This window comes from Tissierella praeacuta DSM 18095 (assembly GCF_900128955.1).
GTDB lineage: Bacteria > Bacillota > Clostridia > Tissierellales > Tissierellaceae > Tissierella > Tissierella praeacuta.
In genome coordinates this window covers 1-57671 of sequence record NZ_FQTY01000014.1, presented here as the reverse complement: position 1 = coordinate 57671, position 57671 = coordinate 1, and the positions used below count along the sequence as shown (strand labels likewise).

At 29.9% G+C, this 57671-nt stretch carries 50 protein-coding genes, 2 rRNA genes, 1 pseudogene, 1 riboswitch and 2 other annotated features (1 of these 56 running past the window's edge); of the genes and pseudogenes, 4 read left to right on the top strand and 49 right to left on the bottom strand.

Annotated features, from left to right (window positions below):
- The 5 genes from BUB33_RS12035 to BUB33_RS12015 form a co-directional block, all read right to left on the bottom strand.
- Positions 1 to 756, bottom strand: partial view of a proline--tRNA ligase gene (locus BUB33_RS12035; protein WP_072976699.1) — the 5' portion only. The gene continues 969 nt to the left of window position 1, outside the view; 756 of the gene's 1725 nt are visible here — the first part of the coding sequence; it begins with the start codon at positions 754 to 756; its stop codon lies beyond the left edge, outside the window.
- Between the two features lie 87 nt (positions 757 to 843).
- Positions 844 to 1047: a binding site (T-box leader), on the bottom strand.
- 45 nt (positions 1048 to 1092) lie between these two features.
- On the bottom strand, positions 1093 to 1563 hold the full coding sequence (gene ispF / locus BUB33_RS12030; protein WP_072976696.1) for a 2-C-methyl-D-erythritol 2,4-cyclodiphosphate synthase: 471 nt from the start codon (positions 1561 to 1563) through the stop codon (positions 1093 to 1095).
- A gap of 17 nt (positions 1564 to 1580) precedes the next feature.
- Entirely contained in the window at positions 1581 to 2321 is a 741-nt protein-coding gene (ispD, locus tag BUB33_RS12025) for a 2-C-methyl-D-erythritol 4-phosphate cytidylyltransferase (RefSeq protein ID WP_072976694.1), read from the bottom strand.
- 91 nt (positions 2322 to 2412) lie between these two features.
- Complete coding sequence (locus BUB33_RS12020; RefSeq protein ID WP_072976692.1) at positions 2413 to 3507, bottom strand: PIN/TRAM domain-containing protein; 1095 nt, start codon at positions 3505 to 3507, stop codon at positions 2413 to 2415.
- A gap of 74 nt (positions 3508 to 3581) precedes the next feature.
- Positions 3582 to 4088, bottom strand: coding sequence for a CarD family transcriptional regulator (locus BUB33_RS12015; RefSeq protein ID WP_072976690.1), 507 nt, complete (start codon positions 4086 to 4088; stop codon positions 3582 to 3584).
- 243 nt (positions 4089 to 4331) lie between these two features.
- Here BUB33_RS12015 and BUB33_RS12010 point away from each other — a divergent pair, with 243 nt between their 5' ends.
- Positions 4332 to 4748, top strand: coding sequence for a nucleoside triphosphate pyrophosphohydrolase family protein (locus BUB33_RS12010; RefSeq protein WP_115322195.1), 417 nt, complete (start codon positions 4332 to 4334; stop codon positions 4746 to 4748).
- 75 nt (positions 4749 to 4823) lie between these two features.
- On the opposite strand, the gene radA is transcribed toward BUB33_RS12010, so the two are convergent.
- The 6 genes from radA to fusA form a co-directional block, all read right to left on the bottom strand.
- The gene (gene radA / locus BUB33_RS12005; RefSeq protein ID WP_072976688.1) at positions 4824 to 6200 is read right to left on the bottom strand and encodes a DNA repair protein RadA; all 1377 of its coding nucleotides are present in this window, start codon (positions 6198 to 6200) and stop codon (positions 4824 to 4826) included.
- Between the two features lie 42 nt (positions 6201 to 6242).
- A complete protein-coding gene (locus BUB33_RS12000) occupies positions 6243 to 8669 on the bottom strand; it encodes an ATP-dependent Clp protease ATP-binding subunit (protein WP_072976686.1) in 2427 nt (808 codons plus the stop codon).
- Between the two features lie 5 nt (positions 8670 to 8674).
- The gene (locus BUB33_RS11995; protein ID WP_072976684.1) at positions 8675 to 9700 is read right to left on the bottom strand and encodes a protein arginine kinase; all 1026 of its coding nucleotides are present in this window, start codon (positions 9698 to 9700) and stop codon (positions 8675 to 8677) included.
- A 5-nt stretch (positions 9701 to 9705) separates the two neighbouring features.
- Positions 9706 to 10218 (bottom strand): UvrB/UvrC motif-containing protein, encoded by a 513-nt coding sequence (locus tag BUB33_RS11990; protein ID WP_072976682.1) that lies wholly within the window; start codon positions 10216 to 10218, stop codon positions 9706 to 9708.
- A gap of 11 nt (positions 10219 to 10229) precedes the next feature.
- Positions 10230 to 10691 carry a CtsR family transcriptional regulator gene (locus tag BUB33_RS11985; protein WP_072976680.1) on the bottom strand — a complete coding sequence of 154 codons (462 nt, stop codon included), beginning with the start codon at positions 10689 to 10691 and terminating at the stop codon, positions 10230 to 10232.
- 134 nt (positions 10692 to 10825) lie between these two features.
- The gene (gene fusA / locus BUB33_RS11980; RefSeq protein ID WP_072976678.1) at positions 10826 to 12889 is read right to left on the bottom strand and encodes an elongation factor G; all 2064 of its coding nucleotides are present in this window, start codon (positions 12887 to 12889) and stop codon (positions 10826 to 10828) included.
- Between the two features lie 236 nt (positions 12890 to 13125).
- Here fusA and hisC point away from each other — a divergent pair, with 236 nt between their 5' ends.
- Entirely contained in the window at positions 13126 to 14205 is a 1080-nt protein-coding gene (gene hisC, locus BUB33_RS11975) for a histidinol-phosphate transaminase (RefSeq protein WP_072976676.1), read from the top strand.
- Positions 14206 to 14268: 63 nt separating this feature from the next.
- On the opposite strand, the gene BUB33_RS11970 is transcribed toward hisC, so the two are convergent.
- From BUB33_RS11970 to BUB33_RS11915, 12 genes are all read right to left on the bottom strand, one after another.
- A complete protein-coding gene (locus tag BUB33_RS11970) occupies positions 14269 to 15432 on the bottom strand; it encodes an AI-2E family transporter (RefSeq protein WP_072976674.1) in 1164 nt (387 codons plus the stop codon).
- A 103-nt stretch (positions 15433 to 15535) separates the two neighbouring features.
- Complete coding sequence (dapG, locus tag BUB33_RS11965) at positions 15536 to 16750, bottom strand: aspartate kinase (protein ID WP_072976672.1); 1215 nt, start codon at positions 16748 to 16750, stop codon at positions 15536 to 15538.
- Between the two features lie 161 nt (positions 16751 to 16911).
- Positions 16912 to 17310, bottom strand: a complete 399-nt coding sequence (ndk, locus tag BUB33_RS11960) for a nucleoside-diphosphate kinase (RefSeq protein ID WP_200778213.1) — start codon at positions 17308 to 17310, stop codon at positions 16912 to 16914.
- Positions 17311 to 17443: 133 nt separating this feature from the next.
- Positions 17444 to 18055, bottom strand: coding sequence for a DNA-3-methyladenine glycosylase (locus tag BUB33_RS11955; RefSeq protein ID WP_072976670.1), 612 nt, complete (start codon positions 18053 to 18055; stop codon positions 17444 to 17446).
- A gap of 60 nt (positions 18056 to 18115) precedes the next feature.
- On the bottom strand, positions 18116 to 18484 hold the full coding sequence (locus BUB33_RS11950) for a DUF2500 domain-containing protein (RefSeq protein WP_072976667.1): 369 nt from the start codon (positions 18482 to 18484) through the stop codon (positions 18116 to 18118).
- Between the two features lie 102 nt (positions 18485 to 18586).
- Positions 18587 to 20665, bottom strand: coding sequence for a methyl-accepting chemotaxis protein (locus tag BUB33_RS11945; RefSeq protein ID WP_072976665.1), 2079 nt, complete (start codon positions 20663 to 20665; stop codon positions 18587 to 18589).
- A gap of 70 nt (positions 20666 to 20735) precedes the next feature.
- The gene (locus BUB33_RS11940; protein ID WP_072976663.1) at positions 20736 to 21911 is read right to left on the bottom strand and encodes a class I SAM-dependent methyltransferase; all 1176 of its coding nucleotides are present in this window, start codon (positions 21909 to 21911) and stop codon (positions 20736 to 20738) included.
- 203 nt (positions 21912 to 22114) lie between these two features.
- The gene (locus tag BUB33_RS11935) at positions 22115 to 24193 is read right to left on the bottom strand and encodes a methyl-accepting chemotaxis protein (protein ID WP_072976660.1); all 2079 of its coding nucleotides are present in this window, start codon (positions 24191 to 24193) and stop codon (positions 22115 to 22117) included.
- A 148-nt stretch (positions 24194 to 24341) separates the two neighbouring features.
- Positions 24342 to 25064, bottom strand: a complete 723-nt coding sequence (locus BUB33_RS11930) for an NAD-dependent protein deacylase (protein ID WP_072976658.1) — start codon at positions 25062 to 25064, stop codon at positions 24342 to 24344.
- Between the two features lie 27 nt (positions 25065 to 25091).
- Positions 25092 to 25697, bottom strand: a complete 606-nt coding sequence (locus BUB33_RS11925; protein WP_072976655.1) for a histidine phosphatase family protein — start codon at positions 25695 to 25697, stop codon at positions 25092 to 25094.
- A gap of 36 nt (positions 25698 to 25733) precedes the next feature.
- A complete protein-coding gene (locus BUB33_RS11920) occupies positions 25734 to 26102 on the bottom strand; it encodes a zinc ribbon domain-containing protein (RefSeq protein WP_072976653.1) in 369 nt (122 codons plus the stop codon).
- A gap of 40 nt (positions 26103 to 26142) precedes the next feature.
- Positions 26143 to 26688: a GNAT family N-acetyltransferase gene (locus BUB33_RS11915; protein ID WP_072976651.1), complete on the bottom strand. Its 546-nt coding sequence runs from the start codon at positions 26686 to 26688 to the stop codon at positions 26143 to 26145.
- Positions 26689 to 26811: 123 nt separating this feature from the next.
- On the opposite strand from BUB33_RS11915, the gene BUB33_RS16780 reads away from it, so the two are divergent.
- Positions 26812 to 26937, top strand: a complete 126-nt coding sequence (locus tag BUB33_RS16780; RefSeq protein ID WP_268807682.1) for a hypothetical protein — start codon at positions 26812 to 26814, stop codon at positions 26935 to 26937.
- 58 nt (positions 26938 to 26995) lie between these two features.
- Here the strand turns inward: BUB33_RS16780 and BUB33_RS11905 are convergent, their stop codons facing one another.
- From BUB33_RS11905 to BUB33_RS11870, 8 genes are all read right to left on the bottom strand, one after another.
- The gene (locus BUB33_RS11905) at positions 26996 to 27556 is read right to left on the bottom strand and encodes a DEAD/DEAH box helicase family protein (protein WP_072976650.1); all 561 of its coding nucleotides are present in this window, start codon (positions 27554 to 27556) and stop codon (positions 26996 to 26998) included.
- Positions 27557 to 27655: 99 nt separating this feature from the next.
- Positions 27656 to 28414 carry a class I SAM-dependent methyltransferase gene (locus BUB33_RS11900; RefSeq protein ID WP_072976649.1) on the bottom strand — a complete coding sequence of 253 codons (759 nt, stop codon included), beginning with the start codon at positions 28412 to 28414 and terminating at the stop codon, positions 27656 to 27658.
- 198 nt (positions 28415 to 28612) lie between these two features.
- The gene (locus tag BUB33_RS11895) at positions 28613 to 29299 is read right to left on the bottom strand and encodes a 5'-methylthioadenosine/adenosylhomocysteine nucleosidase (protein WP_072976648.1); all 687 of its coding nucleotides are present in this window, start codon (positions 29297 to 29299) and stop codon (positions 28613 to 28615) included.
- Between the two features lie 81 nt (positions 29300 to 29380).
- Positions 29381 to 32299: an insulinase family protein gene (locus BUB33_RS11890; RefSeq protein ID WP_072976647.1), complete on the bottom strand. Its 2919-nt coding sequence runs from the start codon at positions 32297 to 32299 to the stop codon at positions 29381 to 29383.
- 22 nt (positions 32300 to 32321) lie between these two features.
- Entirely contained in the window at positions 32322 to 33359 is a 1038-nt protein-coding gene (locus BUB33_RS11885; RefSeq protein WP_072976646.1) for a DmpA family aminopeptidase, read from the bottom strand.
- 221 nt (positions 33360 to 33580) lie between these two features.
- The gene (locus BUB33_RS11880; protein WP_072976721.1) at positions 33581 to 33772 is read right to left on the bottom strand and encodes a cysteine-rich CWC family protein; all 192 of its coding nucleotides are present in this window, start codon (positions 33770 to 33772) and stop codon (positions 33581 to 33583) included.
- Positions 33773 to 33882: 110 nt separating this feature from the next.
- Positions 33883 to 34620 carry a SagB/ThcOx family dehydrogenase gene (locus tag BUB33_RS11875; RefSeq protein WP_072976645.1) on the bottom strand — a complete coding sequence of 246 codons (738 nt, stop codon included), beginning with the start codon at positions 34618 to 34620 and terminating at the stop codon, positions 33883 to 33885.
- 91 nt (positions 34621 to 34711) lie between these two features.
- Positions 34712 to 34927: a hypothetical protein gene (locus BUB33_RS11870; protein WP_072976644.1), complete on the bottom strand. Its 216-nt coding sequence runs from the start codon at positions 34925 to 34927 to the stop codon at positions 34712 to 34714.
- Positions 34928 to 35044: 117 nt separating this feature from the next.
- Between BUB33_RS11870 and sfsA the strand changes: the two genes are divergently transcribed.
- The gene (gene sfsA, locus BUB33_RS11865; protein ID WP_072976643.1) at positions 35045 to 35746 is read left to right on the top strand and encodes a DNA/RNA nuclease SfsA; all 702 of its coding nucleotides are present in this window, start codon (positions 35045 to 35047) and stop codon (positions 35744 to 35746) included.
- Positions 35747 to 35844: 98 nt separating this feature from the next.
- On the opposite strand, the pseudogene BUB33_RS11860 reads toward sfsA, so the two are convergent.
- The 18 genes and pseudogenes from BUB33_RS11860 to BUB33_RS11780 all read right to left on the bottom strand — a co-directional run.
- Positions 35845 to 36549, bottom strand: a pseudogene (locus BUB33_RS11860) (Nif3-like dinuclear metal center hexameric protein); the annotation flags it as partial.
- A 190-nt stretch (positions 36550 to 36739) separates the two neighbouring features.
- On the bottom strand, positions 36740 to 36904 hold the full coding sequence (locus tag BUB33_RS16100; protein ID WP_159429194.1) for a hypothetical protein: 165 nt from the start codon (positions 36902 to 36904) through the stop codon (positions 36740 to 36742).
- A 162-nt stretch (positions 36905 to 37066) separates the two neighbouring features.
- Positions 37067 to 38536: an alanine/glycine:cation symporter family protein gene (locus BUB33_RS11855; protein WP_072976641.1), complete on the bottom strand. Its 1470-nt coding sequence runs from the start codon at positions 38534 to 38536 to the stop codon at positions 37067 to 37069.
- Positions 38537 to 38751: 215 nt separating this feature from the next.
- The gene (locus BUB33_RS11850) at positions 38752 to 39591 is read right to left on the bottom strand and encodes a DNA-binding domain-containing protein (RefSeq protein WP_072976639.1); all 840 of its coding nucleotides are present in this window, start codon (positions 39589 to 39591) and stop codon (positions 38752 to 38754) included.
- 2 nt (positions 39592 to 39593) lie between these two features.
- Positions 39594 to 40865: an ATP-binding protein gene (locus BUB33_RS11845; protein ID WP_234950044.1), complete on the bottom strand. Its 1272-nt coding sequence runs from the start codon at positions 40863 to 40865 to the stop codon at positions 39594 to 39596.
- Between the two features lie 295 nt (positions 40866 to 41160).
- A complete protein-coding gene (locus BUB33_RS11840; RefSeq protein ID WP_072976637.1) occupies positions 41161 to 42099 on the bottom strand; it encodes a dipeptidase in 939 nt (312 codons plus the stop codon).
- A 110-nt stretch (positions 42100 to 42209) separates the two neighbouring features.
- A complete protein-coding gene (locus tag BUB33_RS11835; protein WP_072976635.1) occupies positions 42210 to 43022 on the bottom strand; it encodes an N-formylglutamate amidohydrolase in 813 nt (270 codons plus the stop codon).
- Between the two features lie 1181 nt (positions 43023 to 44203).
- Positions 44204 to 44959: an alpha/beta hydrolase gene (locus BUB33_RS11830; protein WP_072976633.1), complete on the bottom strand. Its 756-nt coding sequence runs from the start codon at positions 44957 to 44959 to the stop codon at positions 44204 to 44206.
- 330 nt (positions 44960 to 45289) lie between these two features.
- The gene (locus BUB33_RS11825; RefSeq protein WP_072976631.1) at positions 45290 to 46105 is read right to left on the bottom strand and encodes a GNAT family N-acetyltransferase; all 816 of its coding nucleotides are present in this window, start codon (positions 46103 to 46105) and stop codon (positions 45290 to 45292) included.
- Positions 46106 to 46250: 145 nt separating this feature from the next.
- The gene (gene ileS / locus BUB33_RS11820; protein WP_200778212.1) at positions 46251 to 49358 is read right to left on the bottom strand and encodes an isoleucine--tRNA ligase; all 3108 of its coding nucleotides are present in this window, start codon (positions 49356 to 49358) and stop codon (positions 46251 to 46253) included.
- Positions 49359 to 49589: 231 nt separating this feature from the next.
- Positions 49590 to 49804, bottom strand: a binding site (T-box leader).
- A gap of 50 nt (positions 49805 to 49854) precedes the next feature.
- Positions 49855 to 50631, bottom strand: a complete 777-nt coding sequence (locus BUB33_RS11815) for an ABC transporter ATP-binding protein (protein WP_072976626.1) — start codon at positions 50629 to 50631, stop codon at positions 49855 to 49857.
- Positions 50631 to 51719 carry a FecCD family ABC transporter permease gene (locus BUB33_RS11810; protein ID WP_072976623.1) on the bottom strand — a complete coding sequence of 363 codons (1089 nt, stop codon included), beginning with the start codon at positions 51717 to 51719 and terminating at the stop codon, positions 50631 to 50633. Before BUB33_RS11810 ends, BUB33_RS11815 begins: the two co-directional genes overlap by 1 nt.
- A 122-nt stretch (positions 51720 to 51841) precedes the next feature.
- Positions 51842 to 52027, bottom strand: a riboswitch (cobalamin riboswitch).
- A gap of 47 nt (positions 52028 to 52074) precedes the next feature.
- Positions 52075 to 53364: an NAD(P)H-dependent oxidoreductase gene (locus BUB33_RS11805; protein WP_072976621.1), complete on the bottom strand. Its 1290-nt coding sequence runs from the start codon at positions 53362 to 53364 to the stop codon at positions 52075 to 52077.
- A gap of 17 nt (positions 53365 to 53381) precedes the next feature.
- Positions 53382 to 54608, bottom strand: coding sequence for a BaiN/RdsA family NAD(P)/FAD-dependent oxidoreductase (locus BUB33_RS11800; protein WP_072976619.1), 1227 nt, complete (start codon positions 54606 to 54608; stop codon positions 53382 to 53384).
- A gap of 258 nt (positions 54609 to 54866) precedes the next feature.
- Positions 54867 to 56126, bottom strand: a complete 1260-nt coding sequence (locus tag BUB33_RS11795; protein WP_072976617.1) for a uracil-xanthine permease family protein — start codon at positions 56124 to 56126, stop codon at positions 54867 to 54869.
- Positions 56127 to 56369: 243 nt separating this feature from the next.
- Complete coding sequence (locus tag BUB33_RS11790; RefSeq protein ID WP_072976615.1) at positions 56370 to 57239, bottom strand: radical SAM protein; 870 nt, start codon at positions 57237 to 57239, stop codon at positions 56370 to 56372.
- Positions 57240 to 57386: 147 nt separating this feature from the next.
- Positions 57387 to 57503: ribosomal RNA gene (gene rrf, locus BUB33_RS11785) — 5S ribosomal RNA — on the bottom strand.
- 31 nt (positions 57504 to 57534) lie between these two features.
- Positions 57535 to 57671: ribosomal RNA gene (locus BUB33_RS11780) — 23S ribosomal RNA — on the bottom strand; the annotation flags it as partial.

Sequence of the window (57671 nt, the reverse complement as noted above, 5' to 3'; positions counted from 1 at the left end):
TAGCTCTAATTCTTCAGACAAGTTTTCCCTAACTTTATATATTACCTCTGCCTTTTCATCAGTAGCAGCATAATCACAGTGGTCGCAATACGCTACAAGGCTTTCACCTACCTCGGACATTGCCATAAATTCATGGGATATCTTACCTCCCATAGCTCCAGTATCACCTTGAACTACTTTATATTTTAATTTTAACCTGGTAAATACCTTATCATATGCTTCCCACATTATTTCATAAGCTTTTTTCATACTCTCTTCATCTGCATCAAAACTATATGCATCCTTCATTATAAACTCTCTACATCTCATTAATCCAAATCTTGGTCTTTTCTCATCTCTATATTTAGTTTGAATTTGATAAAGATTTAGCGGAAGTTGTTTATAAGATTTTACCTCGTCCTTTATTAAATTGGTGAAATACTCTTCATGTGTAGGTCCAAGACAGAATTCTCTATCATTTCTGTCCTTTAATCTAAACATTTCTGGTCCAAAGTTTTCCCATCTTCCTGTTGCTTCCCATATTTCTTTTGGTTGAATGGCAGACATCAATAACTCCTGTGAACCTGCCCTATCCATTTCTTCTCTAACTATTTGCTCAACCTTCCTTATTACCCTATATCCCATTGGAAGGTAAGAATATACTCCACTAACTAATTTTCTCATCATACCTGATCTTAAAAGTAATTTATGACTTGCTATCTCCGCTTCTGCTGGCATCTCTCTTAAAGTAGGTATATAAAGTTTTGACATCCTCATAAAAATCACTCTCCTTATTTTAAAATTATAATTTATCTTACCTCAACTATTTAAGATTACAAAAATAATAAACCTTTCATCTCTTGCTCTAGAGACGAAAGGTTGAATTCCGCGGTACCACTCTAATAAACCTAATAAAGGTTCTCTCAATAGTTATAACGCACCACCGTTTAAGCTTTATGGCTTAAAAACTCCAGGACAGGTTCAATATTAGGGAGGACAGAAGTCTTTCACCATATGACTTCCTCTCTAAGACCTATAATATTTACTATTTCCTATCTTAGTCTATATAATATATCCACATTATACTAATAGTATTATATTATGTCAATTATTTTATTTTTGAAGTAAACATACACTATATGCTGAAATTCCCTCTTCTCTCCCTTCAAAACCTAACCACTCTGTTGTTGTAGCTTTTATATTTATATTATCTATAGATGTATGTAAGGTTTCTCCAAGTTTAATCTTCATGCACTCTATATAAGGAGCTAATTTAGGTTTTTGAGCAACAATTGTAGCATCAATATTGCCTATATTATAACCTTTATCGTTCATTAATTTAAATACTTGAGATAAAAGATAAACACTAGAAATATCCTTATACTTATTGTCTGTATCTGGAAAATGTTTTCCAATGTCACCTAAAGCCAATGCCCCTAATATACTATCCATTATTGCATGAATAAGAACATCTGCATCTGAATGACCTAACAATCCTTTTTCAAAAGGGATTTCTACTCCGCCTATAATCAATTTTCTTTCCTCTACAAGTTGATGAACATCATAACCAAATCCTATTCTCATATTATCACCTATCTATATTATCTACTTTGAAAAACAAACTCTCTCCTCCTAAAAATCATTCCCTTATCTTTAAACAAAGATTCAGCAAGGATTATATCCTCAGGAGTAGTAATTTTAATATTTTCGTAAGAACCCATAATCATCTTAACATCATAACCTATTCTCTCAACTATAGAACTATCATCTGTTCCAACAAATCCATTATCTATTGCCTTTTCATATCCTTTAATAAGTATATGTTTAAAGAAACATTGTGGTGTCTGAGCAGCCCAAAGCAAAGCCCTCTGTGGTGTATTATCTATAGTTTTATTTTCCCCTACTACTTTAATTGTATCTGTTACAGGAACTCCTATTACACAAGCTCCGTGAGCAATTGTTCCTTTTATTCCATCTTCAATATTTTCTATTTTTACAAAAGGTCTAGCCCCATCATGGGTTAAAACTATATCAGTTTTTTCACTCAATGCCAGTATTCCATTATATATAGAATCCTGTCGTTCCTTTCCACCTCTAATTATATTAGCTACTTTATTAAATTTATATTTTTTAACGATCTCTTTTCTACAATACTCAATTTCTTCCTCTTTAGCTACTAAGATTATCTCATCAATGTATCTGCATCTCTCAAATTTCTCTATTGTATGAGCAAGTATAGGCTTTCCACCTACAGCTATAAATTGTTTATTAATTTTGCTTCCCATTCTATTGCTCATTCCTGCTGCAGCAATAATAACAGATACATAGTAGTTCTCATACATCCTATTCACCTCTTAAAATATTATAGCACAGTATATTAAAACAATAAACTATATTTATTATATCCAAAAAGAAAAAAGACCCATCTGGGTCTTAAACTGCTTTATCCACCATTGATTTTGGTTTAGCAAATATCATCCTTCCAGCAGATGTTTGAAGAACTGACGTTACTACTACATCTATAGTCTCCCCAATAAACTTTCTTCCACTTTCTACAACAATCATGGTACCATCATCTAAATATGCAAGACCTTGATTTAACTCTTTTCCGTCTCTTACTACCTGTACCAACATTTCTTCACCTGGAAGCACTACTGGTTTTACTGCATTAGCAAGTTCATTTATGTTTAGTACATATATACCTTGAACTTCTGCAACTTTATTTAAATTATAATCATTAGTTATTATTTTCCCTTTAAGTAACTGAGTTAATTTTAGTAGCTTTGAATCAACTTCTTGAACATCATCAAATTTTTTATCATTTATAATTACTTCAATATCTAATTCTTTCTGTATTTTATTCAATATGTCCAGTCCTCTTCTTCCTCTATTTCTTTTTAAAGAATCTGAGGAATCTGCTATATGTTGTAACTCTTCCAATACAAACTCTGGAATAATAAGAGGTCCTTCAATAAATCCAGTCTTACAAATATCAGCTATTCTACCATCAATTATAACAGATGTATCTAATATTTTTGGACATGAGCGATTTTGTGATTTCATTCTATCTTTGGGACTTTTCCTTATATTACCTAAAGTCGAAGATATATCGTCCCTTTTTCTATGGGGAATAGTCAATCCTAAATATCCAAATATGCTATAAAGCATAATTGATGCTATAACTCCAACATAGGGTATACCAGAGCTGTTAAGTGGCTGGGATAATAAAAATGCTATTAGTAATCCTACAATAAGTCCAACAGAAGATATAGCAATATCATATACGGAGAATTTTTCCAATTCATTCTCAATTAACTTTACTAATCTTCTACCTCTCTCAATTATTCTTGATGATAAAGTAAAAAATATAATTCCAAATAAAATTGAAGTACCTAAATGCAATATTAAATTAAGCCATCCTCCTCTAGACATTTGAATAATCTCTAGATTGATAAATAGAGTTAAAATACTATATCCCATCAATGCCCCTATTAATCCAATGACTCCTTTTAAAATTTTATCAATCATCAATTCACCTCCTAGTTTAATATAATTATTACCACTTTTTTATAAAAATAAACCCTATATCCAGATTTAACATATTAAATTTCTTCAGTATCTATTTCTTCTTCACATTTTATTGCTTCTAATACTAATTCCTCAACTTTATCAATATCTGAATCAGCAACTAAAACCATTTCAGATAATAACATCTGCTTTGCTGAACCTAACATTTTCCTTTCTCCTGTAGATAATCCCTTTTCCATATCCATCATTAAAAGATTTCGAACAACAGCTGCAATTTCAAATATATCTCCAGACTTTATCTTATCCATATTTATTCTATATCTTCTATTCCAATTTTGTGGCATGGCAGTTTTATTACCCTTTAATATTGAGATCACTTTATCTAAATCAGATGTATTTATTATTTCTCTCACACCTACTTCCTCAATATTATCTACAGGAACCATCACCTTCATATCTCCAATAGGCATTCTCATAATAAAATATTTTCTTTTTTCTCCTAAAATTTCTTTTTCTTCTATGCCTTCAATAACTCCAGCACCATGCATAGGATATACTACCTTATCTCCAATATTGAACATCTGAATACCTCCTATCTACCTTTCTATTTTATTATACATTAAAATGCTGGAATTGTAAAGTTTATATTTTATCATAGACACATTTCAATTGTCAATCCCCTTTTAATTGTATTTCAAAAAATCTCTATACAAATATTAGTCAAATAAATCTTTATGAATAATTAATAGAAATATTTGACAACTGCTTGTCTTCATAAGTATAATTGAACTATAGCAAATAATCTTTTGACGGGAGTGGAGAATATGAATGACAATATTATAAATTCAGATATGAATTCAACATGTGAAAATTTTCAAGAACAAGTTTCTAAGGTTCTTATTAGGCATAAAAGTATATTAGATATGATGACAAAATTAGATGAGTATAACGCTCGAATTAATAGAGCTGTTGCAAAATCTGTAACTTCTTGTGGATGTATTTCTATTAACGCCACTAAACAAGACTACAGCAAAGAAACTTTTGAAGAAATGCTAGATTCTACTAAGACTCATGTTGAAGGTAATATTTGTGATGGCTGTAAAGAAGTTCTTAATGAGGAAATAGGCTCCTATCTCTTTTATCTAGCTGCTCTATGTAATTCTCTAGACTTGAATATGGATGAAATATTAAAAAAGGAATATAATACTATTAAAACTCTTGGTGTATTTAGCTTAAAATAAAATATTTTTTGCTAATTTTGAGTTTTAAATATATGAAAAATAGGCTAGAATTAATTCTAGCCTACTTTTCATATATTAATCAAAAGCATCTTTAATTACATCTCTTAAAGTCTCTAATTCTATAATCTTAAGATTTAACGTCTTTATTCCTTTTCCACTATTAGGAGCTACATATACTCTTTTAAATCCCATTCTATCTAATTCTCTGAGTCTTGATTCTAAAGATGGAACTCTTTTTAATTCTCCTGTTAATCCAACATCTGATATAAATACAGTATCATTTGGTATCCCCTTATGTTTTACTGAGGATATAATGCTCATAAGCACAGCTAAATTTGATGCTTGTTCCTTTAGTTTTATTCCTCCAGTAGTCTTTATAACTACGTTTTTATCATAAAACCTAATTCCACCTCTTTGTTCTATTATTGATACTAAAGTATTTAATTGTTCTCTTTTTAAACATTCTCCTATCCTTGAAGGATATGGAGTAAAGGATTCCGAAACTAAAGATTCTATTTCCAAGATAATTGGTCTTGTTCCTTCTCTAACTACAGTTATTGCTGACCCTGGCATTATACTATTTCCTTCCCTTGATGTCATAAAATATTCAGAGGGATTATCTATGGAAATCATTCCCTTATCAGTTATATAAAAAAATCCCATTTCTCCTGTAGAGCCATATCTATTTTTTGTGGTCAGCAATGTTCTTAATTCTTCACCACTCTCACCTTCTATAATAAGTACAGCATCCACTAAGTGCTCTAGTGCTCGTACTCCTGCAATTTCATCTTCTTTCGTCATCTGCCCTATTAAAATAACAGCTCTAGGTCTGTCTTGATTTTTCGCTATCTTGACTAAAGCATTTGCACATTCCATAGTTTGAGTTGGTGAACCTGCCCTAGAGCTGGAAAATTCTTCAAGAATAAAAGTTTGAATACTATCTATAATAATTAAATCTGGATCAATCTCCTCTATATTATCCAAAACATTATCCATACTATTATCAGACATTACCCATACATTAGAATCAACCTTATTTATAATCCTATCTGCTCTATTCTTTATCTGGGATTCACTTTCCTCTCCTGATGCATATAAAACCTTATAATCCATTTCAGCCAAATCATTTGCTACCTGTAAAAGCAAAGTGGACTTTCCAGCACCTGGTTTTGCAGAAAGTATTGTTATAGAATCTTTAACTATTCCACCTCCCATTACCCTATTAAATTCATTTATATTGGTTATTATTCTATCACTATTAGTAGCAACTATATCTTGTAATCTTCTAATAGGCTTTTTTTCTAAACCTCTGCTAGAATTAAAATTTCCTTTTTTATCATCAATTATAGTTTCTTTTAAACTCCCCCAAGAATTACATTCTGGACATCTTCCTAAATGCCCAATACTTCTATATCCACAAATTTCACATATATACATAGTTTTTTTCTTCATTTTTTCCCCCAGAATATTAGGGAATGATATATTAATCATCCCCTATCTTTTAAATGCTAATTTGTCATTTTCATAATCTATGATTATGTCATCATCCTTAGACACATTGCCTCTTAATATTTCTTCTGCAAGCTGGTCTTCTATCATTCTTCTTATAGTTCTTTCAAGAGGTCTTGCTCCATATACTGGATCAAATCCTTTGCTAGCTATATATGATTTTGTATTTTCTGACACTTGTATCTTAACCCCAATTTTCAAAAGACGTTTCTCTAAATCTTTTATCATAATTTCTACAATTTCCCTTACATGTTCTTCCTCTAAGCTGTGGAAGACTATAATTTCATCTAGCCTATTTAAAAATTCAGGTCTAAAAGTTCTCTTCAGATCTTCAGTTATGGTTTCTTTCATTCTTTCATATTCTTCTTTATTTTCTTCTTTACCTATAGAGAACCCTAATACATTCTGCTTTCTAATAGATGTAGCACCAACATTTGAAGTCATTATAATAACTGTGTTTTTAAAATCAACAGTTTTTCCTTTTGAATCTGTAAGTCTACCATCATCTAATATTTGTAAAAGCATATTAAATACATCTGGGTGTGCCTTCTCAATTTCATCAAATAAAACCACTGCATAGGGTTTTCTTCTTACAGCTTCTGTCAGCTGTCCACCTTCATCATATCCAACATATCCTGGAGGAGAGCCTACTAATCTAGAAACTGAATGTTTCTCCATATACTCTGACATATCTATCCTTATCATAGCATCTTCATCACCAAATAAAGCTTCTGCTAAGGATTTTGCCAAATAAGTTTTTCCTACACCTGTAGGTCCTACAAATATAAAACTTCCAACTGGTTTTTTAGGATCTTTAAGTCCAACTCTAGATCTTCTTACTGCACTAGATATTGCCTTTACTGCTTGCTCTTGTCCAATGACTTTTTCATGTAATATCTGCTCCAGATTTAATAATCTTTCAGATTCTTCTGTGGTCATTTTTGTAACTGGTATACCTGTCCAATTAGATACAACTTTAGCTATTTCCTCATAATTAACTACCATGTTGGAAGTTTGTTTTTCCTGTTCCCATCTTGCTTTGTTATTTTCCAGCTCCTCTTTTACTTGTCTTTCTACATCTCTTATCTTTGCTGCCTTTTCATAATTTTGAGTATTTATTGCTTCTTCCTTTTCCTGAGATAGTTCCTCAAGTCTTTCTTCTAATTTCTTTAAATCATCTGGTGCAACATAAGAGTTTATTCTAATCATTGAAGCAGCCTCATCTATTAAGTCAATAGCCTTATCAGGTAAAAATCTATCAGTTATATATCTACTTGATAATTCTGCGGCAGCTTTTATAGCTTCATCTGTTATTTTTACTCTATGATGAGCTTCATATCTATCTCTTAAACCTTCTAATATCTTTATAGTATCTTCCACATTAGGTTCTTCTACCATAATAGTTTGTAATCTTCTCTCTAAGGCAGAATCTTTTTCAATATATTTTCTATATTCATCTATGGTTGTTGCTCCAACTATTTGCAATTCACCACGAGCTAATACTGGCTTCAATATGTTTGAAGCATCTATTGCACCTTCAGCAGCCCCAGCACCTACTATTGTATGCAATTCATCTATGAAGAGTATCACATCTCCTGCTTCTTTTAATTCCTGCATCACAGATTTTAATCTATCTTCAAATTCACCTCTATATTTTGCTCCTGCTATCATTCCTGGTAAATCTAATGTAAGAACTCTTTTATTCTTTATAATCTCTGGCACTTGACCTTCTATTATCTTTTGAGCAAGACCTTCTGCAATAGCTGTCTTTCCCACACCCGGTTCGCCAATTAACACTGGATTGTTTTTAGTCCTTCTACTTAAGACCTGAATCACTCTCTCTATTTCCTTCATTCTGCCTATTACTGGGTCAATTTTCCCTGAAGCTGCTAATTTATTTAAGTCAGTACTATATTTAGCTAAATTAGGAGTATTTTGGCTACTACCTTCTATATTTTGTCCTTGTTTTGGTCCTACATCTGTCACCATACTAAGAATTAATTCTCCAAGTTTATTTATATCTACTCCTAATTTTTTCAATACAACAATTGCAACTCCTTCACCTTCAGCCAATAATCCAAGTAATAAATGCTCTGTGCCAACATAATTATGTCCTAAATTTCTCGCTTCAATAAATCCTAACTCAAATATCCTTTTAGTTCTAGGCGTAAATCCCAAAATATCTGCACCATATTGCCCTTCTCCTATGGCTGAAATAACTTCTTCCCTAACCTTATCCAATGTAATTCCAGATTGTAATAGGGCTTTTGCAGCTACTCCTTCTCCTTCTGCCACTAGCCCTAATAATAAATGTTCTGTTCCTACATAGTTATGTTTTAGACCCTTAGCTTCTTCTTGAGACAACAGTATTGCCTTTTGTGCTTTTTCAGTAAATCTTCCAAACATAGCCATATTTACTACCCCTCCATATTAATTAAATTATTTCTTATTAGTTGTGCTCTAGACATATCTCTTTCATCTTTTAGCATATCTTTCTGAAAGTTTGTCTGTATGCTGGCTGGCTGTATATCTATCATTAATCTCATAATATCTTTTGGTTTTATATCTTTTATTATTCCCATATCAGAGCCTAATTTAACATTAGATAAATGAAGCATTGCCTCTTTAGATGTTATAAGTCTACTATAATTCAAAATTCCAAAAGATCTAAATACCTTATCTTCAATTTGAAGTCTCTTCTTATCTAAAAGAAATTCCCTAGTACTTCTTTCTCTTTCAACTATTTGGTATATGACCTTATTTAATTTTTTAATTATATCTTCTTCCCTTTCTCCTAATGTAGTTTGATTAGATATTTGAAATAAATGACCTAAAGCTTTAGATCCTTCACCATAAAGTCCCCTCACAGTTAGTCCAATTTTTCCTAATCCATCTATTATAGCATTTAGATGACCTGTAATAGATAATGCTGGAAGATGAACCATTACAGATGCTCTAAGCCCAGTACCTACATTAGTAGGGCAAGATGTTAAATATCCAAATTTATCATGAAAAGCATATTCAATCTTTTCTTCTAAATTATCATCTATAATTGAAGAAATCTTCCAACCTTCCTCTATATTTAAGCCTGGTAGCAATACTTGTATTCTAATATGGTCTTCCTCATTTATCATTATAGTCGCCTTTTCATCATCTCTCAAAAGAAAGCTGCCATTATTAGTACTTTGTGCAAGATTGGGACTTATTAAATGTTCTTCAACAAATACAGCCTTTTCTAGTTCAGATAAATCTTTAATCCTATAAAATCTATATATATCCTCTCTACCTTTCATAGCGTTTAAGATTTCTTCTGTAACAAACTCTGATTCATCCATAGTCATAAAATTGGGAAACTTATAATTTACCATATTTCTGGCAATTCTTAACCTTGTACTAACCACTACATCTTCATCATTCCCTATACCATCTAACCATTTAATCAAGTTTATCACCCCTCATAACTATCGGTCTTGCTTTTTAATTTTTTTATTTCATCCCTTAGAAATGCAGCTCTCTCAAAATCTTCTTTAACTATTGATTCCTCTAATTGGATCTTTAAAGATTCCATTGCCTTTTTTTGTATAGCTCTATCACTTGCTTTCGTAGGAACCTTTCCTATATGTTCATTGTGACCATGTATTCCCTTTAACAAGGAATCTACATCCTCTCTAAATGTTTCATAGCAATTTGCACAACCAAATCTACCTATTTCCATAAACTTTTTATAAGTTAAACCACATTCTGAACAAACAATATTTTTTACTTCTTCTTTTCCTTCTTGTATTGAGCCTATAAGTCCTGTGAAAATCTTTTGAAAAGAAAAAGGAAAATCAAAATCAAAATCTAAATCATTATTTTTTTTAGCACAGGAATCACATAAATGCATTTCCTCAACACTACCATTTACTATTTTAGTAAAATGAATAGTTGCATTATTTTTTTGACAAGTTTGACATAACAAAATAACACCCCCTATTTAACAAGAATCAATAAAATATTCTTTAAAATATCTGCTCTTAATTCATTTCTTATAGCTGCATTTTCTCTATTTAAAGCTCTATCTCCTATTGCAGCTTTAATAATATCTCTTTCTCTGCTACTAATAAAATCTTCTTCTAAAAGCCCATCAATTATATGATATGCTTTGTTTTTCGTAATTGATTCACCAATAGTCTCTAATATAATAGTATTGATATCTTCATTCTCATCTATTCCTACTTTTATAATCTTAATATACCCACCACCGCCTCTTCTACTCTCAATATAATAACCTTTATAAGGAGTAAATCTAGTGGTTAATACATAATTTATCTGTGAAGGTGCACAATCAAACTTTTCTGCTAATTCATTCCTCTGAATCTCTATAGTCCTATCTTCTGCCATATCTATCATAGATTTAATAAAACGCTCTATAGTATTGCTTATTCCAGGCATTTAAATCCTCCTTTGACTTTGACTTTCTTTGCCCTTTCTATTATTATATTATATCTATATTTTATATTCTTTACAATAGATTTATAGATAATTTATAAAAAGTCCAGCCAAAATTGGCTGGACTTTTATTTTATTTATTCTTTTTCAGCTTTTGCTTCTGCAATAATTTTTTCTGCAATATTAGAAGGAACTTCTTCATATCTAGCAAATTCCATTGTAAAACTTCCTCTTGCTTGAGTCATTGCCCTTAAATCTATTGCATATTCGAACATCTCAGAATGTGGAGCTTCCGCACTAACTTTTTGTGTACCATCATCTTGTTGTTCCATTCCTAGTATTCTACCTCTACGTTTATTCATATCTCCCATAACATCACCCATATAATCCTCAGGTATTGATATTTCATATTTCATTATAGGTTCAAGTAGTATTGGCTTTGCTGCCTCCATACCCTTTTTAAATGCTAATGATGCTGCGATTTTAAATGCCATTTCGTTAGAATCTACTGGATGATAAGAACCATCGAATAGGGTTGCTTTCATATTAACTACTGGATATCCTGCTAAAACCCCATGTTCAAGAGAATCTACAAGCCCTTTTTCTACTGCTGGGAAATAATTTCTTGGAACTGCACCACCAAATACTTCCTCTGCAAATACAAATTTCTCTTCACATGGCTCAAATCTTATATGAACATCTCCATATTGCCCTGCACCACCTGATTGCTTTTTATGTTTTCCTTGTACAGAAGCTGTTCCTTTAATAGTTTCCCTATAAGCAATCTTTGGATTAGTTAAATTAACTTCTACTCCAAAGGCATTTTTCAATTTATCAACTATAACTGTTAGTTGCATATTTCCCTGTCCGCCAATTAAAAGTTGTTTAGTTTCCGCATTTCTTTGGACTATAAAAGTTGGATCCTCATCTGTTAATTTTTGTAAGGATACTCCTATCTTTTCCTCATCTCCTTTAGCCTTTGGTTCAACAGCTAGGAATAGTGTTGGTTGAGGATATTTAATTTCTTCGTAAAGTATTGGATTATTTTTTGAACATAAGGTATCACCTGTTCTAGTAAAGTTAAGTTTTGCAGTAGCTCCAATATCTCCAGCTTGGATTTCTGAAACTTCAATCTGGTTTTTTCCTCTAAGAACAAATAATCCTCCTAATTTTTCCACCTTATCCTTAGTAGAATTATACAATTCCATATCTTTAGTTATTTTACCTGACACTACTTTAAACAATGTCAATTTCCCTACAAATGGATCTATAATAGTTTTAAATACTATCCCTGAAAATGGTTCATTAACATCTATTTTTCTTTCTATCTCATTATCTTCTTTCATTCCTTTAACAATTCCAATTTCTTTTGGAGAAGGAATATATCTTTCTATAATTTCTAATAAGAAATCACAACCTATAGCTTTTTCTGCTGAACCTACTATCAAAGGTACTAAGTCTCCATTTATAACTGCCGTTTTTAGTCCTTTAGCTATTTCATCTTGAGTAAATTCTTCTCCCTCAAAATACTTTTCCATTAAGGCTTCATCTGTTTCTGCTACTTTTTCCATTAAGCCTTCCTTTATAGATTCTACCTCAATTTTTTGTTCTTCTGTTATCTCTACTTCTTTTCTTTGAATTCCATTATATTCATAAGCTTTAGCATCTATTACAGATACAAAGCCTTTAAAACCATTAGATACACCAATAGGTAAAGTAAAAGGCACAATTTTATCACCAAATGTTTCCTTCAAATTAGACAATAAATTATCAAAATCAACCTCTTCTTTATCCATTTTATTAAGGAATATAATCCTTGGAGTTACATACTTCTCTAAATTTTTCCACGCTTTCTCTGTACCTACTTCGATACCAGAAGAAGCATCAACTAGTAATACCGAGCCTTCCGATGCTCTTTTTGCACCATACATTTCACCAATAAAATCGAAATATCCTGGTGTGTCTAATAAATTGAATTTTGTGTCTTTCCATTCCACAGGGATAACAGTTGTACCAATAGATACTTTACGTGCTATTTCTTCTTTATCGAAATCCGATACAGTGTTTCCATCCTCTACTCTTCCCTGTCTTTTTGTTACGCCTGTTGCAAATAGTACTGCTTCAGTTAAAGTTGTTTTCCCGCTACTACTATGTCCTAGTAAAGCTACATTTCTGATTTTATCAGCTGAATATGTTTTCATTATACATTTCCCCCTTAACCAGCATATTTATTTAAAAGATTTTATTGAAAATCTTCATAACCTATTTTACACATTTCACAAAATTTTTAGTAAATTATTATTCAAAAAAATCGGAATATTAGTTACCCCTTTGATTATATCATAAGGTATATTATTATCATAGTCTTTTTTTATTGTCAGTCTATTGTTACAATTAATATACTGATATCTTTATAACAAGAAAGGGGTTGTTTATATTGTCAATTGATTTTAGGAATGAGATAAGGAATTTAGAGCCATACAGACCTGGGAAACCTATTAAAGATGTAAAAAGAGAATACAATCTTAACAAAGTCATAAAACTTGCATCTAATGAAAATCCTTTAGGTTGTTCTCCAAAAGTTAAAGAAGCTATAATCAATACTTTAGATGAATTGGCTATTTATCCAGATGGAAATTCTACAGAATTAAAAGAAACCTTAGCTTCTACTCTTGGAATAGATGTTAATGAAATTTTACCAAGTGGTGGTTCCGATGAAATGATTGATCTAATAGCAAAAACATATATTGATAAAGATGATGAAATAATCATGGCTGATATTACATTTCCAAGATACATACAAACTACAGAAATGATGGGTGGAACTCCAATTATAGTTCCGTTAAAGGAATTTACATTTGATTTAAAAGGAATCTTAGAAAGAATTACCAACAAAACTAAAATCATCTGGATATGTAACCCAAATAATCCAACAGGTACTATGATTACAGAAAAAGAATTTGTAGACTTCATTACTAATGTTCCCCCTAAGGTTTTAGTTATATCTGATGAAGCATATCGAGAATATGTTACTAGAGATGATTATCCTTTTAATACTGTTGAACTCTCAAAAAAACATCCTAATCTTTTAGTTATGAGAACCTTTTCAAAAGCCTATGGATTAGCTGGCATTAGAGTAGCCTATACCATAGGGAATAAAGATATTTTAGAAAATATAAATAAAGTTAGAGGACCTTTTAATGTAAATATATTAGCACAATCTGCTGCAATAGCAGCTATAAAAGATACTGAATTTCTAAAAAAGAGTTATAAAGCTAATTTAGAAGGAAAAAACTATCTTTATAGTGAATTTGATAAACTGGGATTTAATTACGCCCCATCAGAGACAAATCATATATTTGTTAATGTAGGCAGAAATGGACAAGAAGTATTTTTAGAGTTACAAAAAAGAGGTGTTATTATAAGACCTATGAAGGGAGATTTTATAAGGGTTTCCATAGGAACCATGGAAGAAAATTCTTTGTTTATTGAAAAATTAAAAGAAGTATTATTATAAGAACAATTAAATTTTAACTTATATATTAAAAATCAGGTGAGAAAAAATTCTCACCTGATTTACTTATATATATTTATCAGTTTCACATGGCAGTCCTTTTTTCTTTAATCTGTCTTCAACAATTTCTTTAATAATAGAATATATAAATACAAATAAAGGTACTCCAATAATCATTCCTAATAATCCAAATAGTTTTCCCGTAATTAACAAAGAAAACAAAATCCAAAATGCAGAAATTCCTAAAGAATCTCCTAATATTTTTGGTCCTATAATATTTCCATCTATTTGCTGAATTACAAGTACTATTACTAAGAACCAAAATGCTTTAACAGGTGATATAAATAATATAATAATTGCTGAAGGTATAGCACCAATAAATGGTCCAAAGAATGGAATTATATTAGTTATACCAATTATAAAAGATATTAAAATTGTATAAGGCATTTTAGCCATAGTTACAACAACAAAGGTTAAAATACCAATAATGAAAGAGTCCAATATCTTCCCTATTAGAAATTTCCCAAATATATTATTCCCTCTATTAACTAACTCTATTAATCTATTTGCTCTTACCTCAGAAAACAAAGCTCTTGTCACTTTTTTACTTAATGCCATAACCTTCTCTTTATCCGTTAGTAAATAAATAGATATAATAAGCCCAAGAACTATATTCCATATACTTGATAGTATATTTTTAACTGTATTACCTAATATAGGTATAAGATCTGTTGCAAATTTTATTATACTCTCCCTATACTGAGTCCATTTCTCTACTATAAAATTATAATATTCTTCCTGTATCTCATACTTACTATTAAAATCATTAACTAAAACAGTAATTTTGCTTACGTAATATGGAATATCATTTACTAATCCCATTATACTTGATAAAACTTGAGGAAATATAAACTTCAAAAAACTATAAATTACCAATACTACTGTTGTATAAGTTAAAACCAATCCAATTAATCGTTTAATTTTTGGTTTTAAATTATTAAAAATTTTAAAATGTAATAAATTTTCTTCATAAAATTTTAAAATAAAATTAAAAAGATATGCCATAGTAAATCCAATTATAAAGGGCATAAATATCGATATTGCTTCTCCCACTTTGATTTGAAACAAATTTATCTCTGATGCGATCAAATAAAAAATAATACTGGCACAAATTACAAAAAATGAATAAATGGATATAGTCGTATATTTAGAATTCCAATTAATCTTCAAAGCTTTACCTCCATAATTATTATTTTACTTCATTTTATAACCAATTCATTATATTTACAAGAAAAATATATAGAACGGTTATTAACCGTTCTATATTACTTCATTACTTCCCTAATTCAAAATAATTGTGTAATGCATTGACTGCTTTATTTGTATATTGACTTTCTATTAAACAAGAAATTGTAGTATGAGAGTCTGATGTCTGTAATATCTCTATATTTTCCTTAGATAGTGCTGAAACAGCCTTAGCCATTACTCCTGGTATACCTCTCATCCTATTTCCAATAATGGTAACCTTAGTACAATCATGTATTAAACTATATTCATAATTTAATTTCTTCAATACCTTTTCTAATAATATATCTTGTTTTTCATCTATGATAAAAAATATTTGCTCAGGATATATATTTATCATATCAATACTCACTCCTGCCTTCGCTATATTATCAAATAATAATTCATTACTTTCAAAGTTAGACTTAGAAGGCGTTATCTTAACTTGAGTTCTATTATTTATATGTGCAACTGATGTAATCAGTTTCATATCTTCCTCTATATAAGATCTAGTTCTATGATAATTAGTAATTAGTGTACCATTGTAGTCTGAATTTGTATTTCTAATAACTATAGGTATATTAGATCTCATAGCTATCTCTACTGCTCTAGGATGCAATACTTTGGCACCGTATTCTGCCATTTGAAATACCTCATTATAAAATATAGTATCCATTACCCTTGCATCTGGTACTATTTTAGGATCTGCAGTCATTACTCCATCTACATCTGTATATATCTCTACTAATTCAGCATTTAAAGCTTCTCCTATAATAGATGCCGTTACATCAGATCCACCTCTTCCTAGTGTAGTAATATCTCCATTTTCCGTCATCCCTTGAAATCCAGTAATTACAGGAATTACCCCTTCTTCTAAACTTTTGAGAATATTTTCAGGACTTACCTTTAATATCTTTGCATCTAAAAAATTATCATCTGTTATAATTCCTGCTTGACCTCCAGTAAATACAGCTGCCTTATGTCCTCTTGCTTTTAAAGTATTCGCCATAACTGTTGCAGATATAATTTCTCCACAAGACATTAAGATATCCAATTCTCTAGGGTTAGGTTCTATTCCCGTAGATTTAATAAGACTTATCAATGTATCTGTTGCATACGGATCTCCCATTCTTCCAATAGCAGAAACTACTACAACAGGATCTAGGTTTTTATCTATTGCTGCTTCAATTTTATCTATAGCTAAATTTCTTCGCTCATCATTCATTACAGAAGTTCCACCAAATTTTTGAATAATTATCTTCATTATATTCATCTCCATTAAATTTCTATAGTATAATTATATCTTTATTCATATATCATGACTTTTGCCACTATCTATTATAAATTATATTTAATGTAATGTGAACTTTTTTATTGAATGATGGAAAATTTATTATTCATATAAAAAACAACCCAAAAACTGTTTTAATTAAACCACAAATTTAATTCTCTTTTTGCACTTATAACTGAATCTGAGCCATGTATTATATTTTCAGTAATAGAATTAGCAAAATCTCCCCTTATAGTGCCTGGCATGGCTACCTTAGGATCTTTGTCACCTATCATAATCCTCATGACATCTATAGCAGATTGCCCCTCTATTTCCATAGCCATAACAGATTCTTCTGAAATATAGTTAATTAGCTCTTCAAAAAATGGCTTTCCTTTATGATCAATATAATGTTCTTCTATTAATTCTCTACTTGGTTTAAACATCCTTGCCCTTGTTATTTTATAACCTTTTCTTTCAATTCTTCCTATTATTTCCCCTATAAGTCCTCTTTTCACCCCATCAGGTTTAATCATAATAAAAGTTTTCTCCACAAGATCACCCCTGTTTATTTTATCTTTTAACGCTTTAAATATGTTAAGTATTTTACCCATACTTTTAGTAATTAAAACTAAAGTGGTAGAATCCACTACTTTAGTTTTGTAAAAAAAAGCAGAACTTTCTGTCCTACTTTTTTGATACAAAAGGATTGTCTTTAATATAAAATCTTAGCAAATAATCTTTTGCCATTTCCGCATAATCTATATTAATTCTTTTACTTCTTACAATATGGTCTAATGATAACTTAGGTGCAGTCTCTATCCAAATTCTTGAATCGGTGACTACATCAGCCCCATAGAGTTCTTTAGTAATACCATATGCCATAATAAATTTTGCTGGTCCATTTGTTAGATTAGTGATTTCTTTTCTTGTTGGACTATCATAGGTTCTTTTATATCTATTCACATACATCTTTTCTATCCCTTCTATTGGCTCTATTGCTCTAATTAATACGGCTCCATGAACTCCCTTTTTTTCAGCCACAATATTAAAACATAGATACATACCATATATTGTATAGATATAAATATGTCCTCCTACTTCATCTATTATTTTTGTCCTTTCAGTTAATCCTTTATTAAAATGAGCCCCATCATCCTTTGCATTTATATAAGCTTCAGTTTCAACTATCTTTCCCTTGTATATATTTTCTCCATCTTTATATACTAAAATCTTTCCAAGTAAATCCCTTCCAACTAATATTGTATTTCGTTCATAAAACTCCCTAGTCAATCTCATGAAAACATCCTTTCAAAACTATGTTGTCTTATCTTTTCCATTTTCTCATTACTTAATGTATTATTGTTCCAATTCTACCCTTTCAAAGTTGTGATATCTTGTGCCTTGAAATGTAAGTTTCCCAATATCTCCTTCCGCCAACAATCCATATTCCTTTCCTGAGATATGAAATTCCATTCTATCTCCAGATTCAACTTCAAAAGTAACATAATAAGATGTACTGGCAGATGAATGATTTTCATGGTGATGTCTTGAAGTATTAGTTCTTTTAGTAACCACTTTAGCTGCTACAGTTAAGACTGGTTGTTTATTATTTGAATTCCATTCCTTAATTCCTCTTATAATAGTAAATATAATCATGCCAAAAACAAATATAAAAAATAATGGAAAAATAACATCCATAAATGAAAACATATCGAACATATACATACAACCTCCCCTCCTATTTTTCTTTATTATATCATATTACCTTAAGGAAAAAAATCGCGAAAAAAAACCAAGTCAATAATTCACTGACTTGATCTTTTGAAATTACAGCTTAAATCGATTCACTAATCCATTTAACTTTTCTATAGTTTTAGCTAAATTATCAGTATTGTTGGATATAGTTTCCATTGTCGCAGCTTGTTCTTCCATAGAAGCTGACAATTCTTCTGTTGAAGCTGCTGTTTCCTCTGTTACAGAAGATATGCTTTGAATAGCTAATATGGCATCTTCCTTGTCTTTATTTACTACTTCAAGCCTTCCATCTAATTGTTCTATGGCTCCTATTGATATTAATATTGCCCTATATATCTCTTCAAATCCATTTTTAACTTGCTCTAAAGTTTTATTAGCATCATCTAGTGCTTCTTCTGATTCAACCATACTTCCTTTCGTAGCTTCCACTTCAACTTGAATTGTATTTAATATTCCTTCTATATTTTTAGTAGCATGCCCAGTTTCCTCTGACAATTTTCTTATTTCCTCTGCTACAACAGCAAATCCCCTGCCCGCTTCACCAGCTCTAGCCGCCTCTATAGCAGCATTTAATGCTAATAAATTAGTTTGTTCAGAAATATCCATTATAGTATTTAATATTCCTCCAATGGAGTGTGACATTTCTGATAAAGAGTCAACATTTTTTGCAACTACTCTAGTAGCTTCATTTGTTATACTAAATTTCTCCACCATATTATTCATAGCTTTTGAGCCTTCCTCATTTATCTTTTGAGCCTTAATAGAGCTTTCAACTACTAATTCTCCATCTTCCACTGCTGCCTTTATCTCATTAGCCAATCTATATAGTTTTTCTGAGCCAGTTTCAGCATCTTCCGCCTGCCCCATAGAAGCCTGTGCTAACTCATCTACAGTTTTTGCCATATCATTTATAGATTGAGTAGTTTCGTTTGTAGCCGTAGTCAAACTATTAGTGTTTTCTACAATATTTAAAGTAGTTTCTTCAATTTCACTTATAATCTTTCTCATTTCACCTCGTAATGTTGCTGTGGCTTTAAATATTGCTCCTACTTCATCTTCTCTCTTATCAAGAGCCTTTATTTCCTTAGTTTCTTCAGAATGCGTTAAATCTAAATTAGATGTTTTACTTAAAATCCCAGATACTAAGTTTATTGGTTCAGAAATTCTTCTTGCTGCAATTAAAGCTACCACTATGGCTAATATTGCTGCTACAATTATAACTCCAAAGTTTATATAAATGGTTCTGTACATATCTTTCAATACTTCTCTGTTTGGCACAGTTAAAGCTATGACCTTACCATCATGTAGCTTTGAAAAAACCATAATTTTCTTTTCTCCACCAAAATCAGTATCTACTACTCCTGCTTCATTTTCTTCCATTTCTTCGGCAATGTAATTATATTTACCATCATCTATAGTCCTTAAATTATTGCTTCTATCTAAAGTAGGATGGATTATATAGTCATAATTTTTATTGAGTATAAAAGCATATCCAGTATCATAAACTTCTACATCTTCTACAGCTTTAACTAAATCCTTTACCCGTAAGTCTATTCCTATTACACCAAGAATTTCATTATCAATAACAATAGGTGCAGAATAAGTCATTACATTGAAACTAGCATTATTGAATCTAGGATCACTCCATGTTCCAACACCAGATTTTATGGCATCATAATAAAATGATACCGATGGATCGTCTTCTTTTTTACCTGATATTTCTACAGGTAGAGATTGCATTAAAGTTCCATTATCATCTAATTTAATCCAAACCCCTTCCGTCCTCCCTGTATATTTAGGATCTAAGGCTATATATATTCCAGCACATTTTCTAGTTTCTTTAGTTATTTCCTTAACTATGGGTTTTAGAACTGTTTCACTATAATTATCTAAGTATCCATTTTCTTTTAATCTTGACATATTTACAGATCCACTAACTATTTTATCTATATTATTTAATATTCCCTCAAAAAGAACTAAATCTTCATTAAATTTTCCAGAGTATATCTTTGCTGTATTAAGAAGTTTTTCTTTACTCTCTTTCTTAATTACTCTTATACTGTTAAACATACTGGTTATACCAACCAATAAAGACATTGATATAGAACAAACTAAGACTATTAATATAATTCTTGTACTAATTTTTTTCAATTTTTTCCCCCTCTTTTCTGACTTTTTACCTATTAAGCAAAGTATATTATAGCGAATATATAGTCATTTTCTAATTTAATTTTTTAATTATTTTTTCACCTAGTTCTTTTTCAATATATAAATCCTTTAACCCCCAAAATTTTTTAAATTCAATATATTTGTTTATAGATTCCTTCTTATTTTTATTATTAGTTTTCATAGCCCTTATTAATATATTTTTAGGAGTATGCTCCATATCTATAAATTCTAATAATTGTACCTGATAACCTAATATCTCTAATATATTAGCCCTAAGACTGTCTGTCACTAAAGATGCTAACTTTTCCTTTATTATTCCATGGCTCAACATTGGCTCTAACACTGGATTTTTGATTTTATCATAGAATTCATGTTGACAGCAAGGTACTGAAAGAATTGCTTCCGCTTCCCAATTTATAGCTTTCACTAATGCTGCATCAGTAGCAATATCACATGCATGAAGGGTAACCACCATATTTACTTTATGAAATCCATCATAATCCTTTATATCTCCATGTATAAATTTTAATCTTTCATAATTTAAATCCAGTGCCACCTCATTACAAAATTCAATTACATCTTGTTTTAAATCAAGACCTATTATATTTACATCCAAACCCAAAACATTTACAAGATAATAATATAGTGCAAAAGTTAAATAAGACTTTCCGCATCCAAAGTCTACAATATTTAATGTCTTATCTTTATTCATTCTTTGAATAACATCAGATACCATCTCTAGAAATCTATTTATCTGTTTAAACTTATCATATCTTTTAGAAACTACTTTGCCATTTTCATTCATTACTCCAAGTCTTATGAGAAAATCAACAGGCTCTCCCTCTTCAATTATATATGACTTTTTCCTATTATGTGAGAAATCCAACTGCTTTTTTGTAGGTTTCTTTTTTAAAATAGAAGCTTCACCCTTTTTATTTATTAGCAATTGATAATCTGCTTCCTTTGTAAAAATCATACCTTGTTTAAACTTATGTGTTAAAAGTTTTTCTATCTCATTAATAGAAGATAAAGGTTCAAGATTTTTATGTAACACTTTATTTCTATATTCATAGGCAAATTGCAGCCTTATTTCCTTTTGTATAAGTACTGGTTTAATGATTACCTTACTAAAACTCTCTTCATCCTTTATTCTAAGATTGCTAAGCACTCCATATGTAATTTCATTATTCAAAATAATTTCATTTAATAATTCCACAACTTCATTCATTAAAAATCTCCTTATATTAATTGTCAACTATCGCTCTAAACTTTTCATTTCCCTATATATTCTGCTATTTCTATGATTTAATATTATTATAGCACAGAAAATGCCATAATAATATTAAATCTTTTCTTATCTTAAATGTTAATATAGTCATAAAAAAATAAAAACTGAGTCAGTGAAAGAACACACTGATTCAGCTTTTATCATTATAATTTAAATCTACTAACTAATTCATTCAGCTTTTCTATAGTTTTAGCTAAATTGTCTGTATTATTAGATATAGTTTCCATTGTCGCAGCCTGCTCTTCCATAGAAGCTGATAATTCTTCTGTTGAAGCTGCTGTTTCTTCTGTTACAGAAGATATACTTTGAATAGCTAATATAGCATCTTCTTTTTCACTATTGACCATTTCCAACCTTTCATCTAATTTTTTTATAGCATCTATGGATGCCAATATAGATCTATATATTTCGTCAAAGTTATTTTTAACTTGTACTAAAGTATTGTCTGCATCCATTAAAGCCTTTTCTGACTCATCCATACTTCCTCTTGTAGTTTCAACCTCATATTGAATATCATTTAATATATCTTCTATACTCTTAGTTGCCTCTCCTGTTTGCTCAGATAGTTTTCTTATTTCCTCTGCCACTACTGCAAATCCTTTACCTGCCTCACCAGCCCTAGCTGCTTCTATAGCTGCATTTAAAGCTAATAAATTGGTTTGCTCTGAAATATTTATTATTGTATTTAATATACTAACAATAGATTTAGATTTTTCTGATAAAGAATTGATGTTTTTGGCAACTATTCGAGTAGTTTTATTTGTAGTATTAAACTTTTCAACCATGTTTTCCATTGCCTGTGAACCTTCTTCATTTATTTTCTGAGCTCTAGTTGAGTTTTCTACTACTATTTCACCGTTCTCTACTGCTTCCTTTATTTCATTAGCCAATCTATATAATCTTTCTGAACCTGTTTCTGCATCTTCAGCCTGTCCCATAGAGGCTTGTGCTAATTCTTCCACGGTTTTCGCCATATCATTTATAGATTGAGTGGTTTCATTTGTAGCAGTAGTTAATGTAGTGGTACTTTCTATAATATCTGTCATAGTCAGCTCTATTGCTTTTATAATCTTTCCCATTTCTTCTCTCACAACTTTGGTTGCTCTAAACATAGCACCTACTTCATCATTTCTATTAATAAGGCTCTCTATTTTTTTACTATCTTCAATATGAGTTAAATCTAACTTTGATGTTCTGTCTAGGATTTCAGTAGCCATTGTTATTGGGTTGGAAATCCGTTTTCCCAAAATTAAAGATAAAACAGCTGCCAATATGGCAGATATAATAATAACTCCTACAATTATATAAATAGTCATATACATATTTTTTAATACTTCAGCCTTTGGTACAGTTAAAACTATAATCTTACCATCTTGCAACTTTGAAAATATCATGATTTTTCTTTGTCCTGTAAAATTACCATCTACTATTCCAATATCATTACTTTCCATCTCATCAGCTATATAACCATATTCTCCATCATTTATATTTCTTAAATTATTACTACTATCAAATTCAGGATGAATTAAAAAGTCATAATCTTTGTTTAGAAGAAAGGCATAGCCTGTCTCATATAATTTTATATTTTCTATATTCTCCACTACTTTTTCTACATTTAAGTCAATACCTATTGCTCCAATAGGTATATTATCAACTATAACTGGTCTTGAATATGTAATCACATTTAAATTAGCATTGCTAATATACATATCACTCCATATTCCTTTACCTAATCTTACACAATCAAAATACCAAGCAAATTTTGGATTGTTTTCATCCTTACTAGTAAATCCAGTAGGTAATGCTTTATTTATATTTCCATTATCATCAAGAGAAGCCCATATACCCTCTGTTCTTCCAGTATATTTAGAGTCAAATGCTATGAATATTCCAAGAGAATCCTTAGCATCTTTAGTCATTCTACTTATCATTGGATCTAAAAAGTTATCACTATAATTAGAAAGATATCCTTCCTCATACAATCTTTTTGTATCAATGGTAGCATCAATATTTTGATATATAGCTTCTCCTACAGTTTCATAAAAATCTAGACTTTCATTATAGTCTCTTGCATAAAGCTGCGTCCTATAATTAATAGCAGACTTCACTTCTTCTTCGATTACATGTTTACTTCTAAAAATACTAGTAATTCCTACTAACAAAGACATTACTATGGAGCAAATTAATACAGTTAATACAATTCTTGTACTGATCTTTTTCAATTTTGTCCCCTCTTTCTCACTGATTTGTGTAATTTTATGTACATGTATCTTTATTTTATATCGGCATTTTTCTGCAATTGTTTAGTTTTATCTACTTAAAAATACATTAAAGTCCTTGATTAATCAAGAACTTTAATGTATTCTTTCTTTATAAAATACTATTTAATACTTCTCCTATGCTTTTATTGAAGGTTAGTAAAGCCCTTTCATCATAATGAGTTTCTGATTTGTTGATTAAAATCAACTTATTTCCCTTATAATATTCTACTAAACTTGCAGCTGGATATACCATTAGAGATGTTCCCCCTACAATTAGCACATCAGCTTTTTGAATATATTCTATAGCCTTATGTAATATATCCATATCCAAACTCTCTTCATATAGTACTACATCGGGTTTTACAATTCCACCACATTCATCACATATTGGGATTCCTTCATTTTCTAATATATACTCAAGAGTAAAAAACTTACTACATTTAGTACAATAATTTCTATGTACTGAACCATGGAGTTCTAACACATTCTTTGACTCTGCCATTTGATGAAGCCCATCAATATTTTGTGTAATTATAGCCTTAAGTTTTCCTTTCCTCTCCAATTCTGTTAATGCAATATGAGCCAGATTTGGTTTCGCTTTTGTATAAATCATCTTTGTTTTATAAAACTCAAAGAAATCCTTAGTATCTCTTTTATAACATGTATGACTTAGCATATATTCTGGAGGAAATTTAGAGTTCTTTGATGTAGTATAAAGCCCTGCTGCAGACCTAAAATCAGGTATATTACTTTCAGTAGATACTCCTGCTCCTCCAAAGAATACGATATTGTCACTATCATCTATGATTGCTTTTAATTTTTCTATAGTCATATTATCAACTCCTATATAAAAATATTATTATTCTAAATGAGAAGTATCAGTTTCTAATACAAAATTAATATTGCCATTTACTACTTCTGCTATAGTTAATGAATTGTTTTCTATAAAGACGGAATTCCATAATTCTTCCAGTGGATATTTTTTTATAATTGAATAAATTGCTTTAATTACAACTCCATGAGATACTATTAAAATATTTTCTCCAACACTTTTATTTATTATTTCTTCTAATGTATTTTTTACCCTACTAAATAACTCATCAAAACTTTCTCCTTCCACTGGATTATATAAATGAGGCTTATTCCAAAAGTTAAAATATTCTATTGGATATAGTGCTTCTATTTCACTACTTTCCATTCCTTCCCATTTTCCAAATCCCATTTCTTTCAAAGAATCTAATGTAATTATTTTTGTATTCTTATCTCCCCTAATATACTTAGCCGTATTTAATGCTCTTTCTTGAGGACTAGAATATATATAATCAAAATCAATATCTTTTAATCTATATCCCAACTTTTTAGCATCTCTAATACCTTTTTCAGTCAGGTTAGAATTTTTCCATCCTTGAAGTCTTCCTTCCTTATTCCATTGAGTTTCTCCATGTCTAGTTATATATATTTTCAAACTCAACCCTCCATTTTATCTCATACAATAAATTTTTTAAAGTTTTCTTCCACATTTGGGACAATATTCAAAGTCTTCATCAATAGAATAATTGCAATTTGGACAAACTTGTTGTTTATGGTAATTTATATTTATAGGATGTAAGTCAGATTCTTTAATGTTTGTCATCTCCCCCCTCTCAATAGCCTGTCCTAGATTATTATCTATTGTATATATACTATCACAACAAGTACTTCTTACATAATATTTCTTATTCCATTTAAAAACAGGGATAAAAAACAAGCTAAAATATGTATAAGTCATAAACATTTCTAACCGTCCATAGGAGTTACAACTTGGACATATAATAGTCTGTACAAAGTCAATATCTTTTTCCTTTGTAGATATTCCAAATACAAAAAACATTTTCTCCCTCCAAGTTTCTTTATTTATCTTTATCTTAATGTTATTTCCTTTGGCTCTCCTTACACCAATCTTCAAAAAATATAGCCATAATATATTCATCACAGTATTTACCATCTCTAAAAAGTTCCTGTTTTAAAACTCCTTCAACTTTAAATCCACATTTCTCATAACATTTTTTTGCCCTTTCATTAAATGAAAATACATTTAATTTTATTTTATTTATATTCATTTGCTCAAATATAAATTTATTTAAAGTTCTCACTGCATCTGTACCATAGCCCTTACTCCAATAATTTTTATCTCCGATATATATACCTATGGTTACTATCCTATTTAACCAATCTACATTATTTATTCCACATCCTCCAATATATTTTCCTGTGTCTAAATCTTCTATTGCAAAGTTATAGGTATCTTTAAAATCCATAAGACCCTCAAACCATTTTTCTTCTTGTTCCAATATCATTGGATAAGGTATTTTATTTACTAATAGCCTTTTTACTTCACTGTCATTCATGTATTCATAAGCTAATTTAACATCTTCCTTTTTATATGCTCTTAATTTTACTTTCTCTCCATAATACATATTAAATTCCCCCATTACTTAAAATTTATTAAACACACATCTATATCTTCAATATCATCATAGAAATGTACTCTTTTAGATATTCCTCCCAATGTTTCAGAAATATCTGACCCCTGTTTGGCTATGGTAATAATTGGGATACCCTTTGCAAAGGCATATCCTGCTTCAATACCTAGACCTACTCCCTTTTCAGTTAAATCAATAACAACTAAATCACATTTATCTATTCACTTACAAATGCTCCATTAATGTATATCATCATTTGCCTTCCATCCTCTGTTTAAAATACAATAGATAGCATACATAGCTATAGTTTAAATCTTTCTTTAATCCTTTGTGCTACTTCTGATGGACTTAACTCTGTATTATTTATACTAATATAGTTTTCCTTTTTAATTTCACCATCTATTGAATTCAACCTATGTTTTTCCATTGTGCTTATTAAATCTCTTTCTGAAAATTGAATATTCCTCTTAGTTGGTTTATGTGCTAATCTATGGGGACTCTTATTACGTTCTAATCTTTCCCCTACCTCTGCTTCTAGTTCTACAAAATATACTTCTCCACCTTTTGATTCAAAAATATTACATACCTTATCTACATAATCCCAATCTTCTTGCATATCCAATGCCCATACATAAGTAAATATCAGCCCCTCCAAATCACTTTTTGCTACCGCTTCAAATATTTCCTGACGAAACAAACTAACTAGCCTTTTCCCTTCTTTTGAGCCATAGCTAAAAAAATGAGATACTAATTCAATTGTCATATGATTATGGAAAAGTTTTAGTCCCGTTATTTTTTCAAGCTCCTGTCCAACTGTCATTTTACCAACTGCTTGCGGTCCAAATATTAAAACCAATTTCATTTATCATCACCTAGTTCTTTTAAAATTATATCTCATACATCATGCTATCCCTTAAATTTATTAACATAAGTCTTTAAAACTCATATTATTCTTCCTAAGTTATTGTTTCTCTACTATTAAAAAATATCTATGTTCTAATGTTTCTATATGTCCTTGCTTTTCTAACTTATCCTGTAATTCAATAAGTTTATCAAAACATCTCTCTACTGAAAAGCCTGGAAATTCCCATTCAATTATTTTTGCATAAAATACAAATGCTCCTATATCGTAAAAATATGTTTTTGGAAAATATTCTCCTGTATCAATAATTTTCATTCCAGTATTTTTTGCTTCTTGTAATATTTTATCAAGGTTTAGGTCAATATCAGTTATATTAGGATACTCCCCTAATAAAAACTTTGATATTTCTCTATTATTCATTCCTCCAACCTGTTGAGTAATAAATAATCCACCTGGCTTTAAAATACGATTAATCTCCCATAAGCAAAATGATTCATGTCTATTTATTGCAATATCAAAGTAATCATCATCAAATGGTAAGTGGCTATCATCAAAAACGGGTCTTACTTCAATCCCATAGGGAGTTAATATTTCTTTACATAGTTCTATATTAGGTAAATAACTTTCTGTAACATAAGTTTTTCCTGGTGCAGGATTTAAAGATAAAAGAAACTCCCCTCCACCAGTTCCCATATCAAGTAATATTTTTTCATCTCTAATATATGACTTAACTATTTTTTTATAATCCCATGGCAATGCTTCTTCTTCCATACGATTATTTATATGAGAAAAATCCCAGCCTTTAAATGAATATTGTTCTTCATATTTCCAAATTTCTTTTAATTTCTTTAAATTCATAAAACTACACTCCTTTTAAATATATTAAATGATTTTTAAAAGTGCAGTTTACTGATAACTGACTAATTTGCTCGGCACAATCTGCTATCAGATTTTATAAACTGCACCGAGCATTTACCGAATTTAAGTTTCATACTAATCCTTCCTTTATAACTTATTTTCAATTTAGATTATATTTATATTTTAATCCTTAATCCATCATAGCATTTGTAACATATTCAAAACTATTTCTGCTGATTTATTGGCTGCAATAGTTTCAAATTCATTATAACTATTAGAAGCATCATTGTCAGCATTATCCGATATGCTTCTAATAATAACAAAGGGTATCTTGTTTATATGAGCCACATGTCCTATTGCAGAGCCTTCCATTTCAACACAATGTGGTGAATAATCTCTAATTAAACCTCTCTTTATTTCACTATCTTTAATGAAGCCTTCTCCACTAATTATTCTTCCAATATGATAATTCCAATTCTCACTTTTATACAGCTCACATGTATTTTTAGCAATTTCTATTAATCTTTCATCTGCCTCAAAACAATTTTTATAGGGGAAAAATTTCTCCATCTGAAATTTGTTTACATCATGATGGGTAACATTATTAGATATTACCACATCGCATATTTTAACTGATTCATGCAATCCTCCGGCAATGCCCGTATTTATAATACCATCCACACCAAATCTATCAATTAAAATTTGTGTACATGAAGCCGCATTTACCTTTCCAACTCCACAACAAGTTATTATAGTATTTTTTCCATCTATGGAGCCTATATAAAAATCAAATCCTGCAATATTCTCCTTTCTATCTATGTTTAGCTTATTCTTTAGTAATTCTATTTCCAGCTCCATGGCTCCCATAATTCCAATAGTATCCATTATATACTTCACCTCCTATAGATTTTTTTATCTTATTAATTTCAAACTAGGACATGGTATATATACCATGTCCCCTTATCTTTATTTCATTAATCTTACTAAGTTGTTAAATAACTCTTTGTTTTCTTTTATCTTATTTTCATTGCCTAATACACATAGATAATCTCGTTTCATTGTATAATCAAGTAATGGAGCAAATGATTTAATATTATCAAGTTTAGTTGATAGTACCTCATCTTTTATTTTTTGAATATCTTCATTAGTGATATTTGATATATATCTAATAGTTTGTAATTGTCCTTTCATATGAGGTGTCATAGCTGGTTCCAATCTGCTTATGGTTCCTATAATAAATTGAGTTAGTTCCAATTCATTTAATTTTAAATTAGCAACATACTCATGTATATTATCATATACAAATATAGTTTCTTTAAGATTAGGGTCACGATAAGAAAAGATAGTCATATGTCCTGTTCTTTCAAAGTTTATACCAACGCCATAAGCTCCTCCTTGGGCTCTAACTCTATTGTGCAGATAATCTCCATTTAATATAGTAGCCAATACCTTCATACTACCATTATACTCATAGCCAAGCTTATTAAAATTATATCCTTTAGCCACATATTGAACATTGGCAGATGAAAGTATCCCTTCATTTAATCTTTCTTCAGTAAAACCATATTGCTTCTCTATAAATTCTTCTTTGCATAATATTTCAGTTATTATTTGTACATTATCTCTTACAATAAATAAATCTTCTTCATCTCCTGTGAAACTGATAATTAAATTATTTCTATTAAATATCATACTATAGACTTTATTTAGATTAGATATTATTTCTTCCTTATTATCATCAAATCTTTCAATTATATCTGATACAAACCAATAGAAATCCAAGCCCTTTAACTTCTCCATATATTTCCATGATGCTGAAAAATAGGAACTTACTCTTCCAGCGGCAACAACATTACCCCTATTAAATATGTTCATTTCCATTCTAGATTTTATTTGGTGAAGTAATTCCTTAATTCTCTTATGATCTTCCAGTTTTGTTTCCTTTATTAACTCTGCAATCAATTGTATTAACTTAGGAATATTATCTCCTAATGCCTTACCACTTACAATAAATTTAGGACTAAACCTATGATTTTTCTCATCTTTAATAATTGCAGTAGTATCAAATTCAATTCCTCCAGTATTTACATAAATATGATTTGATAATTCACCATAGGATTTTGTTTTTGTATCTAATTTTCCTAATAATCCGGCTAATAAATTTATATATGGAATAAGTTTTTCTTCTACCATAGATGTATCAAAATATAAATCTAAATAAGCAATTTTACTTGTAAATATACTATGGAAAAGTATAGTTATTTCATTATCCTTTATAACCCTTTGAGGGACAATCTCAGCTTTCCAGTCTACATCAGATATTGCTAATTTAGGTATTGTTGCCTTAGCTTCCTCTGTATCATCAGATAATTGCATTTCTTTAAGTTTCTCATTTTCTAAAATCAAAGCTTCTATCTGTTCTTCACTAAGAGATTTTTTATATTTATCTAATTTCTTTTCTATATCTCTTTCTTTTTCTTCTCCTAAGCCTTTTTTAGGTTGTATTATAACAAGTGAGCTATGGGAATTATTAATAAGATTATCCCTAATATAATTTTCAAAGTAACTAGTACTTATACTCTCTCTAAGTTTATCTAAAACTTCTCCATATTGAAGATGACTTATAGGGTTACCATCATAGAGCCAACTATTTAAGGATAAAATATTATAAATAATACCCTTAGTTGGAAACTTAGATGCTTCTCGTAAATCATATTCAACTATATTTATACTAGCTTCAATTAACTTCTTATCAAAACCTTCTTCAACTAATTTATTTAAACTATCAAATATAATCTCTTGAAATTTTTCCTTTTTGTCTATAGAAGTATTTTTTGCAACTATACCAAAACCCTGCTGTAATCCTCCAACATCAGCTGAAAATATATCTTCACCAATTCCAGCATCAAGCAACGCTTTTTTAATAGGTGCTGCTTGTGATTCTATTAATACTTGCCCGATAATCTTATTCATTAAATAGCTTTCTAAATCTGAATTATCTCCTAAAACAAAGTTCAGACTTAGATAATCTCGGTTTTTATCATTATCATCAATTGAAACTGGATAATAATCTTTTATTTCATTTTTTAATTTAAAAGGTTTTTGTTTTTCGATATAGGAATCAACTTTAATTTCATCAAAACTGCATAAATAATTTTCATCTATAAATGAAAGTTCTTTATGTATATCTCCATTACCATAAATGTATATATAACTATTGGAAGGATGATAAAACTTTCTATGGAAATCTAAGAAGGCTTCATAGCTTAGTTCAGGAATTATATCTGGATCTCCACCTGATGAATACTGATAACATGTATCTGGAAATAGTGATTTAGCTATATTTTCCTCTAATATTTCCTCTGGTGATGAATAAGCTCCCTTCATTTCATTATATACAACACCTTTATAAGTTATTTTATCTTCTTTATTAAATAATTCATGATGCCAACCTTCTTGCATGAAAATACTAGGTAACTCGTATATCTTAGGATAAAAAACTGCGTCTAAGTAAACATCCATTAAATTAAAAAAATCTTTTTCATTTCTACTAGCTATAGGATATAAAGTCTTATCACTAAAAGTCATAGCATTAATAAAAGTTTGCAAAGAACTTTTTAACATATCCATAAAGGGTTCTTTGGTTGTGTATTTTCTTGAGCCTGATAATACACAATGTTCTAATATATGCGGCACACCTGTACTATCAGTTGGTGGTGTTCTGAATGCTATGGAAAACACTTTATTATCGTCATCATTTTCTAGATGAAGTAACCTAGCACCGGATTTTTCATGGTGAAAAATCCTTGCAACTGACTGTAATTCTTCTACCTTACTTTCTTCTATCAATTTAAATCCATGATAAATCTTATTAATTTCAAACATCTATTTTTCCTCCAATTAAAATTTATATTAAATCCTTTAAAGAATATACTGGTTTCCCATCTCTAGCAGTAGAAGTATGAGAGCATATTAAGGAATTCAATATAGCTTCTTCCGTTGCTTCAACGGTTGCTTTAAAAACCTTATTTATCTTGTTTTCATTAATCACCTGAATATTAACTATATCTTCTTCTTCATAATGCTCAATTACATTAGCTGTTGAAAATCCTATAACTACCTCTCCACTTCCATTACCTGTATAACTGCCTGTTCTTGATATTCCAGGATAAACCCTTTTTATTATACGCTTAATTTGTCGTGATGATAAAGGAATATCTGTAGCTAATATTAAAATTATAGATCCTTTGTCCTCCTTTATACTAATATCTTTTATCTTATCACTTAGCTTATTACCTAACTGCTGCCCATTTAAGACAAAATCCTTCAATGAACCAAAATTACTTAAAACTAATACTCCTAATGTATATTGTGTATTTCCTAGCTCAATAATCCTAGATGATGAACCAATACCCCCTTTTAATCCATAACATATCATACCTGTCCCAGCACCAACATTTCCTTCAGCAAAATCAATATCACATTTTTCTATAGCTTCATAAATATGTTCTTCTTTTATATGAAGTCCTCTAATATCGTTTATCTCTCCATCATTGCATTCACAAATAATAGGATTCACAGTACCAGTTGTATTGCCAATGTCATCATTATGATTCAGCATATATTTTACTAGGGCTTCATGAGCTGTGCCAACACTAAGTGTATTGGTAAGAATGATAGGTGTTTCTATAGTACCCAATTCTTCTATTTGTATAAGCCCCGTAGATTTACCGAATCCATTTATTACGTGACATGCTGCTATTAGCTTGTCTTTAAAAATATTACCTTCATGTGGTAATATTGCAGTTACTCCTGTCTTTATAACCCCATCATTTATTGTAGTATGACCTACCTTTACACCTTTTACATCGGTAATAGAGTTGTTATTTCCTGTTGCAAAAGTACCTATATTAATTCCATAATCTCTTATTTTTTTATCTGTCATTATTTTACACCTCTTTTGATATAAATACATTTATAATTTTGTCATATTTAATTGAATTTAGCATTTTTAAGTTTCTTATATTTAAATTTTAGCAAATTAAATTGTCTTATAATAACATATGAATATGATTAAATGCAATACCTTTTTCAAAATTTCTCCACTATCTTACAATAATAACAACCTATATTAAAGTAAAATATTTTCTTTTTATAAATTTATATTTATCTATTCAATTGTTCTTTATATTTATTAATACACTCCTTACATACACAAGCTTTACCTTTTTTCTCCTTAGGAATCATGTCTAATATAGCTGCTGGTATTTTAACAGTATGGCACCAACACTCTTCTTCACCATGTTGGCAATTATTATCTTTTCCACAAAGGGGACATGTTTTTTCTATTTCTTTCATATTCAATATAATCACTCCCTATACCAATTAGAATATAAGTTTTAAATGATTTAATATTATCCCCCAAGCACTTCACTTGAGGGATGTAGAATAATAAAAAGCCTGAACTATTAAATTCTGCCTACTGGAGCCATATATACTACAAACTCATCTTCCCCATCTGCTTTTACCATGGCATCCATAAGATTTTGATCATATGCGGCTATAGCACAAGTACCTAATCCAAGTGCTTCACAAGCAATATATAATGCCTGACACACATGTCCAGCATCTATAAGCATCACCTTATGGGCAAGTTTATCATATCTCCATTCCCCTCTATAGGGTAAGCAAGACCAAATAAAGTTAACTGCTGCAGTTCCAGCGAATTTTTGTCCTAGAGTTCCGGATATTATTTTCTCCTCTATATCTTCTTCATATAAAAATAAAAGTTTGTGCTCTAGTGCAAGATATCTATAAACACCTTTTTTTAGTCCTTCTACATTTTGGACAGCTAAATATGTTTCAAAAGGATGTCTTGCCCCAGCTGATGGTACAGGTCTAACTGTTGCATAGTTATCTCCCCTTATTTCTTTTACACTTTGAGTTGCCCACAAAAGATAAGATAATTCACGTATTGTCAAAGCTTTTTTACTATATTCACGATTGGTCTTCCTATCTGATATACACTTATGTATATGTTGTTTTACTATGATATCTTGGTTTATACTAGGCAACTCAATTATTTCAAAATTATTGTCATATGGTTTTTGTAGTGGTGGTTGAGGTAATTGTTTTTCTTGATCTGACAATATATGCTCCGTAAAGCCAGATTTCATAAAATTTCTATTTTGTTTAAACCTTTCCATTGTAATCTCCTTTGCATAAATTAATTTATATACTACATTAAATATTCTACATTTTTTTGTCAAATCCTTCTTTTATTAAATATTTTAATCTTTATTTTTCTCTTTCTAAATAAGAAACTATAGCAAAGTATAAATTTCCTTCCTGATTATATTCTATATCTACAATTTCTAATATGTTTTCTTCATTTTCAGCTATCCACTCATTAACTTTTCCTTTAACTGTAGAACCATCTTCATAATCTACAATATACATATATTTCATTTCATTCACCTCTGATCTAATAGTTATAGATATTATATTAAACATATAAGCAGAAGTTTCCTCAACTTCTCATAAACTTCATTATTATTGAAAAATTGATATATATTTCTCCTAGTGATACAATAAATAATAAGTTAATTATTGTTATAAAAAGGAGAAATTATGGAATATAAAAAAATTATAGAAGGAATCTTTCTAAAAAGACCAAATAGATTTATTGCACAAGTACTTATAAATGAAAAAGAAGAAACAGTCCATGTGAAAAATACTGGAAGATGTAAAGAATTATTAATACCTGGAGCTAAAGTTATTTTAGAAGATTGCACTCATAACCTAAATAGAAAGACAAAATACTCAATTATATCTGTTTGGAAGGAGAATATGTTAGTTAATATAGATTCTCAAATCCCTAATGCAGTAGTTTACCATGCCCTTAAGGAAAATAAAATTAAAGGATTTAAAGATTTAACAAGATTAAAAAGAGAAGTTACCTTTGGAAGTTCTAGATATGATATATATTTTGAATCTAAGGAGCAAAAGGGTTTTATTGAAGTAAAAGGTGCAACATTAGAAAATAATCATATTTCCATGTTTCCAGATGCACCTACAGAAAGAGGAACTAAACATGTATTGGAAATGATTGAAGCAGTAAAACAAGGATATAAAGGAACTATATTCTTTCTAATACAGATGAAGGGACCAAAGCTTTTTAGATTAAATTGGCAAATGGATAGTAAATTCTCTGAAGCTGTTAAACTTGCAAGTGAAAATGGTGTTGAAATATTAGCTTATGATTCTATTATAAAAAATAATAGCATAGAAATAGGTAATCCTGTTAGAATAGACCTTAATTCTAAGTATTAATGCTGCAAAATGCTTCCCAACCATATCTCTATGGTTAGGAAGCATAAGCAATATAAGTAATCTCTTTAATTTATACTAAAAAGTCATATATACTTTAATTATCCCTTTATTAGACTATGAAACACCTCTAGATGTTCTTCATTTAGCTTAATTATCTCTATGTCTTTATACTTATCTTTTATTTTCATAGCAAGGCTTTCAATTCCAAATACTTCAGTAAAGGTATGGCTTCCTACTATTAAATTAATCCCTGCAAATTTGGCATATTCAATAGTATATAGCACCTTTTCACCTGTTATATACACATCACAATTTCGCTCAACTGCTTCCCGAACATCTGTAGTAAAACCTCCTCCTCCACAGACTAAACCAACTGTTCTTATTTTTCCATCCTTAAATTTCCATGATTGTACTGGCTCTTCTAATATATCCTCTAGTTTTTTAACCAATTCTTCAAATATTATTTCTTCTTTAAATTTTGCTACTCTCCCACAAAAGAATCCGTTCTCTTCATGAGTTCTTTCAATAATTTCTAATCCTAACTTTTCAATTAAAGAATTATTCGTTCCAAAATCACAGTCATCTAATGGCAGATGGTTAAAATAATGTGATATATTATATTCCAAAAGCTTTTCTTTGCAAGCCTTTTTCAGTCCATATACGAACTCCCAAGCATCATGGTGAGTTATTATTAAATCAACATGATTTTTTCTTGCCTCTTCTATGATATCAAGATTTAAGTTTGTACAATATCCAATTCTTTTTATATCATCTTTTCCTCTTACAGTAATTCCACTTTCTTCATAGAAATGTTCATTATCTTTAGTCGTAAATAGGTCATTGTTCTATTTCTGTTAATCTCATATTTTCCCTCCTTCTGTATGGGTAGTAATCTATTCTTGAGTTGACTTTCTTCTAACTCTACTATCCAAGTACTTACTATTTCTAATCCCCTATGTAGATCTGACTATTATTGTATATAATATAATTTAGTTAATACTGTATAACTTCATTTACTATGCAATCCACATTATAATTCTTAGTAACTTCAAAATCCATTTTCATTGTTTCAAGTTCAACCATTTCTATACTAGAGTAGTACCTCCCCATTAAAGTTTTATTATGCTGATTGTAACATTTAATTAATAACATGTCCATATATTACATTAAATCCCTAACTCTTTTCATAAAATATTTTTATTATAAAAATTTATATATCATCTATCTAATATATAGATACAAATAAGGTAGACAGCTTTAGCTATCTACCTTGACTGATTTGGGATTATCCCTGCGTGTCCTAATGTATCATAAAATTTATTATTTTAATAAAGTAGTACTCAATCCTTTTCTTAATATAGCTTTTCTATTATCTTTCTTTTTATCAAGATTCTGATATTCATATTCCCAGTGAAGTTCTCCTTTTAATACCTTTGAATCATAATCATCAAGTATGTTTTTAACTTCTTTAGATAATAAGAATAATGCTATGATATTTGGTACAGCCATTATTCCCATAGACATATCAGCAAGTTCCCATACAAATGTAGCATCTATTAGTGTACCAACTACTAAAGCCGTAAGCACTATACCTTTAAATCCATTGATAATAATTGAATTTGTATTTAATATATGTTTTACATTTGATTCAGCAAAGAAATACCATCCTACTATTGTAGTAAGTGAAAAAAATGATAAACATATTGATAAAAACATTCCTCCAAAGGTACCAAATCCAGCAGTAAAACCACTTTGTGTCATTACAGTTGCGTTTTGAGTCATTTCAACAGCTGATATGCTAGAATTATAGGCACCTGATGTAATATTTACCATAACTGTTGATAAACAAATTAAAAATGTTGATATGAATACTCCTATCATTGCTGTAAAACCTTGTTCAGCTGGATGCTTAGTGTCAGCAACTGCATGTGAATGTGGCGTTGAACCCATACCAGCTTCATTAGAAAAAAGTCCTCTTGCTAAACCAAACCTTACAGTTTGCTGAACAGTTATACCAAGTACACCTCCACCTATAGCCCCTGGTGAAAATGCTCCAATAAAAATACTTTTTAATGCTGGAATAAAACTACCAATATTCATTACAATAATAATTAAACTTCCTAATATATAAGCACCTGCCATAATTGGCACTACTGTTTCAGCAAAGGAAGCTATCCTTCCCATACCACCCATTAATATAAGTGCCACTACTATTGCAAGTCCAATAGTAACTGCTATTACTGGTACTCCGAAAGCATTGCTAACTGAGCCAGCTACTGAATTTGACTGTACCATGATACCAACTATACCCAATGCAATAATACATGATACAGAGAAAATTGTTGCTAATAACTTTGATTTTAAACCATTTTTTATATAATAAGCAGGTCCACCTACTAATACTCCATCTTTATTTTCTCTATACTTTTGTGCTAAAACTGATTCACTAAAAATTGTAGCCATCCCAAAGAATGCCGATATTAACATCCAAAATGCGGCTCCAGGACCTCCAGCTGCTATTGCTGTAGCTACACCTACTATATTTCCTGTACCAACTTGAGCTGCCACAGCTGTTGATAATGCTTGAAAAGGAGACATTTTCCCTTCCTCTACTGCCTCTTTTTTAACTATTCCTTCAATCATTTTCTTTAATGCGGGAAATAATCTTGTAAATTGTGGAAACTTAAGTCTTACAGTCATAAAAATTCCTACCCCTATAAGTCCAAATATTAATACATAATCCCATAGAATAGTATTTACAAAACTAACTACTGCTCTTACTGAATCCATTAATATAACCTCCTGTTTTCTTAAGTATTTTTGATATTCTTTTGACACTTACACACATATAAATTAGTCCTATAATTTATAAATTGATTATAACCTGCAATATTCAAATAGTTTTTGAAAGTTTCAAATTACAATAAAAATTTATGATTTTTTTGTAGTATTTTGTCAATAATAAAAAGCTATATAAGAGTTAAATTTAACTCTTATATAGCTTTTTATTGTCTTTTTCCATAATATACTATTCCATCTATGAATTTTTTTATATTCACCTTACCTCTTTTTTTACTTTTCCCTCTAATAAAATCCATTTCCATTTTTAGCTGCTCAAAATTATAAAGTCCATTTGAATATTCAGTAAATATCTCATTCATATAATCTTCTATTCCAATATTTGCAAGATTAACCATACCGATAGTAGCTGTTCTTCTAATTCTCTGCTCCATAGTCTTAGGATTATCTGTAAAGCGACTGCAGAGTTCTTTTATAGTATAATCCGCCATAGTTTTATTTGTATCAATTAAATATTTAGCTACATTTATAATATCTTGGCTACCAGATTGTCCAATAAGACCAATTCTTTGCATCACTGCTTTTACTCCTTCAATACCATCTATACTAGATTGTTCTCTTTTAACATTTTTAGTTTCATCAGAAAACAAACTCTGAATTTGAAATAATTTCTTGTTTATATTGATTTTTTCTGTAACTTTTTTAATTACAGTCTGTACTTCAATAGCATCAATGGGTTTTGAGATATAGTATTCTACTCCACTTTGATATGCTTTAGAAATCATATCCTTAGATGATACCTGTGAAATCATAATATATTGAGTATCAGAATTTTTTATCTTAGATTCTCTCACCAAACTAATTCCATCTTTACCAGGCATCAATAAATCAACTAATACTATATCTGGCTTCAATAATTGTATTTCTTCTAAAGCATCTAATCCATTATCACTTCTGCCTATTACATCTCCTAAGTTTTTATCCATTATTATTCTTTCCAAAATTCTAATAATATTCGGATCATCTTCCACTATATATATTCTCATTTTTAATCTTCCTCCAATACATTTCTCGGAATGTATATATGAAAACTAGTTCCATTTCCTAAAATAGAAGTAACACTTACTTTACCATTTAATTGTTCCTCTACTATATACTGAACTATACTAAGTCCAAGACCTCTATTAACCTCTCCTGTATTATAATTTATCTTAGTTGAAAATCCAGGTGAAAAAATATACTTTAGTCCTTCCTCATCTATACCTATGCCATTATCGGAGATTATAAAATAATGTTGATCTCTATCAAGCTTATGTCTTACACTAATTTTAGCTTCTTTCTGCATTTTGGGTATTGCATCCACAGCATTCATTATAAGATTTCGCAGCATGGACATAAGATAATAATGTTTGGAAGTATAGAAGTTTTCTCCTATAATAAACTCAAGATTTATATCTTTATCTAATCCTTTTATTTCTCTTTTCATAGTTTCAAAAAGTATGCTAACAATATCTTTAAAATCCATACCTTTATCCTTTAGTTCATTTTCTGTAATTTCTTTTATTCCACGTATTACTAGACCATTCTCTTTCTTTATCTCATGTACATCCCTAGCAATGTTTAATGCTTTATTTGCCCAACTTTCTCTATCTTCATTAAGATTGATTTTTTCAAATAACTCATATGACTCCGACATGACCGTTTCTATATGATCCATATTCTTTTCTATCCAGTACATTTCTGTTTTCAATTGAGATGTTAGCCATAATAACCTTTTATATCTATTTTCATGCTCTTCTTTCATTAAAAGCATTCTATAATATTTAAGAGTATTTAATACAAGCCAAACTATAGCAGAACGTACTATACTTACAAAAAATAATGTAGTCCCAACTTTCCATGGAGAAGGGGATGTATCTATTGTTGTTCTTACTAATACTTCTATAAGATTAGCACCAAAGTCACTAATAACCATAATAAAAAATATAAAATTTATATTGTTTTTATTTCCCTGATTTATTAGTAAACAATAAATAATAGAATAAAACGCATAAAACAATATTTCTAATTGATATGAAATTATTACACCCTTTACATCACCATTTGTTAAATAGTAAACCATTAACCTTAAGATATAAACCATTATTCCTGACAATATTCCAGTTTGAACTGGCTGTAGTTCATGATAGTAAAAAAGAAATGCTACAAAAAATATTATACCTGCTGAAACTCTAAAGTCACTATTTATTAAACCTATATTAACTTGTGATGCTAATGCAACTATAAAAGATACAAAAAACATCTTTTTATAATGCTTCAAATCAAGTCACCTCGTCTATTAGTATATATAAAACCTTATTTTATGTCTATAGTTATATAGATAATATAAGTATTACCACGTTTACTCTATTCTAAATATTGAGATAGATCATATTTGATCAACCATAGTTTTTCATTATTAATTTTGTAAATATAAGTTTGATTATTAAATACATTAACTGAATCATTTTCATACTTTCCTTTATCAATTTAATGAAAATAAACAGAAAAAATCAAGATTTCTTTATTTTCTTGATTTTTCCAATGAATCAAAATAATTGACTATTCATAATAGACTATAATACTTCTTTAATTACTCTTAATGCATTTTTGTAAAATATCTTATCTATTTCATCATCATGAAATTTATTATCTTTTAATGCAAATGCGAGCTTCTCTATTTCACCTATATTGTTTATTTCACAATTTGGGTGAGAACCATCATAGTCGGAACCTAATGCTATGACATCTATGCCTCCTACATTTCTAATATGTTTAATATGTCTTACCATGTCTTCTATTCTCGCATTCTCACTTTCACCTAAAAAATCCCTCTCAAAACAAATACCCATTATCCCACCTTTTTCTGCCAGAACTTTTATCATATCATCATCTAAATTTCTAAAATGTTCTTTCATGGCTCTAGAGTTTGAATGGGATGCAATAAATGGTTTTGAACTTAATCTTGATACATCGTAAAACCCTTTGTCTGAAAGGTGAGAAACGTCTATAAGTATACCTAATTTATTCATTTCATACACTACTTCTTCACCAAAACTAGTTAATCCTCTGCTTCTATATTCTTCTTTTATATTAGGAAACCCTATTTCATTTACTGAATTCCATGTAAGGGTTATTGCTCTTACTCCTAATCTATAGAAGTTCCTTAAATTATGTATTTGCCCTTTAATGGTGCCCCCTTCTTCTATGGTAAGAACAGCGGAAATTTTACCTTCACTATCATTTCTCATTATATCTTTATAATTAGTTGCTAAAGAAATAATATGTGAGTTTTTATCAATTTCTATATGAAATTTATCAATCATCTCAAGGCATCTTTCTAGGGGATTGATTTCTTCTTTGAAATCTACCCACATAGCAAAAAATTGAGCTAATGATTTAGCCTTTTTCAGTTTCTTAATATCTATACTTAAATCATTCTCATATAATCCTAATTCTTCTTTATCATCCATTAACTTTAATATTGTATCACAATGCATATCAATTGGTCTCATTTTTACACCTCTTTAAATTATTTGATTTTTTATTATGTAAAAATATATAATGCATCTATGTCTCAAAACATTTCCACTTAATTAGTGTTTTTTCAACAATTTATACTTAGTCAATCTTCAACAATCCTTACGATATTTTTGAAAACTCTGGTTAAACGTTCTTTTGTTTTATTAAATAATATATCATCTTTATAATATACTACTTCTTCTCCAAAGTATCTATCCTCTATATAGGTAGTATATCGTATCTCAATTTGTATAGCTTCAACATTTTCTATAGAACTATAATGAGATACTATATATCCTCCCTTAAGACCCTTTTCGTCAATCTTTACAGTGAAACCTTCATCAACAAAAGATTTATAGACATGATCCAAAAACTCATGTGAGCATGTACTTCGACCAGACGTCCCTAGTACAATATCTGCTGTAGATTGTGCATAAAAACTATGTAAATCAAATAAATATACTTTATTCCATTGTTTTAAACTACTATTTATTTCATTTAATAAGCAAGTATGATATGGTTCATAGAATTCTTTTATCCTATTTTCAACTACTTTACTTGGTAAAGAATTTTCATAAATATTTTTACCAAATGTAGTCTTATGATAAACTAAAGATTCTGTATAATCTCCTTCCATACTTTTTTTATTAATGTTTCTATTAACATCAATTATATATCTACTATAATTAGCTGATACCCTTGTAATATTTAGCTTATTTAAAAAATCATAAAGTTCATTTAAAAACCAATCATTATTTGTAAGTAATACATTTTGTATCATGATATTTTCCATTTCAGATGTAATACAAGATGATCCGTGGGGAATACTAGCTATTATAGGAGATAATATTTTTAGTCTTTCTATATTTACTGCTTCTATATTAACACTCCTCTCTATTGTAGTATTGTTAACCATATCATATAATTCGGTTCTTAGACTTATATTCTTTAGATTTTCTCAATAAACACAATTTTTTTATTTTATTATATTATACTATACTTTACAATCCTATAAAGCATATTGGTAATCTTTATCTTTTAATATTAATTGATTATCATTCTTCTTGAAATCTTTTAATGTACTGCCTAAAATATTTACCTATCTTTACAACCTCACCCATAACTATGTCTATCTTTTCTTCATCTAAAAAACAATTATCTTTTGTGATTTCTCTTTTGTCTGGAACAATGGATATCTCATCTTATAACCTCCCCTTACTTTAGCTATTGATTTTCCAAAGATATTATCTACCTTTTCAACTTCATTATTATCCTAATTCCTATTATTACTTAAAACAACATTTATCTCTTTGCATGTTTTTTCAATTAATATATAGATATCATCAATAGAATCTAATATTATTTCATTCTCTAAAAGCTCTGTTTCTAAATCTTTATAATGTATTTTAAACTTGTGGAAATCTGTTATTAAATTGTTGGACTGCGAATTTAATTTTCTTTTATTAAATCTTTCTTCCCAAATTTCTTCATTGCTACATATACATAATATTAAGATAAAATATCCTTTCTTACTTTTAACTCATCTTTTGAACTGCAATACCTGATCTATATCATGAAATCCAGCATCAACTATTATATCAATACCATTTGATAAATTTGTTCCAATAATTCTGTATAAAATATCATAGCAAGCTTTATTTCTTATTTCATAATTTTCTATGTAATGAGCTATCGAATCGTATACATCATCTTTCCGAACTACAGGAATGCTAACCTTGATGATAATGTAGTCTTTCCTACACCTGCTTTACCCCTAAATAAGATAACTTTAGCCATAAATATCTACCTTTCTGCCCTTTATATAATAAATTACTATCAAAGCTAATCCTCATTCTTTATTCAATAATTTGATGTATAGCATAAAAGTAACATGTAATTATTAAAATTATTCTTTATATAGCATCTTCAGTTCATTTATCATACCACTCAATAATTTATAAGATTGATTAACACCTTCAACGTAGCTTCTATACCAGTGTATTGTACTTATTGCCCTAAAATTGTACTCTAATGCACTCTTGCACAAATACATTGTTATAGGATGCTTTAGCCCACGAAAACTTATATCCCGCAATATTAACAAAGATGTTTTTTAAACCATTCCGTAGCTAATTTAACTACTATATCAAAATGTTCAAGGAAACTATGATTTGCTCCATCAATAACTTCTAATTTTGAGTCCTTTGAAAGTAATGACATTGCTGCTTTGGATCTTTCGTAGAGTAATTTTTCTTCTTCATCATTATTGCCATGAATTATTAGAACTGGACAATTAACATCTTTTAATAGCTCCCTCTGATTAATCAACTCAAAATCTTTTAGAATTCTTTCATCAATTATAGTCTTTTTTCGAAATTCTTCTGGCGTATACTGTATCAAATATCCCTTTTCCTCCAGTTCTTCCATTTGTTCTTTTGTAAAAAACTCATACCAGTTATACTTCATAGAATCAGTTGCAGCGCCTGATAAAACCATTGTTATTATTTCAGGAGTATAATTTTTCAAACAAATAAGAGTTCCAAGACTATGACCATACAGTGCAATTTTTTTATATCCTTTTAATTTTACAAATTGAATTGCAGACTTTAGATCATCTACTTCTTTTTCAACAGTCAGAATATCATCATCACTTTCTCCACAGCCACTAAAGTCAAAAAGTAAAACACTGTAACCTGATTCATTAAATGCCATAGCAAGCCTTTCAAAACGTCCCTTTGAATACTTGTTCGACATAAAGCCATGACACATTATAATTATTGATTCAGAAGTAGATGGGTATAGGTGCCCAACTAAGTTTAAGTTTCTTGAGTTTTTAAATCTAACTCGTTCCATCATCTTTCCCTCCTAGCAATTCAGCTTAAAACTTAAATCCTATATTAAGATATACTATAACAGTTCTAGTTGCCGACTCCTGCAAAGTATGAGCATGCATAGTGATTGGTAATATTTTGTTAAGTGCTACTGCAATCAACCCCCATTCTTTAGCACTATAAAACCTTTTCTCCCCTTTACTTCCTCACACACTTTCTTCCAATAATACTATTCTACAAATTTTCCTAAACTCCTTTTTTTATCATTAAATACTTTTTAGTGATAAAACAAGGCAAATAGTTTTCACCATTCCCCTTGTTTCATAAAAATATATAAATCTTTCCCCATTACTTAAACTTCAAAACTGACTTGATTTACTATTCCACATTCTACAAAGCCAATCTTCTTATATGTCTTATTTGAAGCTGGATTTAACAAATCCGTATAAAGCATTGGTATTTTATTCTCCTTATATATAATTTTACTTAGTTCACTAACCAATGCCCCTGCATATCCTTTTCTACGATGTGATGGGGAAGTATATACTTCATTTATTCTCCCATGTCTAGAAGAACGATGAGCAATATTAGCCATTGACACAATTTCATTACCATTTCTCCATACATAGAAATTATCACTGAGTATATAAGAGCTTGCGGCTTTAAATTGTTTATCCACTGTGGTGCTTATACCAAAGCAATCTCGTATAAAGCCTACAAAGAATTCAGATATAATATTCACATCATCCAAAGATGGTTTACCAATTGAGCCACTGATATTCATTGGAAATTTTATACTTGGACAATAATAGGATTCCATAGACATTGATATCTTCCAAGTTATATTCTTTCTCTTTGCAAAATTATCTGCCAAAATTTCGGCTATTTCTGGCTTTGCAATAAACTTTAAATTACTTTGTTTTTTAAATAAATTATAGAAACCATCTTCTAACTCTTTATATTCTTGTTCTTCTATATCTTTACTTGTCCATATCCATGCAGGGTACTGTGGTGAAGATTGTGCAATAATAATTTTTCCATTTTCGCTTTTAATCAAAATAGGATTCTCCGACTCCCTGATACGGTGCATCAAATTGAACCTAACTTCTTCTGTTATAAATGGTTTAGTGTCAAAAATATCTGAGAATTTATCAAATGGTATCAACATGGTAATTCCCCCTTTTTAAAAGCTTATATAAGTACACATTATCTTTTATGAAAACACTTAGAATTAAATTGCTTTTGAAAAATAAAAATTTCCTGTTAGTTATAAACAAGGTAGATAACTGCTGCTATCTACCTTGTTCTAATTTCTATTCTATTCTTTCCAGTCTTATTCCTGTCATTTGACCATTTAAATCTTGTTTTTCTATGTTTTCATCTGTTATTCTTTCTATTGATTTAGCTAGAGTTTCTGATTTGATAAACTCTTCAAATTCATCTATAGCTTTTTTGATTTCATCAGAACCATCATAGAATATATTGATATTATCTAGAACTTCATAGCCATTACTCTTTCTCATTTGTTGAATCTTAGATACAAACTCCCTTGCATAGCCTTCATTAATTAACTCAGGAGTTAGAGTTGTATCTAAAATTACAAATAGATTGTTTTCCATAGCTACATCAAAGCCTTCTTTAGATTCTATAGTAACCAATACATAGTCTTTTTCTATTTCTGTATCTTCTCCATCTAGATTTAGAACTATTTTTTCACCTGCTTCTAATCTTTCAACAGTATCACGGGCATTTAATTCATTTAATGCTTTACCAAATGATTTAATCTTCTTTCCAAGTATTGAACCTGCTACTTTAAAATTTGGTTTTAAGGAGTAGTTCATAAATTGAGATAAATCCTTTTCAAATACTACTTCTTTAACATTTAACTCTTCCATAATTAATGGCACTAAGTCTTTTATTTGTTCTTCATATTTCCCGTCTATTACTACTTCTTTAAGTGGTTGTCGTACTTTTATCTTTACTGATTCACGAGATGCACGACCAAGTCCCACTAAATTTCTTACTAAATCCATCTTTTCTTCTATTTTTTTATCTATCAATTCTTCATTTACCTTTGGATAGTATGCTAAATGTACTGATTCATCTCCTGTCAACTTTTGATATATTTCCTCGGAAATAAATGGTACAAATGGAGCTACCATTTTACATAATCCTACAAGTATTTCATAAGTTGTATTATATACAGCTTTCTTGTCATCATCTAATTCTGTTGACCAAAATCTTCTTCTATTCCTTCTAATATACCAATTAGATAAATCTTCTATTACAAACTCTTGGATTGCCCTAACTACTTTTGTTAATTCAAATACATCCATATCTTTATTGCAATCTTTAACTAATGTATTATATTTTGAAAGTATCCATCTGTCAATTTCTGGTCTATCTTTATATTCGATAAAGAATTCTCTTGGGTCTATACCATCTGTATTTGCATATAATGAGAAGAAATTATATACATTTCTTATAGATCTAAAGAATTTACTTTCTACTTCCCTTAGTCCATCTTCATCAAATTTTGTTGGAACCCATGGTGGAGATACATAAATTAAATACCATCTTAAAACATCTGCGCCATATTTATCAAACAGTTCAAAAGGATCTACTGTATTTCCTCTAGACTTAGACATTTTCTTCCCATCCTTGTCTAGTATTAAATCGTTTACTAATACATTCTTATACGGTGATTTTCCTGTTACAAATGTTGATATTGCAATAAGGGAATAGAACCAACCTCTAGTTTGGTCAATTCCTTCATTTATAAAATCAGCGGGGAAAAGTTCATCAAAGAAAATGTCTTTATTTTCAAATGGATAATGGTGTTGTGCAAATGGCATAGCTCCACTATCAAACCATACGTCGATTACATCTTTTTCCCTAGTCATAGTACCATTACATTTATCACATTTTAAATGTATTTCATCAACATATGGTCTATGAAGTTCTACATTTTCATCTATATCTTCTATTGCCCTTTCAACCAGTTCTTGCCTAGAGCCAACACTATCTACATGACCACAATCACTACATCTCCATATAGGAAGTGGTGTCCCCCAATATCTACTTCTAGATATTGCCCAATCATTAATATTTTCTAACCAATTTCCAAATCTCTTCTCACCTACAAATGATGGGAACCAATTTACTCCATTATTATTTTCTACAAGTTTATCTTTTAACTTTGTCATTTCAATATACCAAGATGGTTTTGCATAATATAATAATGGTGTTTTACATCTCCAGCAATGGGGATAGTTGTGAGCTACCTTTTCTTTTTTATATAGTTTTCCTTCTTCTTTTAACCATTTTATAATATCCAAGTCAGCATCCATTACAAATTTACCTTCCCAAGGAGTTTGGGTAAACTTTCCATCTTCTGATACTGGTTGAATAACTGGTAAACCATATCTTACCCCAGTATTATAGTCATCCTCACCAAAGGCTGGTGCAGTATGAACTATCCCTGTTCCATCTTCAGTAGTTACATAATCAGCACAAGTTACAAAAAATGCTTTTCCTTCTACATTTATAAATGGAATTAGTTGCTCATAAGGAGTAAATTCTAAATCTTTACCCTTCATTTCCTCCAATACTTCATAATCTTCTCCTAATACTTTATCCGCTAAAACCTTTCCTACATAATATATCTCATCATTTTGCTTGACTTTTAAATATGTTTCTGATGCATTTACTGTTAGAGAAACATTAGATGGAAGTGTCCATGGAGTTGTTGTCCAAGCTAAGAAATACTCATTTTTATCTTTAAGTTTAAATTTTGCCACTACTGTATCTGTCTTTATTTCTTCATATCCTTGTGCAACCTCATGAGATGCTAATCCTGTACCACATCTTGAACAGTATGGTAATATTTTATGTCCTTCATATATATAACCTTCTTTAAAAAATTTATTTAATATCCACCATACGGATTCAATATAATCATTATCTAAAGTTATATATGGATTATTCAAATCAATTAGATATGCCATTCTTTCTGTCATATCTCTCCAAAGTTTCTCATATTGAAAAACCGAATCTTTACATTGCTTATTAAAGGATTCTATACCATAGGACTCAATATCATGTTTGTTTTTTAAATTTAATTTCTTTTCTACTTCAATTTCTACAGGAAGTCCATGAGTGTCCCAACCTGCTTTTCTCTTTACTTGGTATCCTTGCATAGTTTTATATCTACATGTTAAGTCCTTTAATGTTCTAGCCATTACATGGTGTATTCCAGGCTTCCCATTTGCTGTGGGAGGCCCCTCATAAAATATATATGGTTTCTTTTTATCCCTTGAAGTAACTGACTTATGAAGTAAATCTATCTCTTGCCAATACTTATTAATATTATGCTCTCTAACCTTTACAGGTTCACTTGATAGTTCATTAAACCTTTTCAATTTTTTCATCCTTTCATTATAAAATCACAACAATATGGAAGCACAAATTCATTTGCTCATTATCATTCTCATGAATTTGGCGTTCGTTGTGTTAGGTCATTTCCCGCAGTTTCGCAACTCAAATCTATTTACTCGCTACGCTCGCATAGATTTGGTGCTCATTGCGTTTGACCTACATCAAACTCACTACCGTTCGTTGTGTTAGGTCATAAAAAATCCCTAAGTCTTTGACTTAGGGACGAAATTTCCGCGGTACCACCCAAATTACAAAAAGTAAAAATACTTCTTGTCACTTAATAAGTATAACGTCTTCACGTAATACCCTACTCTGTTCAGGTATTATGCTCAAAGGTGATCTTCACAAAACTATTTATGATAATCTCACACCAAATGATTATCTCTCTTTAATAAACTTATTTTGCTACTATCCTTATCAAAGCATATATTTTCACTTGTATATTAATATACTCAATACTGAGCCATCTGTCAAGAGAAATTATTTCTTTAAATAAAAGGGCTTATACATTATATTTATCCTATTAGTTTCTTGTTCTATAGATACCTTTGAATCTACATCGTATAACTCTTTTATTAATTTTTCAGTTATAACCTCTCTTGGTGTTCCATAATTGACTACTTTACCATCCTTCATAGCGTATATCTTGTCACAATATAAGGCAGCTATATTCAAATCATGGATAGCCGATATAATTGTGATATTGAGAGATTTTGCTATAGACATAAATTGTAGCTGATATTTTATATCTAAGTGATTTGTAGGCTCATCTAAAATTAAGCATCTAGTTTTTTGAGCTAAGGCTCTAGCTAAAATTATCCTCTGTTTTTCTCCACCAGATAAGCTATTATATTTTCTATCTATAAAATCCTGCATCTCTACTTTCCTTAGGCAATCCAAAGCTATTTCATAGTCCTCTAGATTATCTTTTTCTAGGAATCTCTTATGGGGTGTTCTGCCTATTAAAACCATATCCAACACTGAAAAGTCAAAGTCATGATCATTATGTTGCGAAACTACTGCAATATCTTTTGCAGTTTCTTTTAGTGGAAGTTCATGTATATTTTTATTATCTATTAATATAGTTCCCCCTTTAGGTTTCAATATACGATAAAAGGTTCTCAGTAAAGTGCTTTTACCACATCCATTAGGTCCAATTATCCCAACAAATTCTTTATTACTTATATACATATCTAAATCTTTTAATATTTGCTTGCCACCTAAAAATACATTTAATCCTTTAGAGTTAAGTTCCACTATCTCTTACCCCCAAAACCATATGACTTATTAATAATTAAATAAATAAAAGTTGGAGCTCCTATCATAGATATAATGATACCTATTGGCAACTCACTACCTGGTATTATTGTCCTAGTTAAAATATCAGCCCATATTAAAAATATTGATCCTATTAAAGCAGTAATTAAAATATTCTTTTTGTGGTCTGTTCCAAATAATATTCTAACAATATGCGGAATAATAAGCCCTACAAATCCAATAATTCCTGATGAATATACTGTCAACCCTATAACTAAGGATATTATAATTAAGTACGCAAGTCGATATCTATGTAAATCTTTTCCCAATGTAATAGAAACCTCATCACCAAGAAGCATTAGATTTAATGTCCTATACTGGGTCATAAAAAAAATAGTAGCAAGTATTACTATAGGCAATATCAATCTTATGTCCTCCCACTTAACTCCTGCAAGACTACCCATTAACCAATAGCTAATAGTTTTTATGCCTTCCTTATTCTTAGAAAAATATATTATAAAACTAGAAAAAGCCGAACATAATGTATTAAGAGACATACCCGATAATAATAGTTTTGTTGAGTTAGATCTTCCATTGACATTAGCCATAATCATTACCAGTATAGATATAGTAAAGGCTCCTATAAAAGCACATATTCCAACATAATTAGGCCCAAGAAAAATACCTACTCCTAACATAATAGCTAAAGTTGCACCTAAAGATGCACCAGAAGATATGCCTAAAATATAAGGATCTGCCAATGGGTTTTTGACTATAGCCTGCATCACTATTCCCGATATAGATAAACCCATACCAATGCAAATAGACAATATAATTCGTGGAAGTCTTATAAACCATATAATATCTATTATAGCATTGCTAGGAAGTTCATTTTGGTTTCCTATAGAGAATATCTTAAAATTTATAATCTTATATATATCTTTTATGGAAATATGAACTGAACCCATAGCTATAGATAACAACATAGAAAATATTAATACTATAAAAAGCATAGTAGAAACACCTATATAAACAGGCAGCCCTTTAAATAATCCTTGTTTAACTTCCTTCCCAAAATCATTTTTCATATCCAATTACTCATTTCCATATTTTTTCCTCCTGCTAATTCAAAAAACAACCCTTTAACTAGATAGTAATAGGGTTGTTTATAAACAGATAATTTTGACCTACTCTTTATCTTCCGTAAAGTCATAGTAATTAAAAATAGGCAGGTATTCTGACTTAAGCATTAGCATCTTTTCCACCTTCCCAGTTTCCCAGTGGTATATGGAAAAGACTACACTATCACAGCGGCGGGACCGTGTGGGATTTATACCCATCTTCCCTTTTAATCTATGGACCAACAGTCCGTAGAACCTATTTTTGATTATTAAATTACAGTCATCATGTTACCATGTATATTAGTTTATGTCAAACTTAGAGTTATATTTCTTCCTGCATCTTCCTTAATTTATATATATCTGTAGATGTATCTAATTCCACCATGTCATAAGTAATAAATTCACCTTTTTTAATATCTTTCTTAACTATTGCATTGTCATTTATAAGACCTATTGGTACTAAGTTTTCTTTTTTTGCTACTTCGTATATGTCTATACTTCCCAGTACTGTATATTCACCTATGCCATCTAGACTTTCACCTTTCTTTAAGTCTTTTTTAGCCATTGTAATTACTTCGGCTACTGGTCTGTCATAAATAGGTGCAATTGTAGCCTCATTATAAAAATAAGCCTTTGCTATTGATATTGGTGTTTCTAAACTCGTTAAATGATATGGTCTATAAAGTACATAATTTGGTCCCGATCCCATCTTTAAAAACTGCATTTCATGATGAACTTGGGGAAGTGATGTAGTTACAATGACAAATACTCCTGGAGCTATACCATGGGCATAATCTACTATTTTATATTTGTTTAATATTCCCCCATGTTCTTTAAGACTATATATCTTTGGTAAATTATTTACTTCAGTTGTTGGTCCATAACCTCCTCGTATATCTGGTATAAATCCTGTAGCATTTGCCATTGCTGCCATTTCCACCATAGTATTAGTTCCATCTATAAAGGAAGCTAGTCTAAGAGGTTTAAGTTTTGATTTTAATGCCTTTTCTTTTACAGTATCAGGAGTTGCATCATAATCTATTGGATTATTTTTCCCTTTACCAATTGCTAATACTTCAAATCCAGTGGCTTCTGCAAAATCAAAGATTTCTTTAACTGCACCTGGCTCATCTCCTGCTGTACCTGTATATACTACTCCTGCTTTTTTAGCCATTTTATTGAGTATAGGCCCTACTACTACATCTGCTTCAACATTTAACATTATAGTATGCTTTCTATTTTTTATTGCATCCATTGCTATCTTTGCACCTGCATTTGGCACACCTGTAGCATCTACTACTACATCAACTAAATTTGCCTTAGTAGCATACTCCGTTATATCTGTTACAACATATTTATTATTTTCCATAGCAATATTAATATCATCAAGGGTTTTAGCTATTAAAATATCTCCCTTAGATACACCTGCTAAAGTATAGGCCTCTACGGCATCAGATATTTGATTGCTAACAACTAAAGAAGGTTCCATACCTTTTACTAACATCATTTGGCTTACCATTCCCTTGCCCATAAGTCCTGCACCAACTATTGATACTTTTATATGCTTATTATTCTCATGTAGTTCTTTCAATTTATTATTTAAATTTAGCATTTAGTTTCCTCACTTTCTTAGTTCTTAGCTGCATTTAGTCCTGCAATATAGCCTGATGACCAAGCCCATTGAAGATTAAATCCTCCACAATCTCCATCTATATCTAACAATTCCCCTACTATATATAGTCCTTTAACAATTTTTGATTCCATAGTTTTATTATCTACTTCCGCAGTATTTACACCACCTGCTGTTACTTGAGCATTTCCCCAAGACTGAGATCCTATAACTTTAAAACTCCAAGAAGTAAGTATTTCTGAAAGCTTTCTCATCTCATCTTTAGACAAAGATGCTGCATTTTTATTCTTATCTATATTTGTTTCCTTAAGTAGGGGAATAATAAGTTTTTTATTTATTAGTCCTATTAGAGCGATTTCTATAGTTTTATTTGGCATAAGTTTAAATCTATTTACTAAGTATTCCAATAATTCTTCTTGGGTTTTAGTATGAATTATAGATACTCTTAACTCTACATTTTTTTCTTTATTCATATAATCTAAAGCAGTTCTACTCAATTGAAGTACTGGTGGTCCTGAAATACCATAGGAAGTAAAAAGAATATCCCCACTATCTTCTAATATTAACTTATTATCTATATATATCCCTGCTACTCCAAGAAATTTTACTCCATCTAATGCTCTAAGAAATTTACTCTCCAGTTTCAATTGTACTAAACCAGGAAATATCTCTGTAATTGTATGCCCTAGTTTCTTACATAGATTATATCCATTACCGTCAGAACCACTAGATGGTAATGCCATACCACCTGTTGCTATAATTACCCTATCCCCTTCAAATATTCGTTTATCTTTAAGTGTTACAGTAAATTGATTTTTCTTTTTTATCTCAAATACTTGGGCTTCCGTAATTAATTCAATTCCTTGAGTTTCTATTTCATATCTCAGTACATCTAACATAGATGAAGCTTGAAAAGACAAAGGAAAAACCTTTCCATTATCTTCTACGGCTGGTGTTATACCTAAGCTTTCAAAAAATTCTATAGTTCTTTCTACATCAAACTCAGATAATGCACTGTATGCAAACTTTGGATTGTTTCCATGATAATTATTTATATTTAAGTTTTTATTTGTATAATTACATCTTCCATTTCCTGTGGCTAAAAGTTTTTTTCCTACTCTATCATTTTTTTCCAGTATTAAAGCATCTCCACCATTTCTCTTTACAGATAAAGCCGCCATCATTCCTGCTGCTCCACCACCAATAATTATTATTTTCTTACTCATAGAAAAACTCCTTTTTCAAATTTACTCTGTTATCTATTTTATACTTTATTAGTGATTTTGTCTATTTTAACAAAATAGTTTCATTAAAAATTTCTTATATAATATTCATTTTAAACTATCTGAATAAGATAGAAAAATTATTTGTCACCTCAGTAAATATCTTTTTAAACTCATATAGGAAAGATTCTAAACTAAAAAAATTCCTCTCTTATTTTAGAGAGGAATTTTTATAAATTTTAATATATAATATATTAAATTCTATTTTCTATTCAATACTGCATTAATTATTATACCAATTAATGCTGCAAAACTTAGTCCTGCAATCTTTACATTTTCATTTATTGGAATTCCTATTGTAATTCCTAATTTTTTAGATAAATACTCTCCGCCTAAGCCTAAAGTAAGTATTGTTCCCATTACAATAATATTTTTCCAGTTAAATTTAACTTCTTGATTTCTTATAGTCTTTACTCCTATTAAGGATATCATACTAAATAGCATCAAAGAAATCCCACCCATTACAGAAGTTGGTATAGTCGATAAGGAAGCTCCTATTTTAGCTATAAAAGCTAACCCTACTGCAAATACTGCCGCAAGTCTTAAAATCGATGGGTCATAATTTTTAGTTATGGCAAGTACCCCTGTATTTTCTCCGTAAGTTGTATTTGCTGGACCACCTATTAAAGTAGCTACTGTAGTAGCTAATCCATCTCCCAATAACGTCCTATTTAGACCTGGATCTTCTATAAAGTTTTTACCTACCACTTGGCCATTAGTAGTTATATCTCCTAAATGTTCCATAAATACTGCCAGTACCACTGGTGCAATAATTGCTATAGCACCTAAATCAAATTTAGGTAATCTAAAACTTGGCATTGCTAGTATAGATGCTTTATGAATTGCTCCTGTATTTACTATTCCTATTTTATATGAAACTGTATATCCAACTATAACTGCTATTAAAATTGCTAATTGTTTTATAAATCCTTTTCCTTTAAAATTTATAGTCAACGCTGTTCCTAATGTTATAGCAGCTATAAAAAGATTTTCCTTTGCCATACCAAAAGCCACTGGTAACATATTCATACCTATTACTATAATCATAGGTCCTACTACTTGAGGAGCAAGATATCTTTGTATTCTTTCTACACCTATTTTCTTTATTAAGAAAGATACAAGGATATAGATTAATCCTGCTACAACCATTCCTCCTTGAGCATAAGATAAATCTCCATTATAAAGTTCTTTTACGGTTAAAATCACTGGAATAAATGCGAAGGATGAGCCTAAGAATACGGGAACTTTTCCCTTTGTACAAGCATGAAATATAAGTGTACCGATACCTGCTGAGAATAGAGCTATTGATGGGTCTAATCCTGTTATTATAGGAACTAAAACTGTTGCCCCAAACATAGCTATAAGATGTTGAAGTGCTAATATTACCTTTTTTGAATTACCTAATAATGACATTTCTTCGCCTGTTGAAGTAACAGACTTCTTAATTACGTTATCAACCATTTATTTTCTCTCCTTTCCAGCCTCACAGGACTGATTTAAAAGTTTTTATGACCTAACTTAGTTCCCAAATAAACTTTAGTAGACTCAACTCAATAAGCTAGGTAATTTTTCCTTCAGCTATTATATCATTGTTTGATTAATTATACAATGTTTTTTTATAGAAATATTTCCATAAAAAATACATCCAAATAGATAATCTAATTTTTAATTAATTAGACTGTCTACTTTGGAAGTATCGTATCACTATAGTCTTCTAAATAAATCTTTTTCATCTAAATTAGCTATCTTCAATCCTTCTTCTATCTGAGATAGGATTATATCTTTATCCTTAGGCAAAGTTCCTTTTAATGCTACATAATTAGAAGCGTGGTTAGACCTAAAAATACAATTTTCTACAGTAATATTTTCGACCATTTTTTTAGTTTCTAGAAGAACTTCTTTAGGAGTTAAGAGGGTAAATTGCCCATTTTTTACATCCTCATACAGAGGGGTATTTTCCTCAACTAACAAAGTAAGAAGTCCTACATAATTAGGATTTATCTCATTAATTATTTTAGCAGACTCTACTGCATGTTCATAGGAGTCCTTCTGTCCTCCTATTCCAGAAATAAGGGTTATGGAAAGTTCTATACCTGATTTAACTACCATTTTCCCTGCCCTAACCATCTCTTCTCTAGTAACACCTTTTTTGATATCTTTTAATATTTTATCTGACCCGGATTCTACCCCAAGATATATAATTCCCAATCCTAAAGATTTTAGTTTATCTAATTCTTCATTAGTTTTAGATAATATGGCTCTAGGAGAACCGTATATTCCTACTCGTTCACATTCTGGAAAAAACTCTTTAACAAAAGAAAAAATCTTTACTAATTCTTTAGTCTTTATTGCTAGTGCATCTCCATCTGCAATAAAAATCCTTTTCACATATTTATATTTTTCCCTTGCTATTTTAAAATCCTCTATTATTTCATCTGTATTTCTAATCCTAAATTTTTTATCCTTATACATAGAACAAAATGTACACTTATTGTGAGTACATCCTATAGTAGCTTGAACTATTAGACTATAGGCTTCGCTAGGTGGTCTATATAATGAACCTTCATATCTCATACTATCACCTCATATCGTAAATTTATAACGTCTCGCAACTCAAATTCATTTACTTACTAGGATGGTATATATTAATCTCTGTTAAGTTAGGTTATAAAAAAGCCCTACTACGACCAACGTAATAGAGCTTTTTATTAATTTTATGTAGCCTGGCAACTTCCTACTCTCCCAGGTCGTTACCACCCAAGTACCATCGGCGTTAAGATGCTTAACTTCTGTGTTCGGTATGGGTACAGGTGTGTCCATCTTGCTATCGTCACCAGACGAAAACTACTTTTGCATTTTAAACATGTTTTAGGTCAAGTCCTCGACTTATTAGTATCTCTTAGCTTAAAGTATTGCTACTCTTACACCTGAGACCTATCTACCAAGTGGTCTTCTTGGAGTCTTACCTTTAAAAGTGGGAAATCTCATCTTGAGGGGGGCTTCGTG

Bases quoted from the DNA above. Each gene is read 5' to 3' on its own strand.
- ispF (WP_072976696.1), bottom strand. From the start codon at position 1,563: ATGAGAATAGGATTTGGTTATGATGTTCATCAACTTGTAGAGGAAAGA.
- ispD (WP_072976694.1), bottom strand. From the start codon at position 2,321: ATGTATGAGAACTACTATGTATCTGTTATTATTGCTGCAGCAGGAATG.
- BUB33_RS12020 (WP_072976692.1), bottom strand. From the start codon at position 3,507: ATGATTGATAAAATTTTAAAAGGAGTCATTGGATTAATAGGGGCATTG.
- BUB33_RS12015 (WP_072976690.1), bottom strand. From the start codon at position 4,088: ATGTTCAATATTGGAGATAAGGTAGTATATCCTATGCATGGTGCTGGA.
- BUB33_RS12010 (WP_115322195.1), top strand. From the start codon at position 4,332: ATGAATGACAATATTATAAATTCAGATATGAATTCAACATGTGAAAAT.
- radA (WP_072976688.1), bottom strand. From the start codon at position 6,200: ATGAAGAAAAAAACTATGTATATATGTGAAATTTGTGGATATAGAAGT.
- BUB33_RS12000 (WP_072976686.1), bottom strand. From the start codon at position 8,669: ATGGCTATGTTTGGAAGATTTACTGAAAAAGCACAAAAGGCAATACTG.
- BUB33_RS11985 (WP_072976680.1), bottom strand. From the start codon at position 10,691: ATGCCTGGAATAAGCAATACTATAGAGCGTTTTATTAAATCTATGATA.
- fusA (WP_072976678.1), bottom strand. From the start codon at position 12,889: ATGAAAACATATTCAGCTGATAAAATCAGAAATGTAGCTTTACTAGGA.
- dapG (WP_072976672.1), bottom strand. From the start codon at position 16,750: ATGAAGATAATTATTCAAAAATTTGGTGGAACTTCTGTAATGAATGAT.
- BUB33_RS11955 (WP_072976670.1), bottom strand. From the start codon at position 18,055: ATGAGATTGACTAGGGAGTTTTATGAACGAAATACAATATTAGTTGGA.
- BUB33_RS11950 (WP_072976667.1), bottom strand. From the start codon at position 18,484: ATGTATATGTTCGATATGTTTTCATTTATGGATGTTATTTTTCCATTA.
- BUB33_RS11940 (WP_072976663.1), bottom strand. From the start codon at position 21,911: ATGAATGAAGTTGTGGAATTATTAAATGAAATTATTTTGAATAATGAA.
- BUB33_RS11930 (WP_072976658.1), bottom strand. From the start codon at position 25,064: ATGACTATAGAAAAATTAAAAGCAATCATAGATGATAGTGACAATATC.
- BUB33_RS11920 (WP_072976653.1), bottom strand. From the start codon at position 26,102: ATGTTTTTTGTATTTGGAATATCTACAAAGGAAAAAGATATTGACTTT.
- BUB33_RS11915 (WP_072976651.1), bottom strand. From the start codon at position 26,688: ATGTATTATGGAGAGAAAGTAAAATTAAGAGCATATAAAAAGGAAGAT.
- BUB33_RS16780 (WP_268807682.1), top strand. From the start codon at position 26,812: ATGGTAATAATTGGGATACCCTTTGCAAAGGCATATCCTGCTTCAATA.
- BUB33_RS11905 (WP_072976650.1), bottom strand. From the start codon at position 27,556: ATGAAATTGGTTTTAATATTTGGACCGCAAGCAGTTGGTAAAATGACA.
- BUB33_RS11900 (WP_072976649.1), bottom strand. From the start codon at position 28,414: ATGAATTTAAAGAAATTAAAAGAAATTTGGAAATATGAAGAACAATAT.
- BUB33_RS11895 (WP_072976648.1), bottom strand. From the start codon at position 29,299: ATGGATACTATTGGAATTATGGGAGCCATGGAGCTGGAAATAGAATTA.
- BUB33_RS11890 (WP_072976647.1), bottom strand. From the start codon at position 32,299: ATGTTTGAAATTAATAAGATTTATCATGGATTTAAATTGATAGAAGAA.
- BUB33_RS11885 (WP_072976646.1), bottom strand. From the start codon at position 33,359: ATGACAGATAAAAAAATAAGAGATTATGGAATTAATATAGGTACTTTT.
- BUB33_RS11880 (WP_072976721.1), bottom strand. From the start codon at position 33,772: ATGAAAGAAATAGAAAAAACATGTCCCCTTTGTGGAAAAGATAATAAT.
- BUB33_RS11875 (WP_072976645.1), bottom strand. From the start codon at position 34,620: ATGGAAAGGTTTAAACAAAATAGAAATTTTATGAAATCTGGCTTTACG.
- BUB33_RS11870 (WP_072976644.1), bottom strand. From the start codon at position 34,927: ATGTTTAATATAATATCTATAACTATTAGATCAGAGGTGAATGAAATG.
- sfsA (WP_072976643.1), top strand. From the start codon at position 35,045: ATGGAATATAAAAAAATTATAGAAGGAATCTTTCTAAAAAGACCAAAT.
- BUB33_RS16100 (WP_159429194.1), bottom strand. From the start codon at position 36,904: ATGGACATGTTATTAATTAAATGTTACAATCAGCATAATAAAACTTTA.
- BUB33_RS11855 (WP_072976641.1), bottom strand. From the start codon at position 38,536: ATGGATTCAGTAAGAGCAGTAGTTAGTTTTGTAAATACTATTCTATGG.
- BUB33_RS11850 (WP_072976639.1), bottom strand. From the start codon at position 39,591: ATGAGAATATATATAGTGGAAGATGATCCGAATATTATTAGAATTTTG.
- BUB33_RS11840 (WP_072976637.1), bottom strand. From the start codon at position 42,099: ATGAGACCAATTGATATGCATTGTGATACAATATTAAAGTTAATGGAT.
- BUB33_RS11835 (WP_072976635.1), bottom strand. From the start codon at position 43,022: ATGGTTAACAATACTACAATAGAGAGGAGTGTTAATATAGAAGCAGTA.
- BUB33_RS11830 (WP_072976633.1), bottom strand. From the start codon at position 44,959: ATGGAACGAGTTAGATTTAAAAACTCAAGAAACTTAAACTTAGTTGGG.
- BUB33_RS11825 (WP_072976631.1), bottom strand. From the start codon at position 46,105: ATGTTGATACCATTTGATAAATTCTCAGATATTTTTGACACTAAACCA.
- BUB33_RS11810 (WP_072976623.1), bottom strand. From the start codon at position 51,719: ATGAAAAATGATTTTGGGAAGGAAGTTAAACAAGGATTATTTAAAGGG.
- BUB33_RS11805 (WP_072976621.1), bottom strand. From the start codon at position 53,364: ATGCTAAATTTAAATAATAAATTGAAAGAACTACATGAGAATAATAAG.
- BUB33_RS11800 (WP_072976619.1), bottom strand. From the start codon at position 54,608: ATGAGTAAGAAAATAATAATTATTGGTGGTGGAGCAGCAGGAATGATG.
- BUB33_RS11795 (WP_072976617.1), bottom strand. From the start codon at position 56,126: ATGGTTGATAACGTAATTAAGAAGTCTGTTACTTCAACAGGCGAAGAA.
- BUB33_RS11790 (WP_072976615.1), bottom strand. From the start codon at position 57,239: ATGAGATATGAAGGTTCATTATATAGACCACCTAGCGAAGCCTATAGT.